The sequence below is a fragment of the Roseibium aggregatum genome (assembly GCF_014692675.1).
Lineage (GTDB): Bacteria > Pseudomonadota > Alphaproteobacteria > Rhizobiales > Stappiaceae > Roseibium > Roseibium aggregatum_C.
In genome coordinates this window covers 111,970-167,046 of record NZ_JABFCZ010000013.1, presented here as the reverse complement: position 1 = coordinate 167,046, position 55,077 = coordinate 111,970, and the positions used below count along the sequence as shown (strand labels likewise).

Genomic DNA, 55,077 nt, shown 5'->3' with positions numbered 1-55,077 from the left:
AACCGCTTCAAGAACATGGAAACTTCTATCATCAGTCATAGGCGCAGACATAGAAACTGACACCGTAAGCTCCTCCGCTCCTTCAGTGTCACAACCTCTCGCCCATAACCTCATGCCGCGCTAGATGGGGTCGGCTTCGCGCTTACGCTTAATTTTTGCTTTTTGGGCAGCAATTTGTTCTGACCGGTTGAACCGTGGTTTCCGGGCTGGTAACCGGCTGGGAAAACAGGAGTACTCATGTCATCCGCTTCGCTCGACCTGAACGGCTACACAGACCTTCCCGACGACAAGATTGCCGTTGTCGTGACCTATCTTGAGATGACGGCTCCGCCCGAAACGCCCCTCGCCAGGGAGCGGGAGGATGTGTCACTGGAGCGGTGGGTTGCGCCCGATGTTACGGAGTATAAAAAACTGTTCCGCGAAATCGGCGAGGATTGGCTCTGGTTCGGCAGGCTCGTGCTCGATGACGACAGCCTGGAAGCCGTGCTGACGGCACCCGGCCTTGAGGTCTTCACGCCTGTGATGAACGGGCGCGCAATGGGGCTTCTGGAAATCGATTATTCGGATCCGGAAAATCCGGAACTTGCCTATTTCGGTCTCGTGCCCTCGGCCGTCGGGACCGGGCTCGGCCGCTGGCTGATGCAGCAGGCCGCCGCGATGGTCTGGGCGCGGGCGCAGACGAAACGCTTTTGGGTGCACACCTGTACCGGCGACAGTCCGCAAGCGATCGGCTTTTACCGTTCCTGCGGTTTCAAACCCTACAAGCGTGCTCTGGAAGTGACCGACGACCCGCGATCGAGCGGGCTCCTGGGCAAGGACAAGGGCCCGCACGTGCCGTTCCTGGCCGACCGGACCTAAGCCGCAGGTCTGACGCGCTCGGGAAAGGCGGTTGCAATCGCCTGCCGGCTGGCCTCCAGAACACCACGTTCCGTGATCAGTCCGGTGACGAGGCGCGCCGGTGTGACGTCGAAGGCCGGGTTGGCCACGTCCGATCCTTCCGCGACAATTTCGATGGTCTCGATCGCGCCGCTTTCCGACCGGCCGGTCATCCGGTTGACCTCGGCCGCCGAGCGCTCCTCGATCGGAATTTCGCGGACGCCGTCGGACAGGGTGAAATCGATGGTCGGCGAGGGCAGGGCCACATAGAAGGGAACGCCGTTGTCCTTGGCGGCCAGCGCCTTCAGGTAGGTGCCGATCTTGTTGCAGACATCGCCGGACGCGGTGGTGCGGTCCGTGCCGACGATGACCATGTCGACCTGGCCGTGCTGCATCAGATGGCCGCCGGCATTGTCGACGATGACCGTGTGCGGCACGCCGTGGTGACCCAGTTCCCAGGCCGTCAGAAAGGCGCCCTGGTTGCGCGGGCGGGTTTCGTCCACCCAGACATGAACCGGAATGCCGGAATCATGGGACATGTAGATCGGTGCCGTCGCCGTGCCCCAGTCGACCGTGGCAAGCCAGCCGGCGTTGCAATGGGTCAGGATATTGACCGGTTCGCCGGGCGCCTTCGTCTTTGCGATTTCGGTGATCAGATCCATGCCGTGCATGCCGATCGCCATGTTGATCGCGATGTCCTCGTCGCAGACATCCGAGGCGAGTTTATAGGCGGTTTCCTTGCGGCTTTCCGGCGGGATCTGGATGAGCGTCCTGCGGGCGAGATCCAGGGCCCAGCGGAGATTGACCGCCGTCGGCCGGGTCTGCAGCAGAGCCAGGCAGGCCGCATCGAGAGCGTCGTCCGACGGGTTCTCGCGCATCGCCAGGGCAACCCCGTAGGCCGCCGTCGCGCCGATCAGCGGTGCGCCGCGCACCTGCATCACCCGGATGGCATGCGCGGCATCTTCCATCGTCCGCAGCAAGGTCGTCTCGAAGACGTAAGGGAACTTGGTCTGGTCGATGATCTCGACGTTTTCGCCGTCTTCGGCGACCCAGATGGTCCGGTATTTTTCCCCGTTTACTTTCATTGCGTCGGCCTCCGGTGAAACTGTGCTCTAGTTTGCATACCGTATCACCGGATCGTTCGCCAGCATCTGCGATCTGGCAAATTTGATCAAAATAGCTTAATTGTTGTTAACCATTATTATTGCAATGCCGGTGGAAGACGGTGATAGCCGGTCTTGTGTCTGTTTTACCGCAGTAAGAATTGGTTAAGACTGATCGGGTGAGGGAAGCGAGTAGAGGATGGAGCCGGATAGCCATGTCTGAAATGCAGGATAACGTGGTTCCGCATACGCGGGTCAGGTCGTTGCGCGATGCCATCCGCAAGGTTCAGCTTGGGGAAGTCGAGCGCTCCGATGTCGTCGTCGAGTTGCAGGATACCGAACGCGCCCGGCTGGAAATGCTGGCTGACGAAATGAAGGACGTCTTCAAGGAAATTCCCGAAGACGACGACCAGTTCACCCTGCAGATTGTGGCCGGATCCACGCCGCGGTTCTGGATCGACGTCACCGGTCACGTGGTCATCGCAGGCGACAGGCGAACCTACCGGTTCGTGAAGGATACGCGGCTTGGCCGTGTCGTCATTCTGGAAACGGCCGAAATAGACGATATGGCCGACTGCCTGACGGAATATATCGCGGAGCGGATCCTGGAGCGGGAAAAGGCGCTGGAAGGCGACTGGCTGAACAACCGGCTTCGCCAGGTCGCCGTCGAGGCGGCCGGGTCCGAAGGGCCGAAGTCCCGGATTTCCTGGGCCGCCGCATTCGGAGCCTTTGTCGTCGGGCTCGCGGCCGGTGCCGCCGGGCTGGTGACCTATGCCTGGTTCGCCAATCCGCTTTAACGGCGGTTCGCTCTAAGCGTTCTGCCCCGGGACCTTCAACTCGGTCCTGAACAATTCCCCTATCGGCTCGCCTGCTTCGCTGAACCCGCGTTCGGTAAAATCGCAGGACCAGCCGTTTCCCTTTCGGGAAATTGCAAACAGGTTGTAGCGGGCCGCCGGCTTCTTGCCGCCCGGCGCATTCGTTGCCGAGGGGACCCCGATGACCGGGATCGGTCCTGCCGGGCCTTCGATTTCGGCCCTGCTGTCGACATGGGTATGGCCGTGCAGGACCAGTTCCGCACCGGCCCATTTCAAAACGGCACGGACGCGGGACGCATCCGAGAGCCGTTTGTGCCAGTGGGTCGCTTTTTTGAACGGCGGATGATGGATGAGGACGACCCGGAACAGGCCTTGCTCGCCGAGTTCGGTCAGGATCCGGCGCAGTTCGCGTGCCTGAGTGCTGCCGACGCGGCCCGTGGCGAACCACGGCCCCGTCGCGCGGGCGGTCGAGACGCCGATGATGGCAACATCTCCGCGCCGGCGCACATAGGGAAAGGTGGTCTCCTTCGGATCTTCCGAACCGGTGCCGGCATCGGCCGTCATATAGGGCCGCCAGGCTTCCACGGCCTTCTTCAGGGCGCCCGGGACGTAGGCATCGTGATTGCCCGGAACTACGGAAACCCGGTTCGGCGGGCCGATTTCATCAAGCCACTGACGTGCGCCGATGATTTCGAGCGGCAGGGCGATGTTGACCAAATCGCCAGTGACCGCGATGTGGTCGGGCTGATGCGCCTTCAGGTCGGCAATGAGCTGGTCGAGGGCGCTTCCGCCCATCGACTTGGCGCGGTGGGTGCGCCAGTTCAGATAGCCGAGAATCCGTTTGGAGAAGAGCTGGATCAGCTTCGGATCGGGAAGGGGCCCCAGGTGAGGATCGGACAGGTGTGCGAGTTTCAGCATTGTGCCGGCATCATCAAAGCAAACGGCGCCGCGTCAAGGAAAAACGCGGCGCCGTTTTGAAGAGGATGCTTTTTTGAAACCGGTTCCCTGTTTACGGGGCACCGGTAACCCGAAGCGTCAGTTGCTCGGGAAGGTCATCAGGATCGCAGCAATCCGCGGATTGGTGAGATCGACGGACGGCTTCCAGTGGAAGGACCGCGGGCGGCGGCGACGGGAAAAGAATGTGCTCAGCATGGTCTGTTCTCTGGTGTTATGCGGCCGGTTTGTCGATGGGGACATGCCGCAGTTTTGTGACTTTTGCCTGTTTCGTAATCAATCTGCTGCTCAAATAGTCAGCCTTCTGCCCGTTGTGTAGTGCAATAATTAGCGTGGCTGCCCTGCATTGGTTGCATAGGTTAAGCGTCCGTATACTTTGGAGTTGCCGTTTCTTTTTGAGCACGTATCCATGTTGAAATTGTTTTCTCTGTTGCCCAATCCCCTGACCAAACGGCTGATTTACGGCCAGTCCCTGTTGCGGAACCCGTTTTCCCTCGGAGTGCGGATCATCGTGCGAAATGCGGACGATCATGTGCTCCTCGTGCGCCACAGCTATATACGGGGCTGGTATCTGCCCGGCGGCGGCGTAAACGGCGGCGAAGCCATGGCCGAGGCGGCCATGCGCGAACTTCGGGAAGAGGCGGGGATTTCAGCGACGGAGGACCTGCGCCTTCTGGGGGTTTATCTCAACCGGGAAAGCTTCGGCCGCGATCATATCGGCCTTTTCGAGGTGGCCGGGTGGGAAGCCCAGGAGACATTCCTGCAACCGAACGCGGAAATCCTGGAGGCCCGGTTCTTCAATCCCGGCGATCTGCCCCAGGATGCGACGCGGGCGACCGCGGACCGGATTGCCGAGTTCTGCCTCGGTTCCCGGGACCGGGACCCGACCGGCGGCGGATACTGGTAGGGTCGGGCCAAACCCGGTCCGTCCCAGAGTTCAGGCCGCTTCGAGCCGGTCCCGGTTGTGAGGCGCATCGAAATCAAGGACAGGCCCTGCGGGCACGATTCCGTTCGGATTGATCGACCCGTGCGAGCCGTAATAGTGCTGCTTGATGGTCGTCATATCGACCGTGCCGGCGATGCCCGGCGTCTGGTAGAGGTCCCGGAGATAGTTGGACAGGTTCGGGTAGTCAGCGATGCGGCGGAGATTGCACTTGAAGTGCCCGACATAGACGGCATCGAACCGGATGAGGGTGGTGAACAGCCGCCAGTCGGCCTCCGTCAGGCGGTCTCCGGCGAGATACCGGCGGGTGCCGAGGCGGTCGTCCAGCCAATCCAGCGTTTCGAAAACCTCTGCGACGGCTTCCTCGTAGGCCTGTTGGGTGGTGGCGAAGCCGGCCCTGTAGACGCCGTTGTTCACGCCGGTGTAGACGCGGTCGTTGATGCGATCGATGTCGCCCCGAAGGTCTGCCGGATAATAGTCCGCCCGTGACCCGGTCAGTCGGTCGAAGGCGCTGTTGAACATGCGAATGATTTCGGCGGATTCGTTATTGACGATGGTGCCTGTTTTTTTGTCCCAGAGAATGGGAACGGTGGCCCGGCCGTTGTAATGGGGATCGGCTTTCACATAGACCTGCCAGGCATAGTTGGAGCCGGTGACCGGATCCGGTGTGCCGAAGGTCCAGCCGTTTTCCAGCATCAGGGGTTCGACGGCCGTGACCGGTATCAGATCCTCCAGGCCTTTCAGCCTGCGGAAGATCAGGGTGCGGTGAGCCCAGGGGCAGGCAAGCGAGACGAACAGGTGATAGCGGCCGGCTTCCGCCTTGAACCTGCCGGTTCCGCTCGGGCCCGCGCTGCCATCGGCGGTGATCCAGTTCCGGAAAGCGGACTCCTTGCGCACGAACCGCCCGCCGCTGGACTTCGTATCGTATCCCTCGTTCTTCCAGACACCGTCGACCAGCAGGCCCATAATTCACCTCGTTTGTTGCGTCATTTCTTACCGATGTGGCGTGACAGCTTAAAAAATCAACGACTTGAATGGTGTGTTTATCACGCGTGGACAGTCGGCACCGGAAGGGCCGGAATCCTGTCTTTTCGGTTGCCTGCGAAAAAATCCGCTGGACCGGTTGCCGTTTTACGTGCTATCGGCGATCCACTTTTGGCAAAGACCGCCGACAGAGAGTGACGTAAAGCCGATGATGACCGGTTCCACATTGCGACGACGAAGCAGCCGACGAGACATTTCTCGTCTGTTCCGTCGCGGCTGACCGGTTTCCCCTTACGTCGATATCAAGACAGGGCATGGAGGCAGGCGCGAATCCCAGTTTGCTTGCCAGGAATTGCCCCATGAAATCCGAAAATTGGTTCATTCGTCTCGAGGAAGCCGCCGATACGGCCGAGATTGACGCCCTTCAGGCCGCAGCATTCGGTCCGGGACGGTTTGCGCGTACGGCTTTCCGGATCCGCGAAGGCGTTCCGCATCTGCCTTCCTTGAGTTTCGTCGGCCTGTCCGGCCCTACGCTGGCCGGATCCGTGCGGCTCACCCCGATCACGATCGGCACCACGCCGGCCCTGCTGCTCGGCCCCTTGACCGTGGCACCGGAATTCAAGAACCGGGGGCTTGGAAAACTGCTCCTGCGGACCGCGATCGATGCATCGACGGCCGCGGGCGAAACGGCAATCCTGCTGGTCGGGGATGCGCCTTACTACGGCCCCCTGGGGTTCAAGCAGGTCGCCTTCGGCTCCATCACGTTGCCCGGTCCGGTCGATCCGGCGCGGGTCCTGGTTGCGCCGCTCAACGGCAGCGAGCCGCCGAGCGGGCAGGTTCGCGGCGGCAGAGCCTAGCGGCCTTCCCGGTACCAGGTCAGCGACAGGGCGCCGAGCAGGACCGCCAGCCCGATGAGGCCGAGGAACAGCGGATAGCGGTCGATCCCGTTCAGCACGCTGGCGTTTGTCGTCTTCAGGCCGATCCAGCCGGTTCCCGCGTAGGAGGCCGCCTGACGAAGCGGCACGATGCGCGGAACGTCCACGCCGCCGCCGAGATCGGACAGGCGCCGGGTGACGCCGCCGGTCACCAGGCTGGTGGGCTCGAGCACGGACGTCGTCGACAGCACGTCGGTATATTCCTTCGGATTTTGCGGTCCGGCATGAACCAGGGCCGTCTTGTCACCCTCGGTCACGGTGAACAGGCCGGTCTCCGTTGTCGTCATGGTGCCGCGCCACAGGCCGGGATCGCTTTCCGTCATGGCGACCGACGTTTCCTTGCCCGACGGAGACTGGACGGTGACCTCGTCGATGGTTTCTCCAAGGGACTGACGCTCGACGATCAGCTCAGGCCCGCGCATGGAAACCCGCAAGGCCTCTTCTTCCAGATCCGGTTCCTTCATCAGCCAGTGGGCCAGGCGGCGCAGCAGCGGCACATGCGGACCGCCGCCCTCATAGCCGCGCGCCCAGAGCCAGACATGGTCGGACAGGAGCATGGCGACACGTCCCTCGCCCTCGCGGTTGAGCACAAGCAGCGGTTTGTCGCCGGGGCCGGTCATGAGCGTCTGGCCCGAATCCACCTCGGTGTCGACCAGGCGGAACCAACGGCTCCAGTTGGGCGGATTGGCAGTCGCGCCGGGAAGTCCGCGGGTGACCGGATGACGGGCGCCCAGATCCGCGACCGCCGCATGATAAGGCTCTTCCAGGATCTCGCCTGTCGGGCGCGCCGGCAGGATCGGGGCGAGCGGCGTGCGGTACAGGCTGCCGGCCTCCGCATAGTCCGGACCGCCGGCGAGAAGCACCGCGCCGCCGCCGCGCACGTAACGGGCGATGTTGTCGAAATAGAGCATCGGCAACACGCCGCGGCGCACGTAGCGGTCGAAGATGATCAGGTCGAACTGGTCGATCTTGACGGAGAACAGCTCGCGAGTGGGAAAGGCGATCAGCGACAGCTGGTTGATCGGCGTGCCGTCCTGCTTCTCCGGGGGGCGCAGGATGGTGAAATGCACCAGATCGACCGAGGCGTCCGATTTCAGAAGATTGCGCCAGGTTCGCTCGCCTGCATGGGGCGAGCCGGACACCAGCAGAACGCGCAGGTTTTCCCGGATGCCGTCGACGGTGACCACCGCCTTGTTGTTGAGCGTCGTCAGCTCGCCGTCCAGCGCTTCCGCCTCGAATTCGAAGATATTGTCGCCGCCATGGGCGATCTCGACCGGAATGTCGATGGTTTCGCCGAGCGATGCGTTGCGCTCGCTGATCAGTTTGCCGTCCCTGCGGACGATCAGGCGCACGCGTCCGGTCGACTGCGTATCCCGTCCGTGGTCGACGACGCGGACGGAGATGATCTGTTCCGAACCGACCAGCCCGAACCGCGGCGCCTTGTGCAGGATCAGGCGCCGGTCGCGTTCATCCGGCTTTCCGGTGATCAGTCCGTGGATCGGCGCATTGAAACCCAGGCTGCCCGGGTTGGCCGGCACATCATGCACCTGGCCGTCGGTGACGAGGATCGCACCGCCGACGCGGTCCGGCGGCACGTCGGACAGGCCGTCGGCAAGCGCCTGGAACAGGGCGGTTCCGTCGCCGTTGCCTGCGTTTTTCGCCTCGATGCGCCGGACCTCGAAACCGGGCAGGGCCTCCAGCCGTTTCTGGAGCTCGGCGGCTGCCGTTTCCGTTTCCTCCGGCCGGTCGGCGAGCAACTGGCTCTGGCTCTTGTCGACGACCAGCGCGACGACGCTGGAAAGCGGTTGACGGTTTTCCCGCTCGATGGCCGGGTTGGCGAGCGCCAGGGCGACGAGGGCCATTGTCGCGACGCGCAGGAACCAGCCTCTCAGGCGCATCAGCCCGGTGATTGTCGCCAGAACGGCGACCAGCAGGACCGCGGCTGCAAGCATCCACACCGGAATGAGGGGATCGAAGGAGAGGGACCAGATCATGAATGGCGTCTCCTCATTGTCCGAGCCGTTCCAGAAGGGCCGGAATATGAACCTGATCGGCCTTGTAGTTGCCGGTCAGGCTGTACATGACGATGTTCACCCCGGACCGGAACGCATAGTCGCGCTGCAACGGGTCGTCCGGGACCGTGGGAAACAGGAAATTGCCCGTGTCGTCGATCGCCCAGGCGCCGGCGAAGTCGTTGCCGGAGATCAGGATCGGCGACACGCCGTCTCCGGCCCGCACGGGCCGTTCGCCGCTGGCCGCGGGGGTTTCGTCCAGGCTTTCAACCCACAACTGTCCGGTGGCGTAGCGTCCGGGGAAGGTTTCCAGGAGGTAGAACGCCTTTGTCAGTACGTGGTCCGGCGGCACCGGCTCCAGGGGCGGGATGTCGAGGCCGCTGAGGATTTCCCTCAGTTTCGCAGTTTCCGGCGTGTTGGCGAAACTGTTCGCCGATGCGGTGAGCTGATCGCGCGTATCGAACAGGATCGTCCCGCCATTGCGCATGAAGGTGTCGATGCGCGCCATGGTGCGGTCGCTCGGCTTTTGCGCAGACGGATCGATCGGCCAGTAGAGCAGGGAATAAAACGCCAGCTCGTCGCGGTCGATGTCCACGCCGACCGGCGCTCCGGGTTCAAGGGCCGTCCGCTCGGTCAGGAACTGGGTCAGGCCGTACAGGCCGGCAGCGCTTGTGTTGTCGATCTGGGGATTGCCCGTGATAACATAGGCGAGCCGCGTCTTGAGTGTGGCCTCCAGGGCGCGGACGTCATCGGAGTTCGTCTGGGCATGGGCCTTCGGTATCCCGGCCCCAAGTACGCCGAACGCCAGTATCGCCGCTGCCGCGGCCGAGGCGGCGGACCGGCGCAGGTGCAACCGACTGAGGCCGCCGGCCAGCAGGATGACGATCAGCGCATCCGCCAGCAGGAGCAGGAAGGTCAGGCTGAAGAAGGTGGCGCGCAGGTCGACCGGGTCCGACGAGGGATAGGCCATGACGGTGGCGTTCCCGCCAAGCTGTTCGGTATCCAGCGGGGAGAGCGTGTCATCGGGACCGAGCAGGTTCAGCGCCCTGAAGCCGTCCTCGCTGCCGTAAAGGCCGGGCGGGATGTGGCGGCTTGCATGGGCATCGCGGAAATCGGACATGGTGACCGGGGTTACTTCCGGCGGCGGGGCGGAAAACCGTCCGAAGCCGTCGAGCAGGCGCAGCGGCGGCAGGACGCTTTGCACGCCAGCGCCGGCGTCGCCGGTCGGCGAGCCTTGCGGCGCGACGTTCGAAACCGCCAGGATCCGGCGCAGCATGTCCACGAATACGCCGGACAGCGGCAGGTTGGACCAGGAGGAATCTCCGGTGACATGAAACAGGACGATGGTGCCGCGTCCCCTCGGCGCAGCCGTAACCAGGGGCGTTCCGTCTTCCAGGGTCGACCAGGTGCGGTCGGGCAGTTCGGACGTGGGTTCGGCCAGGACCTGCCGGCTGACGGTGACTTCGGCGGGGACTTTCAATCCGGCAAACGGCGAATCGGCGGTGAAGTCCGCAAGCCGTTGCGGCTGTTTCCAGGACAGGCTTCCGCCCAGGGACCGGTCGCCCTTGCGCAAGGGGACCGGGATCAGGTCGTCGGTGCCGCCGGCCATGCGCGGTCCTGCGAAGCGGACCAGGATGCCGCCGCCGGAAACCCAGTCGCCGAGATCCCGGACGAGGTTGTCGGGCAGGCGGCCGACATCGGCGAGGATGAGCACGGAAATGCCCTGATCCAGCAGAGCCGGAATGGAAACCGCAAGATCCGCCTCACGCGGGACGCGGATATCGGAAAACGGGCTCAGCGCCCGCTGCAGGTAGTAGAGCGGCGACAGGAGCGGCTGGGCGAGATCGGCGGATTGCCCGGAAACTAGGCCGACCGTCCTGCGGCGCCAGCTGTCGTCGACCAGCTGCACCGCGCCGGCCGCGTTTTCGCCGACGATTTCGACCCGGGCGATGTCATTGCGCAATTCGCTCGGTAGCTCGAAGCGCGCTTCGGTTTCGGTGGCCGAGCCTTCGAACACCGCCTGGGTCTGGCCCAGGGTCAGGCCTTTCAGGTCAAGCGCGCGCAAGGCGACCGTCGCTTCCGGATCATCCGGATGACGGACGACGGTCATCGACAGGGCATCGGTGTCGTTGGACAGCGCCTTCAGGCCCTTCGGTGTGCGCAGGCCTTCGAAAACCGTGATCGGCGCGTCGCCGACGATGGAGGCGAGGTCCGTCTGGAAGCGGGAGGGGGCGTTCTGTTGCGTGCCGTCGGTCAGCCAGATGACGGCGCCGGGAGGCGTGGCTTGGGCGGCCTTTCTAAGGCCGGCGATCAGTTCGCTTCTGTTCGGCGCCCAGGCGCGGGGCTGAAGCGCGCGCAAACGTTCAAGGGCCGCGGCGGCCGTCGCGGGTTCAAGCGGTTGTGCCGGGCCGTCCGCGGTCGCGGCGAACAGGACCGGCTGGCTCTTGTTTTCCAGGGTATTCAGCAATTGCTCGGCGGCCGTGACCTGCTCGTCCCAGCTCTTGGCGGAGGTCCAGCCGTTGTCGAGGAGGAGCCATAAAACGCCGTCGCCGCTGTCGACATCTTCGGCCGGGCGCCAGACCGGTCCTGCCAGGGCAATGATCAGACAGGCTGCCAGGGTGAGCCTCAGCAGGGTCAGCCACCACGGGCTGCGTTGCGGCGTTTCCTCATGCTCTTCGATATCGAGCAGAAGCCGGGTCGGCGGAAAGGAGACTTCCCGGGGTCTTGGTGGCATGAGGCGCAACAGCCACCAGATGACCGGCAGAAGGACCAGGGCCGCAAGCGCCCAGGGGGCCGCAAATGCAAGGGGAAGGCCGGCAAACATGCTAGTAAGTCCCCTGGTTCAGTGTTTCGTTGCCGCCGGACAGCGAACTGTGCAGAACCAGGAGCGGTTCCGCCGGCGGCCGGTCCGTATGGTGCAGGACATAGGTCCAGCCCGCGCGCCGGGCCATGTCGCGGATTTCGGCCCGGTGGGCTTCCACGCGGTCGCGGTAGGCGCGGCGCCAGTTTTCCGCCCGCCCGGTCGTCAGCCAGAGGCCGCGTTCCAGGTCATGAAACTCGATCCGCCCTTCGAACGGAAATGTTTCCTCGATCGGATCAAGCACCTGCACCAGATGTCCGCGCGCCCCGGTTCCGGCGACGCGTGCGATCCATGCCGCAATCTCCTCGATCGGGTCGAGCAGGTCGGCGATCAGCACAACATCGGAAAACCGCTTGACCGGGGTCGTATCGGGAAAGGCGGCCGGTTTGGCCAGATGGGTCAGGGCATCGGCAACCCGTTCTGCCGCCCTGCGGTCGGAGAAAGGCCGGGTGATCCCGGGCAGACCGACCCGTTCGCCGGTCTCGGCAAGCATGTCGGCGAGGGCGAGCATGAGCACGATGGCCCGGTCGCGCTTGGACACCTTCGCCAGTTTCGACTGAAACAGCATGGATGGCGACAGGTCGGCCCAGAGCCACACGGTGTGGGCCGCTTCCCATTCGCGTTCGCGCACATAAAGATGATCGTCGCGCGCGGACCGGCGCCAGTCGATCCGCTTCGCCGGCTCGCCCATGTTGAACGGCCGGAATTGCCAGAAGCTTTCGCCGGGCCCGGCCCGCCGGCGGCCGTGCCACCCTGCAATGACGGAGCTGGCGACGTGACTGGCCTCGACCAGGAGATCCGGCAGGGCCTCCGCGACCGTGCGCGCTTCGCCGATGACGTTCGGCCATGTGGCCGGATCGATCCGGCTGTCGCTTTTCTGCAAGGCCATGATGCCCCGGTCTCCCTGCCGTTAGCCCACCTTCTCCTTCACGCGCGCGATGACATCGCGGACCGTGTGGCCATCCGCTCTTGCGGCGAAGGTCAGGGCCATGCGGTGCTGCAAGATCGGTTCGGCGAGGGCGAGCACGTCGTCCACGGACGGCGCAAGGCGCCCTTCGACGAGGGCGCGGGCGCGGACGGTCAGCATCAGCGCCTGACTGGCGCGCGGGCCCGGTCCCCAGGCGATCAGGCTGGTGATGGCGTTGCCGGAGGCCTCGCCTTCCGGCGGGCGGGCGGCACGGACGAGCTGCAGGATGGCGTTGACGACCGATTCACCGACCGGCATGCGCCGGACAAGCTGCTGGTATTCTGCCAGCTCTTCCGCGCTCATGGCGGTCTGGGCGACGGCCTGATCGGCGCCGGTGGTTTCCAGGAGGATGCGCCGTTCGGCCTCCAGATCGGGATAATGCACGTCGATCTGCATCAGGAAGCGGTCGAGCTGGGCTTCGGGCAGGGGATAGGTGCCTTCCTGCTCCAGCGGGTTCTGGGTCGCCAGCACGTGGAAGGGGCGCGGCAGGTCATGCGGGTGGCCGGCAACGGTCACGTGATATTCCTGCATGGCCTGGAGGAGCGCCGACTGGGTTCTGGGGCTGGCGCGGTTGATCTCGTCGGCCATCAGCAACTGGGAGAAGACCGGGCCGGGAATGAACCGGAACGCGCGGCTGCCGTCGGCGCTTTGTTCCATGACTTCCGCGCCGAGAATGTCGGATGGCATCAGGTCGGGCGTGAACTGGATCCGGCGGGCATTCAGGCCGAGCACCGTGCCGAGGGTTTCCACGAGCTTCGTCTTGGCGAGGCCCGGAACGCCGACCAGCAGGCCGTGGCCGCCGGCAAGGATCGTGACCAGGCTTTGCTCGACGACCTTGTCCTGACCGAAAATGATGCGCGAAATATCCGCCTTGGCTTCGGTGATGCGGGCAACGGCGCGTTCCGCGTTTTCGGCAATCGCCTCGAGATCGGATTCGGAGGTGCCGGTGGAGGACGGGGTCATGACGCTCATAAATCACCTTTGCTGTTATTGGTCTTCAAAGCCAGGCGGCAGGCGCAGTGTCGCTTTCATTCCCTGTTGCTGATTTCCGCTTTTCTTGTCGCGACTCGATCAGTCTGACACCATATTAACCGTTAGATAAGTCGCAAATTCTAGCGAGACAGAGGCAAGGGACGAGAAATTTCCGTAACGGCCGGCGCCGGGCGACGAAAACGGCGGTTCGGCAGTTTCAAACGGGAAGAATTTGAACGCATACGGGATTGAGACAATTGCCATTGTCGAATGAAGACGTGAAAAAAATGCCGCCGGGCCTGGCCGCCCTGATGCGCCGGGCGGGGGACAAGGACCGGAAACCACCGCCGGTGGAACGCTGGAATCCGCCGTTTTGCGGCGATCTGGATATCCGGATCGCGGCCGATGGCAGCTGGTCCTACATGGGCAGCGTCATTCAACGCGAGGCGCTGGTCCGGCTGTTCGCCTCCGTTCTGCGCAAGGATGAGGATGGGCGTACCTATCTGGTCACGCCTGTGGAGAAGATCGGGATAACGGTCGAGGATGCACCGTTCGTCGGTGCCGAACTTTATGTGGACGGGGATGGGGAAAAGCGGAAGCTGACGCTCAGAACCAATGTCGGCGATGTGGTGGAGATCGACCGGGACCATCCTTTGAGGTTCGAAAAAGATCCGGTAAACGACGGCCTGAAGCCCTATGTTCTGGTCCGGGGCCGTCTTGAAGCTCTGCTGTCCCGCGCCCTTCTCTACGAACTTGCGGAGCTGTTCGAGGAGAGGCAGGTCGACGGCCGAACGGAACTGGGTGTCTGGAGCGGGGGACGTTTTTTTGCCATCGAGCCGGAAACGCGCTCAGATGGGGCATGATTGGTACGAGGCAAGTGATCCGCGCATGAATGACGTTCCATCCGCACTGGTAAAGTCCGGCATCGATGTTTTGAGCGATATCCGCAATACGCTTCGGCACAGTGCGGAAGGACCGGTCGTGCGCGATACCGGGGATCATATCCTCAACCCGGATCTTGGCCCTTATGCGCGCTGGGACGGTCCGCCCCGGGACGCCGCGGTTCTGATTCCGATCATCGAGCATGGCAGTGAGCCGACGGTGATCCTGACGGTCCGCACGGCGCACCTGTCGTCCCATGCCGGCCAGATCGCCTTTCCGGGCGGCAAGATCGACAAGGAGGACCACGGGCCGGCCGCCGCCGCCATTCGCGAGGCGGAAGAGGAAATCGGCCTGGAGCCGAAGGCTGTCCGGCTGATCGGGGAACTCGCCCCCTACCTGACCGGCTCCGGGTTCCGGGTGGTTCCGGTCGTGGCGGAAGTCTCCCCCGATCATCGGCTGGTCGCCAATCCGCACGAGGTCGACGATGTGTTTGAGGTTCCCCTGTCGTTCCTGATGGACCCGGCCAACCACTTGAGACAAAGCCGCAAATGGGAAGGCCGCGACCGCTATTTCTATGCCATGCCGTTCGGCGAGCGGTATATCTGGGGCGTGACGGCGGGAATCATCCGGTCGCTGTACGAGACGGTGTACCGCTGATGCTGCGTATCATTCTGGCCGATATCATCCTGTTCCTCCTGCCGTTCCTGGCGTACGGATTCTGGCTGTGGCTGAACAACAAGGCCCATGTCTCCGAACATTGGCGCAGGGGGCCGATGGCCTGGCTTGCGCTTGCGGGCATCGCACTGGTGGGCGTGAGCTTCATGATCCTGGCTTCGATCAAGCAGGCGCCGGACGGAGCGGAATACCGGCCGGCCCACATGGAAAACGGGGTCTACGTTCCGGGGCATTACGAATAGTGCGATGACACAGCTGTCCAATGCGCCCTGGCTGCAGACAAAAGCCATTCAGCGGGTGTTCGACGCGGTCGAACAGGATGGCGACCGGGCAATGGCCGTCGGGGGAGCGATCCGCAACACCCTGCTCGGTCTGCCTGTCGCCGACGTCGATATCGCAACCACGGCCCTGCCGGATGAGGTGGCTGCCCGGGGCCGCGAGAACGGCCTGAAAGTCGTGCCCACCGGCATCGATCACGGCACGGTCACCCTGATCAGCAAGGGCATGGCCTATGAGGTGACGACGCTCCGCAAGGACGTGGAAACCTTCGGCAGGCAGGCGCGGGTGGTCTTCGGCACCAGCTGGATCGATGACGCCCGCCGGCGGGATTTCACGCTCAACGCGATTTATGTCGACCGGCATGGCGAGATTTACGATCCGCTTGGCGGACTTGAGGACTGCCTTGCCCGGCGGGTGCGTTTCATCGGAGATCCGGGCGCGCGGATCCGGGAGGACTATCTGCGCATCCTGCGCTTCTTCCGCATTCACGCAGCCTACGGTCTCGGCGCGCCCGATCCGGCGAGCCTGAGTGCGTGCATCCGGGAGCGGGACGGCCTGCGGCATCTGTCGGCGGAGCGGATCGGCGTGGAAATGAAAAAGCTGGTCGGCGCGCCACTGGCAGCGGACTGCCTGGCTCTGATGGAAGACAGCGGGCTTCTGGAAATCACCACCGGCGGGATTTCCCGGATAGCCGATTTCAGGGCCTTGAGGAGCCTCGACGACGTGGCGCAGGAGACCCGGAGGCCCGAACTTGGCTTTGCGGTGCTTTCCGGCTTTGTCGACGAGGACCTGGACCGGATCGCGGACCGGTTCCGCCTGTCGAATGCGGAACGCAGGCGGATGCACGGCGCTCTGGCCGCGGCAACGGATATCAGCGCGGACAGCGGCGATCCGGCGGTCTACCGGTTGCTTTACCGTCATGGCCGGGAGAGCTTCATTGACGGCTTGCTCGCGGTTTGGGCGCAGGCGCGGGCGAACGGGAATTCAGAGCACCTTGAGCCGGTCTATCTGAAGGCGCTGGAACTGGGCCGTTCCCTTGAAATTCCGGCTTTCCCGCTCAAGGGCGCGGATCTGATGGCAGCGGGACTGCCGGCGGGACCCCGGATCGGCGAAACGCTGAAGCGGCTTGAAGACCAATGGCTCGACAGCCGGTTTTCCCTGAGCCGCAAAGAATTACTGGAGCGGATGTAAGAACTGCGACCCGAATGATGTTAACGTTCTGTTTTTGCTAATTCGTGCTGCTCGTTCAAATTATAGTTTTCTTTTAAAGTTGTCTGTTATCCCTGCGGCATCTGAGTGCTTGTAACCTTCAGGTGGCAGGATGAATGTCGCAATTGTATCCGACGGACCTTTGAAGACGGGCTCCAATGCCCGCAATATTCCGTTCTTCTATTCGTCCAGGCTCTTTTCAATGGATGAGGTTTCCTCCCGGAACCTGCAGGAAATGCATCTGCTCGTCATCGAGCTGGAAAACGCGTCGGGAGACCATGTGGAGAACCTGAAAACGGCGCTCGCCGGCGTGGAGGACCTGCCCAAACTCTGCATCGTTTCCAAGGCCAATCGCCGCGAGGTCGTACAGGCGGCCGCGCTCGGCAAGGTCGAGACAATCGAACGGGATGAGGAACTCACGACACTTGTCCGCAAGATGCGGCAAATGCTTAAGCCGAATTTCGAAGTGATGTTTCCCGAAACGACGCCGGACACGACCCGCGAAGCGTTTCTGCAAACGGCAGCCTGTCTCGATGAAATCGTGCTCGCGGCAGCATCGTCACGTCCGATGCCGGTGAGAACACTCGCCCGGACGCTGCATCATATTTATGCGGCACTGACCAAGGACGGGATTTCCGCGTGGCTGAGTGCGGTTCAGTGCCATCACAGCCACACCTATCGCCATTCCATGATGGTGGCCGGTCTGGCCGCAACCTTCGCACAGACCCTGGGCTGGTCGCACAAGGACCAGGAACTGGTGACCTTCGGCGGGTTGATGCACGATATCGGCAAGACCCGGATTCCGCTTTCGATCCTGGACAAGCCCGGCGAGCTCACGCCTGAAGAAACCGAACTGGTCCGCCAACATACGCTCTTCGGCCGGGAAATCCTGAAGAGCCGCCTGGAAATTCCTTTCGAGGTCAAGAAAATGGCCGTCCAGCATCATGAGCTTCTGGATGGCTCCGGCTATCCGCAAGGGCTCGCCGGCGATCAGATCGACACCATGGTTCGGGTGATGACGATCTGCGATGTTTTCACCGCCATGACCGAAACGCGCTCCTACAAGGATGCGATCCCGCCGCGCAATGCCTATGCGGCCCTCAGCACCATGAAGACCCAGCTCGATCAGGATCTGGTACGGGCCTTTCAGCCGGTCGTGCTTACCGTCGACCTGGGCGCCCTCAACCGGACGGTCGAGACCCTGTTCGACAAGAAGTCGGCGACCGGGACAACCGGCTAGAAGAAGATCCGAAAACCGAGGGTCAGGGCCATTTCACGACCGGTGGCATCGACGACAGGATCGATGCGACATTGCCGCCGGTCTTGAGGCCGAAGATCGTTCCACGGTCGTAGAGCAGATTGTATTCCACATAGCGCCCGCGCCGGATGAGCTGTTCTTCCCGTTCGGCCTCGCTCCAGGGTTTTTGGAAATTCCGCCGGACGAGCGCGGGATAGATCGTATCGAAGGCCTGGCCGACGTCTCTGGTAAAGGCGAAGTCGGCGTCCCAGTCGCCGCTGTGCAGATAATCATAGAAAATCCCGCCGATCCCGCGCGGCTCGTTGCGGTGCTTGAGGAAGAAATACTCGTCGCACCAGTCCTTGTAGGCCTTGTAGTCGGCGACCGAGTGGGCATCGCAGGCCTGCTTCATGGCATCGTGGAAGGCGATGGTGTCCGGATCTTCCTGGGTGCGGCGGGCATCCAGCACCGGGGTCAGGTCCGCGCCGCCGCCGAACCACTGGCGGGTGGTGACCACCATGCGTGTGTTCATGTGAACGGCCGGAACATGCGGGTTCTGGGGATGGGCGATCAGGCTGATGCCGGAGGCCCAGAAGCGGGGATCCTCGCTGGCGCCGGGGATCTGGCCGCGAAACTCGGGTGAGAACTCGCCGTAAACGGTGGAAATGTGAACGCCGACCTTTTCAAAGACGCGGCCGTGCATCAGCGACATGACGCCGCCGCCGCCCTTTTCGCCGCTTGAGTCTGTGCGTTCCCAGGGGGTGCGCTCGAAACGGCCTGCCGGTCGGTCGGACAGCGGACCCTTCAGGTCGCCGATTTCATCTTCCAGAGCCTCGAAGCTGGCGCAGATGCGGTCCCGCAGTTCGGCGAACCAGTGGGATGCGACTTCCTTTTTGGTCTCGATGTCGGCCGGAACCGGACCACCGCGGTTTTCTGGGGAAGGGGCCGTCATCTTGCATTTCCTCTTGTTCGCACAGACTGGGGTACGGATCGGGCTTTTAGGCGCTTAAGGCGGGTTTGGCCAGCAGGGTCTGTTATGCGGAATCGGGGCTCAGGCGGGAAAGCTGTCCGTTTGACGCAGGGCCTCGCCGAGCACGATGCCGGCGGAAACCGCCACATTGATGGAGCGCATGCCTTCCACCATCGGGATCGTCAGCCTTTCATCCGCAAGAGCGTGCACTGCGTCCGGCACACCGGCGGATTCCCGGCCCATCAGCAAGATATCGGTATCGCGGAATGTGCAGCCGGTATAAGGTTTTTCCGATTTTGTGGTCAGCAGAATCAGACGCCTGTCGGTCCCACGGCGCCAGTCCTCAAAGGCGTCGAAGGTGATGTGGCGTTGAAGCGCCGCACGCTCCAGGTAATCCATGCCCGCCCGCTTCAGGGCACTGTCGGACAAGGGAAAACCGGCAGGTTCAATCAGATGAACACGGACACCCAAACAGGCGGCCAGACGTAAAATCGTACCAGTGTTTTGCGGGATATCGGGCTGGAAAAGGGCAATGTCCGGCATGATATGGTCATTCAGTTTGATCAGAATGCCATGCTGGATATCACCGCGGTCCGGCCTTGTCATCGGGCAGGGATTTTCGCGGCGGAGAAACAAGTGACACCAATTTTCAGACTGTTCGAATCCTGGCTCGATCCGTTTCGTCCAATACCGGACGCACCGTTACCCAAAGGCGGCCTTGCCTTTCTGCTTCATTTCGTCCGGCAGGCCAAATGGCCGTTGTTCCTGACGCTGATTTTCGGCGGCCTGTCCGCGGGCATCGAAGCCTCGGTCTATGCGTTCATCGGCGCCATTGTCGACATGATGCAGACCGGCGACCGGTCGACCTTCTTCCAGATTCACGGTCGCGTGCTTCTGGGAATGCTGTTCGTGGTGCTGGTGGCCCGAGCCTTCGTCGCCATCATGAATTCCCTGCTTGAAGAACAGGTGATCGTTCCAAGCTTTTTCAACCTGGTTCGCTGGCAGGCCCATCAGCAGGTCATGAACCAGAGCCTTGGCTATTTTCACGACGAACTGTCAGGCCGGCTTTCCCAGAAGGTCTGGCAGGCCGGGCAGGCGGCAGGGGATTTCATGGTCTCCCTGCTGCAGGTCGCCTGGTACATTGTCGTTTATGCGCTCACGACCATCTTCCTGATTGCCGACCTCGACTGGAGGCTCGGGGCGATCGTCGTCGTCTGGCTTGGCGTTTTCGTCGTGGCGGCGCGCCATTTCGTTCCCAGGGTGCGGCAGGAGGCGAAGAAGGTGGCTCATGCCGGATCCGGGGTTACCGGGCGGCTTGTGGACACCTACACCAACATCCAGACGGTCAAGCTATTCGGATCGCGGCCGGAGGAAAACAGGGGCGCGCTCGCGGCCTTCGGTCATTTTCTTCATCAGCTCAAGCGGTTCACCCGGGTTCTGACCACGATCCGCATGGTCATGAACATCCTCAACGGTATCATGATTTCTCTCGTGGCGGCGCTGGCGCTCACTCTCTGGCAGCAGAACGTTATCTCGACCGGGGACGTGGCCTTTACCCTGGGCCTCGTGTTGCGCATGCATTTTCTGCTGAACCGCCTGTTCGGACAGCTCAACGGCCTGTTCCGAAATATGGGCACGATCCAGGACAGCGCCGAAACGATCGTGAAGCCGGTGGCCGTCCGTGACAGGCCGGATGCTGCGGATCTGGTCATCACCAGGGGGCGGATCGCATTCGAGGGGGTGAAATTCCACTATGGCAAGGCCGGTGGCGTGATCGACCATCTGGATCTCACCATCGAGCCGGGCGAGCGGGTCGGTCTGGTCGGCCCGTCCGGAGCCGGGAAAACCACCATGGCGAGCCTGCTGCTCAGATTTTACGATCCCGAAGCCGGACGGATCACCATCGACGGCACCGATATCGCCGCCGTGACCCAGCAATCCCTGCGGCAGAACATCGGCATGGTGACCCAGGACACCTCCCTCCTGCACCGGTCCATCAGCGAGAACATCCGGTACGGCCGCCCGTCTGCGAGCGACGAAGAGGTTCGTCAGGCCGCGCGGAGGGCCCATGCGCTGGACTTCATCGAAACGCTCGAGGACCGCCAGGGGCGGCGCGGCTTCGATGCCCTTGTCGGCGAACGGGGCGTCAAGTTGTCCGGCGGGCAACGGCAAAGGGTCGCGATTGCCAGGGTCCTTCTGAAGAACGCGCCGGTTCTGGTCCTCGACGAGGCGACGTCCGCGCTCGATTCCGAGGTCGAGGCGGCGATCCAGGCGAACCTTCGGGAGCTGATGTCCGGCAAGACCGTGATCGCGATCGCCCACCGCCTGTCGACCATTGCCGAGATGGACCGGCTGGTCGTGATGGACGGGGGCGCGATCGTCCAGCAGGGAAGCCATGACGTGCTGCTGCGCGACCGGGACGGCCTCTATGCCCAGCTCTGGCAGCGCCAGTCGGGAGGATTTCTCTCCGAAGAGAGGGGGGCCGCCCCTTCCGCCTCCCTTGCCGGGGCCGGTTCGGCATAAGAAGATCGCACCGGACAGGGGGTCACGAATGACCGCGCGGTTTTACCGCAGTCCCGGGGTCCGTTTGCGAAACGGTGCCGTCAGCCGTCAAAGGAGTTTCGAACAAGCAGAATGAGCGGGCTTGAAGGACTTTCGGTCGAATTTTACGTTACGTAATTATGCGATATTTTATTCGTCGACCGGTTTTCTTTCATCCTGCTTTTTACAATCGGGAGCGGAGGCGTTCGCAACTGCCGAATCCCAAGTGTAGCAATATTTTTACTTAATCACTTTTAGAGTCTCAGCCGGTTTTAAGAGTGGGGCGTTTCCATCCGCGTTCCCCTAACCTGACAGGATTCGCCGTGACGTTATCAATTCCCGGCCGTTTCATTGCAATGGTCGTTACCGCTGCCGCCATCATGATGGGCGGAACCGGCTTTGCGTTCTACACCTTCCGTCAGGCGCTGATCGGGGAAATCGGAACCGCCGACTCCGCGTCGGCGTTTATCTCCGGAAATGTCGCGGGCAAGGTCGATAGCCTCATCGTCGACCAGATGATCACCATCGCACTGGTGTGCATGCCGGTCGGGATTGCCTTTCTGGGCCTGGCTTTCTTTCTCGCCCTGGGCGTGGCGCGGCCGCTCAAGCGGTTGCAGAACGGACTGGACCGGCTGTCGGACGGCGATCTGGAGATTGAAATCGACGGAACCGAGCGCAGGGACGAGATCGGTGCGATTGCCCGGTCCATTATCGGATTCCGCCAGAAACTCGCCGAGCGCACGTCCGAGGAAGCACGGCGGCAGGCCGCTCGTCAGGAGCAATTGAGCGAAGAGCGCCGAACCCTGATGCAGGACATTGCGGATGATTTCGAGCACTCGGTCATCGCCGCGGTGCAGGCCCTGTCCCGGGCGGCTGAAACGGTCGGCCGCAATTCGCAGCAGCTGCAAGGGACCGTGGGCTCTTCACTCGAAGCGGTGAACGGGGTCGGAGACGCCTGCAATTCGGCGAATACCTCCGTCGGGTCGCTGACGTCTTCGGCGACACGGTTGTCCCAGTCGATCGCCAACATCAGCCGGGACGTGGATAGCGCATCCGACATTGCAGACAATGCGGTCAGGGAAGCGCGCAAGACGGACGAGATCGTCGGCCGGCTTTCGGAAACCGGACGGGCAATCGGCGAGATCGTCGAACTGATCAGCCAGATCGCAAGCCAGACGAACCTTTTGGCCCTGAATGCGACCATCGAGGCCGCACGGGCAGGCGAGGCCGGCAAAGGCTTTGCGGTGGTTGCCAACGAGGTGAAGGCCCTGGCGGAACAGACCACCCGTGCAACGGAAGATATTTCCAGCCAGGTCGCCGCGGTTCAGGACGTTGCCGAACAGTCCGAAGCGGCCATGCGGACGATTGCTTCGACCATCGACCGGATCAGCGATCTGTCCCGCACGATCCGCGAAGCGGTGGAAGAGCAGGAAGCGGTCACGCAGGAGATCGAACGGAACGCCGATATCGCGATGTCCAGCTCCGAGCGGGTCGGGTCGAATATCGGGATCCTGTCTTCGGCAATGGATGCAAGCAGCTCGGCCACCACCGAGATGCAGGCAGCCACGAGCGATCTGACCGGGATTTCGCAGGGTCTTGAAAAACAGGTGGCGCAATTCCTGCAGAATATCCGCGTCGCTTAGGGTCATGACCCTAAGACCGTTGCGGAACCGGTTACCGTGCCGATTGTGGCCGTTCGGCCACAACCCCTTCTGAAGACGCCCGGCCCCGCTATCCGGGGGTTCCATGACTGGCGGAAACAGGGTATCGGATAAGCCTGCGGCTCAGGCAGAGCTGCTCCGCATCTTTATTTTTCGGCCATGACCGCAACGGTCACAAGGACAGGAGGGCGTAAATGACAATTTGCATGATGTCTATCGAACATGCCCATGTGTCCGGCCCATGGGGATGTCCGCGCCATTGAGGCGACCCGGCACTTTTTCCCTTTAACTTCCTGACCCCGGCTACAAGCCACCCGTTTCATCCCTTTCGGTGTGCTGCATGCTTCCCGGCATGTTCTGCGGGCGTCGTATTTTCTGATTTCTTGCGGAGACGACGTGATGTCTGCCCGTTACCCACTGAGGCCGATACGGCCTGAAATTCAACTGCCCCTGCTCGTTCGCAGGCGGGCAAACCGGCTGCGCAACGGTGCACGCGTGCTGCGCGTCGCGCTGTTCTTTTTCCTCGTCAGCTTCGTGCTGGCATCGGCCCTGTTCACACCGGTTTTTCTTGTCGAGGCCAACCGGCTGGATGCGGCAGCCGGCGGTCATGTGACGGATATGAGCCGGTTCGCGGGTCATCTTGAGGGGCTGTTCCTCGGAGCGCTTGTGCTGGCCGCTGTCCTTGTCGGCCTTTCGGCAGGGGTGCTTCTCGTGCGCGGCGCCTGCCGGGCCACATGCCGGATTGCGGCAAACGATTTTCCCCGTGTGCCTTCGAGATGCTTCCTGAAGGGCGGATTTCCGGAGGTGCATGGTGTTTGAGCGGTTTGAAAACCTGATCGATCCCTTCGAGAGGACCGGGCTCGACGTGCCGCCGAAGGGGTTTATCGCCTTTTGCTGGTACTACACGAAGCCTGCCTGGAAGATCCTTGCCGGCGTGGCCGCGCTCGGTGCTTTGGTCGCGGTTATCGAAGTAACGATCTTCACCTTTCTGGGCGACCTGGTGAACTGGCTGGAAAAGGGCGACAGGGAAACCTTCCTTGCCGACAACTGGCCGGCCCTGGCCGGTATGGCCGCGGTCCTCCTCGTTCTGCGGCCGCTCTTGGAAACTGCGTGGCAGCTCCTGTTCCACCAGGGGCTCATGGGCACCTATCCCATGTCCATCCGCTGGCGGGTGCACCGTTACCTGCTGCGCCAGAGCATCTCCTTCTACCAGAACGACTTTGCCGGGCGGATCGCCAACAAGCTGATGCAGACCGCGCTGGGCGTGCGCGAGGTGGTGACCCGGATTGCCGATATCCTGGTTTACGTGGCCGTCTATTTCACCGCCGCGGTATTTGTCGTCGCCAGCGCCAACCTCTGGTTCGTCGTGCCGTTCCTCACCTGGCTTGCGGCCTATCTGGCGGTGATCCGGGTGTTCATCCCGAAGCTCAGGGACGTGTCGAAGGAACAGGCGGATGCCCGTTCGCTGATGACCGGCCATGTGGTGGATGCCTACACCAATATTTCGACGGTGAAGCTGTTTTCCCACGCGGACCGGGAAGAGGCCTATGCCAGATCGTCGATGACGGCGTTCCTGACCACGGTGTTCGGGCAGATGCGTCTCGTCACGCTCCTGAATATCGCGCTGACGAGCATCAACATGCTGCTCCTGTTTGCCACCGGCACGCTTTCCATCGTGCTGTGGCAGACGGGAACCGTGTCGACCGGGGACATCGCGATCGCCGTGGCGCTGGTCCTGCGCCTTCAGGGCATGTCTCACTGGATCCTGTGGGAGCTCGCCGGCCTGTTTGAAAACGTCGGGACCGTCCAGGACGGAATTTCGACGATTTCGCGGGAGCGTGACGTGCGCGACGCGGTGGATGCGACGGACCTTGCCGTTCCGCGCGGCGAAATCCGTTTTGAAAACATCCGCTTTCACTACGGCAAGGAAGCCGGTGTGATCGAGGGTCTCGATCTCACGATCCGGCCGGGCGAGAAGATCGGCCTGATCGGACGGTCGGGCGCGGGCAAATCCACGCTGGTCAACCTGCTCCTGCGTTTCTACGACCTTGAAGGCGGCAGGATCCTGATCGACGGTCAGGATATCGCCGGCGTGCGCCAGGACGCGCTGCGGGAGAATGTCGGCGTGGTCACGCAGGATACCTCGCTGCTGCACCGCTCGATTTTCGAAAACGTGGCCTACGGCCGTCCGGAGGCGAGCCGGGAGGCGGTGAAAACCGCGCTCGAAAAGGCCCATGCGCTCGAATTCGTGCCCGGACTGAGCGACCAGGCGGGACGCACCGGCCTCGATGCCCATGTGGGCGAGCGGGGCGTGAAACTCTCCGGAGGCCAGCGCCAGCGGATCGCAATCGCGCGGGTTCTTCTGAAGAATGCGCCGATCCTTATTCTCGACGAGGCGACATCGGCTCTGGACTCGGAAGTCGAGGTGGCCATTCAGGAGAGCCTGTTCGATCTGATGGAAGGCAAGACGGTGATCGCGATCGCGCACCGCTTGTCGACCATCGCGGCCATGGACCGGCTGATCGTCATGGATCGCGGCAGAATCATCGAGGAAGGCACCCATGAGAGCCTTTTGGAGAAGAAGGGTCTCTATGCGCAGCTCTGGTCGCACCAGTCCGGCGGGTTCCTGGCGCCGGTCCAGGCAGCGGAATAGCGGCTATTGTCGGGCAGCGCGGAGTTGCTTGATTCTGCTGCCGATATCCGGTTTTTTACATAGCCGTCTTGCACTGCTTCCGTAATTTGGGGCAGAAAAGGGGCGCGGACTGTCTTTTTCTCGCGACATTCTCCGAATGACACGTTTGTCGATCTGGACAAGCGGCTTCAAGGGTGCAAAAAGACAACCGCTTTGACAGGTGCGGAGAGATCCGCGCCTTGTCTCCGTTGAGACCCGCTTTGATCCGCTTTGCTTCCTGTGCCAGCAGAAAGCCCGCGGGCCGAAGGCGGGCTTTCGGTACAGGTTGAACAGGTTTCGAGAGGACGCGACCTTGGCACATACGGATACGGCGGAACCGACCCGCCGCGATTTCCTCTATATTGCGACCGGCGCAATGGGCGCGGTGGGTGCAGGAGCGTTGGCATGGCCGTTCATCGACCAGATGAACCCGGATGCCTCCGCACTGGCTCTGGCTTCCATTGAAGTCGATGTCTCTGCCATGGAGGAAGGGCAGTCGATCACAGTCAAATGGCGCGGTAAGCCGGTCTTCATCCGCTATCGCACCGCCAAAGAGATCGAGGAGGCAACGGCCGTTCCTCTCTCGGAATTGCGCGATCCGCTGGCGCGCAATCTGAACCTTCCGGACAACGCCGAAGCGACAGATGAGAACCGTGCAGCCAAAGGCAAGGAGCCCTGGCTGATCATGGTCGGCATCTGTACGCACCTCGGCTGTGTGCCTCTCGGCCAACAAGGCGATTACGACGGCTGGTTCTGTCCCTGCCATGGCTCGCACTACGATACCGCCGGCCGCATCCGCAAAGGACCTGCGCCCGAGAATTTGCTCGTTCCGCCGTACGATTTCGTTTCCGACGCGAAAATCAAGATCGGTTAACGGCAGGAATTTGGGGAGACAGCCATGGCTGGACATTCTAACTACGTACCGCAGAGCGCTGCTGCCAAGTGGCTCGAAAGCCGCCTGCCGGTCATTTCGCTCGTTCGCGGCTCATTCGTGGACTTTCCGACACCGAAGAACCTGAATTACTGGTGGACCTTCGGCGGGATCCTGTTCTTCGTGCTGATCGCACAGATCCTCACCGGCGTCGTGCTGGTCATGCACTACACGGCGAACACGACAATGGCCTTCGACAGCGTCGAGCACATCATGCGCGACGTGAACTTCGGCTGGATGCTGCGCTATCTGCACTCAAACGGCGCATCGATGTTCTTCATCGCCGTCTACATCCATATTTTCCGCGGCATGTACTACGGCTCCTACAAGGCGCCGCGCGAGATTTCGTGGATCCTCGGCGTGATCATCTTCCTGATCATGATGGGCACCGCCTTCATGGGCTACGTGTTGCCCTGGGGCCAGATGTCCTTCTGGGGCGCAACCGTGATCACCAACCTGTTCTCGGCCATTCCGATCGTGGGCGAAGCAATCCGGACCTGGCTGTGGGGCGGTTTCGCCGTCGACAATCCGACGCTGAACCGTTTCTTCTCGCTGCACTACCTGCTGCCGTTCATGATCTTCGGTGTCGTGATCCTGCACGTGTGGGCGTTCCACACCACCGGCAACAACAACCCGAGCGGCGTTCAGCCGAAGTCGAAGCAGGATACGGTTCCGTTCCATCCGTACTACACGGTCAAGGACCTGTTCGCGATCATCGTGTTCATGATCCTGTTCGCCTGGTTCGCCTTCTATGTGCCGAACTACATGGGCCATCCGGACAACTACATCGAAGCCAATCCGCTGGTGACACCGTCTCACATCGTGCCTGAATGGTACTTCCTGCCGTTCTACGCGATCCTGCGGGCCATTCCGGACAAGCTCGGCGGCGTTGCCGCCATGTTCGGCGCGATTGCCATCCTGTTCGTGCTGCCCTGGCTCGATACCTCCAAGGTCCGTTCCGGTACCTACCGTCCGCTGTTCAAGCAGTTCTTCTGGATCTTCGCTGCGAACTGCGTTGCGCTCGGTTATCTCGGGGCAATGCCTCCGGAAGGCTGGTATGTGATCTTCTCGCGGATCTTCACGGCCTATTACTTCGCGCACTTCCTGATCATTCTTCCGCTGCTCGGATTCCTGGAAAAGCCACGGCCGCTTCCAGCCTCGATATCGGAAGCGGTTTTGAAGGGTGGTTCCGGAACCCCGGCCGGTGCGACCTCCGCGCCGAGCACCAAGTGACGTCGAACCGATCAGGAGTTATTGGAAAAATGAGCACCATGATCAAAATGGTTCGTGCATTCGCCGCGGTCGCAGTCGTTGCGACCGCAACTCCGGCGCTTGCCGCCGGCGAACCGCCGCACATCGAGCGCCAGCAATGGTCGTTCGCCGGACCTTTCGGCACCTATGACCGGGGTCAGCTTCAGCGCGGCTTCAAGATCTACAGGGAAGTCTGTTCCTCCTGTCACGGCCTGCGCCTGGTTGCTTTCCGCAACCTGGCCGAAGAGGGCGGACCAAGCTTCACGGAAGAGCAGGCGAAAGCCATTGCTGCCGACTATACCGTCGAGGATGGCCCCAACGACGATGGCGACATGTACGAACGTCCGGCGACACTCGCCGACCGTTTTCCGTCGCCGTTCCCGAACGAACAGGCCGCCCGGGCGTCCAACGGCGGTGCGTATCCGCCCGACTTCTCCCTTCTGGCCAAGGCTCGTGCCGCACACCGCGGGTTCCCGTGGTTCATCTTCGATGCCTTCACCCAATATCAGGAACAGGGGCCGGACTACATCTACGCGCTGCTGACCGGTTTTGAGGAAGAAGCGCCCGAAGGTGTGACCATTCCGGAAGGCAAGTACTACAACCACGCATTCCTCGCCGGTAACGCCATCGGTATGGCGCCGCCGTTGAGCGACGAACTGGTTGAGTATACGGACGGCACGCCGATGACGGTCGACCAGTATGCCCGCGATATTTCCGCCTTCATGATGTGGGCCGCCGAGCCGCATCTGGAAGCACGCAAGAAGACCGGCTTCCGGGTCATGATCTTCCTGATCGTCTTCGCCGGGCTGCTCTACTTCACCAAGAAGTCGCTCTGGCGCAACGTCGAGCACTAAGCGTCAGCGCCGCTCGACAAATGAAATCAGGCCGCCGGATCCTTCGGCGGCCTTTTTCATGGCCCGGGTTTGACATCATGTCATTTGCGGGGCCTATAGGTTTCCAGAAGATCGATTGAGGGACTCCATGGTAAAATCAGTTCTCGGTGTCGTGGGCGGATCAGGGATTTACGACCTGCCTGGACTGGAAAACTCCGAATGGGTGGGCGTTGAAAGCCCCTGGGGAACACCATCGGACAAGGTGCGCATCGGTTACATCGACGGGCTCAAGGTCGTTTTCCTGCCCAGGCACGGACAGGGCCACGCCCTTTCGCCGACGGGCATCAACTACCGCGCAAACATCGACGTCCTCAAACGCTGCGGCGTGACCGATCTGGTCTCGGTTTCGGCCTGTGGCTCCCTGAAGGAGGAACTGGCGCCCGGTACCTTCGTGCTCGTCGACCAGTTCATCGACCGGACCTTTGCCCGGGAAAAGAGCTTCTTCGGCAACGGCTGCGTGGCGCATGTTTCCATGGCCTATCCGGTCAGCCCGAAACTGGTCGACTCCGTCGAAAAGGCCGCGCGCGCCGAGGATCTGCTCTACCGGCGCGGGGGCACTTATCTGGCCATGGAGGGCCCGCAGTTTTCCTCTCTGGCGGAAAGCCACCTCTATCGTTCCTGGGGCTGCGATGTCATCGGCATGACCAATATGCCGGAAGCCAAGCTCGCCCGCGAGGCGGAGATCTGCTACGCCACCGTCGCCATGATCACCGATTACGACAGCTGGCATCCCGATCACGGCGAGGTCGACATCCAGACCATCATCAAGGTGCTGCACGAAAACGCGTCGAACGCCCAGCGGCTGGTCGCGCGGATCGCAAAGGACCTGCCGCGCGAGCACGAGGCCTGTCCGGTTGGATCCGACACGGCCCTGGAATTTGCCATCATGACCGCTCCGGAGGCACGCGACCCGGAACTGGTCGCAAAGCTGGACGCGGTCGCCGGTCGCGTACTGAACCGCTGATCAATTAAAGCGGCCGCCGTGCATCCACATGCCGCCGAAGCCGCCGAAGATGCCGCCGAAGATCAACATCAGGATGCCGAGAATGGCCCAGACCACGATCATGGCCGGAATGGAGGCAAGGGCGATCTTGATGATGATCATTACAAGGCGACCGAAGGGAATGTCGATGTCGACCAGCACCGTCTTGTTTTGTTCGTCCATATCGGTATCTCCTCCTTTAAACAGGTATTAGAGCGTAAGGCGCAGCGTCCGCCTGACCTCCTCTTCCCCGATCCAGAGACCTTACAGAGACAAATCCATGAATGAAAAGACTGCGCGGGATGAATTGATCGAATCGATCCGCACGATCCCGGACTATCCGAAGGAGGGAATCCTCTTCCGCGATATCACCACGCTCCTGGGCAATGCGAAGGCATTCCGCCGGGCAGTGGATGCCCTGGTCCAGCCCTGGGCCGGGTCCAAGGTCGACCAGATTGCCGGGATCGAGGCGCGCGGCTTTATCCTGGGCGGCGCCGTGGCGCATCAGCTTTCCGCCGGGTTCGTGCCGATCCGCAAGAAGGGCAAGCTTCCCCATGAAACGGTCAGCGTCGCCTATTCCCTGGAATACGGCCTCGACGAAATGGAAATGCACAAGGACGCCATCACTCCCGGCGACAAGGTAATCCTGGTGGACGACCTGATCGCAACCGGCGGAACCGCGGAAGCGGCCTGCAAGCTGCTGCAGTCCATGGGCGCGGAAATCGTGGCGGCCTGTTTCATCATCGATCTGCCGGATATCGGCGGCAGGCAGAAGATCGAGGCTCTTGGCGTTCCGGTCCGGACACTGGTCGAATTTTCGGGACACTGACGGGTGATGCGGCGGACTTCATCCAGAGGGCAACAGATGCCGCCCGTATTCGATGACCGCTTCGAACATGCCTTTGAGACGCTGCTCCACTGGCGCCGGGATGTGCGGCGGTTCCGGGAAGAACCGCTTGCTGCCGGACTGCTGGACAAGCTTCTCGACCTCGCCGATCTGGCGCCTTCGGTGGGAAACAGCCAGCCCTGGCGCGTCGTTCTGGTGGAAGACGCGGCCCGGCGCGACAAGATCGTTGCCGGGTTCGAGGCCGAAAACCGCGCCGCACTTGAAACTTACGAGACCGACAAGGCGGCTCTCTATGCACGGCTGAAGCTTGCCGGGCTTAGGGAGGCACCGGTACATCTGGCCGTGTTCTGCGATTGTGAAACCGCTCAGGGACACGGGCTCGGGCGCCGTACCATGCCGGAAACCCTGCAATATTCCGTGGTCGGCATGATCCAGACCCTGTGGCTTGCCGCACGTATCCACGGGGTGGGGATCGGCTGGGTCTCCATTGTTGACCCGGTCGCCGTACACGATACGTTAGACGTCCCGGCAGACTGGCAGCTGGTCGCCTACCTTTGCGTCGGCTACCCGCAGGAAGAGCATATAGATCCGGAACTCGAGCGCGAAGGCTGGCAGGGGCGAACCCCGCTCTCGACCCGGATTTTCAGGCGATAAGGACCCAGGGATGAGTGTCACGATCCGGCCGATAGAAGAAGATGACCGGGAGGCCGTCCGCAAGCTGCTGACGGACCGTTGGGCGGGGCCTGAGATCCTGCTCGACGACGAGATGGTCGATGCGTCGAAGCTGCCGGGTTTTGTCGCCTTGTCCGAAGGGGAGCTTGTCGGTCTGGTGACATTGATCAAGCGGCCGGACGAGTGGGAAATCCTGACCCTGGATTCGCTGAGCCGCTGGGGCGGGACCGGAACGCTTCTGCTCAATGCCGTGATCGAGCAAGCCCGGGAGAATGGATTGAAGCGGCTGTTCGTCCGGACCTCCAACGACAATCTGGACGCGTTCCGCTTCTATCAGCGCCGCGGGTTCCGCCTGGAGCGGATCGTTCAGGGCGTGATCGACAAGGAGCGGGAACTGAAGCCGGATCTTCCCTTGCGCGGCGACTACGGTATCGAGATCCACGACGAGGTGCTGCTCGCCCGCACGCTATAAATTCTAGGCGGACTTTGCCGGCTTCCGTTCGACGAAGACAGCGCTCCTGAAGAAAAAGACCGGTTCGCCGTTCTGGTTGAAGCCGTGGTTTTCCGAACGCACGATGCCCCAGCGCGGCCGGCTTCTGCTTTCGATCTTTTCGCTGATCACCCGCTTGTAGGTGATGGTGTCGCCGGCATAGACGGGCCGAAGCCACTTGAGATCCTCAAATCCGGGCGAAGGCCCGCCGGCGGCAATTGGCTCGCCCCGCTGCAGGGCGGCTTCCTTCTGGGCCTTGTTCGTGTCGACGCTCAGCCTCATGAAGACCGCCGCCGTATGCCAGCCGGAGGCGCAGAGCCGGCCGAACTGGCTCTTCGCCGCGGCCTCCTCGCTGAGGTGAAACGGCTGCGGATCGTATTTCGAAGCAAAGGCAATGATTTCGTCTGCGTGAAAGGTGTGGCTGCCCAGGACAAGTTCCTCGCCGACGGCAATATCCTCGAAATAGGCGGTCATCGGTTTTCCGCTCCCGGTACTGCCGCCGCCCGCCGGCCGAAGAAGATCGGTCCGATCTGGCGCATGACGTCCGCCCGGGACTGATTGCGGACGCTGATCTCGAAATTGACGACGCCAATGTCGGGTCGTGATCTCAGGTCCCTTGTGCCGATGACCGTGGCCGTCGCACTCAATGTGTCGCCCGGAAAGACCGGCTTGAGCCAGGACAGCTTGTCGATGCTGTTGCTGCCCTGGCTGGACGTCCGGCTCAGGAGCCCGTCCGCAAGCAGCTTCATGACGAGGGCGCCCGTATGCCACCCTGAGGCAGACAGTCCGCCCAGCAGGGAGGCTTTTCCGGCCTCGTCGTCGAGGTGAAAGGGTTGTGGATCGAACTCGGACGCGAATTCGATGATTTCTTCCCGGGTGACTGTTTTTGAGCCAAGATCGAAAACCTGGCCGGGCTTGAAATCTTCAAAAAATATTTCCGTCTGCATGCGCGCAGACTATGACAGCGCGGTTTTTCTTGCGACCCCTTTTTATTCAAAGTTCAGCGGAAATTTTTTATAGTATTCTTATAGTTATCCCGAATTTACAGAGATAGGTTCCGAAAATATCCGGAGCGAGAAGTCAGATTTGGCGCTTTCTCCAAAAGCTCCCGTCCAAAATTTGCGTTGCGCCGCACAATCGTTATAATGGCCGCCAACAGCCTACATCTTTTTCAAATCGTGAGAGTTTTCTCGCGGTGATCCCGTTTGTCTTAATGAGAATGGAGAAGTTCTGTCGTGACCGTTGTAAAGCCGTTGGAATCTGCCGAGGCAATCTCTGATATCGCATTTGCCTTCATGGGCTCCAAGGCTCTGTTTTCCGCCCTGCATGTGGGGCTTTTTTCCGCCCTGTCCGAAAAGACCATGAGTGCCGAAGAGGTTGCGGCTGCGACCGATCTGGACGTTGATCGCGCGACGACACTGCTGACCGCGCTGACATCTCTCGGGCTGGTGCGAAAGACCGATGACGGTTTCGCGAATTCTCCTGCTGCCGAGGCCTTTCTGGTCAAGGGGCGCAAGTATGATTTCGGCGATTACCTGCGTTTCCAGATCGACCGTCAGATGTACCCGTTCCTGACCCAGCTGAACGATGCCCTGACCGGTTCGCTGGAAGAGGACAAGGTGGCGTCCTACGCGGAGTGGTTCTCCGACCCGGAGGAGGCGCGCCTCTATTCGGAATCGCAGCATGCGGGATCGCTCGGCCCGGGACGCAGCCTGGCGAAGATGGTCGATCTGTCTTCCGCCCGCACACTTCTGGACGTCGGCGGCGGCACAGGCGCCTTTTCGATTTCGCTGTGCAAGTCCTATCCGGAGCTGACGTCGACGGTGTTGGACTTCCCGAATGTGGCCAAGGTCGGCGAGGAGTTCATTGCCAAGGAAGGCCTGAGCGATCGCATCACCTATCAGCCGGGCAATGCGCTGACCGACCCGTGGCCGGCAGCCGCCGATGCGGTGCTGATGTCCTATCTCTTTTCCGGAGTTCCGGGCAAGACGATCCCCGGTCTGGTGCGCAAGGCGATGGAAACGCTGACGCCGGGCGGCCGTTTCATGGTCCATGACTTCATGGTGGACGAAAGCCGGGAAGGACCGAAACTTGCCGCGCTCTGGCAGCTGCAGCATACGGCTTTCAATCCGGAAGCGCGGTCGATCACCAGCGATTACGTGGCCGAGCTGATGACCGCGGCGGGTTTCGTCGATATCGAAGTCACGGTGATGATTCCCGGCATGACCATGCTGGTTCACGGCCGCAAGCCGGAGTAATCCGGTCTGCCGGCGTCCCGGCGACACGGATTGATAGGCCCGCCGGAGTCTGAGACTTCCGGCGGGTTTTTCCGTATCCGGAGCGGATCGTAGCCGGGGGCATGACAATTGGTCGCTTTCCCCTGTTCATGCAATAAGATAAGGGATGTTCCGGGATTGCCATTTGAATCGGACGGGCACTAGGGTACGGACCCATAAAATTCTATTTTCAGGCGCCAATCCGGCAAAGGAGAGTGAGGAAAAGCCTGCAGAACCATGCGTGTGCATGGTGCAAAGGCTTTGACGCGGCTGTCCGCGGCCGGATTGGCGTCCTTCGGATCGACCAGGAAATAGCCGCATCCTGCGTTGCAAAATCTTGAAAACCTACCGGGTTTCCTGCAATTTTGCGTCTTGGATACAGCCATTTCCTGATCGACCTGAATACAGAATTTTATGGGTCCGCACCCTAGGGTCTGACCTCAAGTCGCCGCTTCCGCAGTTCAGAGAGCCACTACATGTTCAGCCGCTTCTTCAGCCCGGGCCGCCGGGATTTTTCGTCACTCTCGGAGCAGGAAATCCTGGCGCTTGCCATTTCGTCCGAGGAGGACGATGCCCGGATCTACAAGGCTTATGCCGACGGGCTGCGCGATCAGTTTCCCCAGTCGGCGAAGGTTTTCGACGACATGGCGGCGGAGGAGAACGAACACCGCCGGCGTCTGATCGAGGTGCACCGGTCGCGGTTCGGCGAAACCATTCCGCTGATCCGGCGCGAACATGTGCGCGGCTACTATGAGCGCAAGCCCGACTGGCTGGTCCGTCCGCTCGGACTGGAAAAGGTGCGCGCCATGGCCGAAGAGATGGAATCGCAAGCCTACCGGTTCTATCTGGCGGCCTCCAAACGCGCCACGGACGCCGGTACGCGCAAGCTCCTGGGCGATCTGGCCCTCGCCGAAAAGGGACACGAAAACCTTGCGCAGCGCCTGGGCGTCAAGCACACGCCGGAGGCGGTCCAGGAGGAGGAGCGGCAGACCGAGCGCCGCCAGTTCATCCTGACCTATGTCCAGCCCGGACTTGCCGGACTGATGGACGGTTCGGTTTCCACCCTGGCGCCGATCTTCGCTGCCGCCTTCGCCACCCAGGACACCTGGCAGACGTTCCTGGTCGGCCTGTCCGCCTCCGTCGGGGCGGGCATATCGATGGGCTTTACCGAGGCGGCGCACGATGACGGTGTGCTGTCCGGGCGCGGCTCGCCGGTCAAACGCGGGCTGGCCTCGGGTATCATGACCGCCATCGGCGGGCTGGGGCATGCATTGCCTTACCTCATTCCCAAATTCTGGACGGCAACCAGCGTCGCCGCGGTCGTGGTTTTCCTGGAGCTGTGGGCGATTGCCTGGATCCAGAACCGCTACATGGATACGCCGTTCCTGCGGGCCGCCTTCCAGGTGGTGCTGGGAGGATCGCTGGTCTTTGCCGCGGGCATTCTCATCGGCAATGCCTGAGGCGTCTCCCGATCGGCCCTGATTGCGCTGCGTCAAACCGGATTTCGTCAGCTTCGGTATAATTCCCGAGGTTTGATCGCGTTCAGTTTGGGGAGGATCCCATGTTCCGCGGATTGGTTTTTGGACTTGCGCTTGTTTCCGGCGCCGTCGGCATGTCCGGTTCGGCAGCGGCATTCGACTTCAGTTTTCAGTGGGGGAATATCCCCAAATGCACGACCGGCCATCCGGGGCGTGTGCCAAATCCGGTTTTCAAACTGCGCCAGGTTCCCAAGGGAACCGCGACGATCCGGTTCGACATGAAGGACCTTGCCGTGCCGACCTATCCCCACGGGGGCGGGACGGTAAAATATTCCGGCAAGAACACGATCGGCGCCGGGGCCTTCAAATACAACAGCCCGTGCCCGCCGGGCGGGCGGCATACCTACCAGTGGACTGCCGTTGCGAAAGACAAGAGCGGCAAGAAACTGGCAACCGCGACCGCGCAGCGCAAATATCCCTGACGATTTCCGTGAATTGGAAAAGGCCGGCATTTGCCGGGTTCATACTGCATACAAAGCCCCACTCTCCCCATAGTCACCCCGGTCAAGCGACAGCGCGAACCGGGGCCGGGGAGGCAGAAGCCTAACGAATTCAGCAGGATTGAGGCGACAAAGACCTAGGCTCTCCGGTCCCGGATCTCCGCTTGCGCTGCGTCCGGGATGACGAAATCGAGTTCTATCATTTACCTCTGGCCGGCATAGCCGGCCTATCGTTTTGCGGCGCGGACTGACCTCAGTCGTAAGAGATCTCGTTGTCGTCGAGATAGACGTTGCTGGTTTCGCAGATGTCGATCGAAATCGGCTCGTCCATGACCTCGTTGCCGTCGTCGCCGAGCCAGCCGATCTGGATGAGCTGTTCGCACTCGCCTGAGTCCGAGCTGAATTCCGCGCGGGCGGACTCGCCGGGCCCGAGCTCTTCCGACAGCCAGTTTTCGCTCCAGCCGTCGCCCTCGTTGGTATAGAAGCCGGTGGCTATATGGTTCTCGGTCTTGTTGTAGATCTGGAAATAGCCCTGCTGGCCGGTTCCGGCCGCATAGGCGGCGCCGGCAGCCAGTGCCAGCATGGCGGCTGCCGCTGTAAATCTGATCAATTTCACTTCGATTTCCCCCGTATCATGACGATACGGGAGATATATGGACACAAATGCTGCGGACTGGCTACGGCAAAATGCGGGTGTCGGATCCCTCAGGATCCGTCCTCCGGCAGGCCGTTCTGCTTCGCAATGAAGTCGGCGATCATGGGCACGTATTTCTCGCCCTGGCCGGAGGCTTCCATGGCGGCGAAAGCGTTCTTCACCACCGCCTGGACGGAATTCACCGCGCCTACGCTGTTTGCCATGTTGGCGAGATAGCGCATGTCCTTGTGGGCGTTGATGATGGTGAACTTGTGGGCGTTCTCGTCGCGGTCGACGGACCATTTCATGAAGGTGTCGTAGAATCCGTTGGCCATGCGGCCCTGGCCGAGCACCGAATGAACCTGCGCGATCGACAGGCCGGATTTGCGCGCGATCGCAAGCGCCTCCGAATAAAGCGCCGCATAGCCCATGCTGATGAAATTGTTGATCAGTTTCATCTTGTGGCCGAGCCCGACCTCACCGAGATGAACGATGACGCCGGCCCAGCATTCCAGGATCGGTTCGATCCGGTTGAAGGTCTCCGGGTCCGCGCCGACCATGGTGTCGAGCGTGCCGGCTTCGGCTTCCTTGGGCGTGCGCGACAAGGGCGCATCGGCGAAGTCCATGCCGGCGGCCTTCAGGTCCGCGGCGATCTGCAGGGTGGAGACCGGGTCGGAGGTGGAGCAGTCGATGACGGTGAGCCCCTTCTTGCCCGAGGCGAGAATGCCGTTCTTGCCGCGGACGACTTCCTCAACCTGCGGGCTGGCGGAGACGCAGAGATGGATGATGTCGCATTTTTCGGCCATCTCCTTCGGGGTTTTGACTTCGCTCGCGCCGCGTTTCAGGAGGTCCTCCACCGGTTCCCGGTTGCGGTGACCCATGACGACGAGCGGATAGCCCTTTTCGACGATGTTCTTTGCCATGCCGTGGCCCATGAGGCCGACGCCGATAAAGCCGATGACCGGTTTGTCCATGTCGATTTCTCCCGTCTGGAATTGTCTGTCTTTTTTGCTGTACGCCCGGCTGATCGAGGCGGGGTTTTCTGCCCGCTGCCTGAGGTGCGTTCATCACATTGAAAGAACAGCAAGTGACGGGGTGCGCGCAAGGGCTGCTTGCGGAAAAGCTGCTGTGCGGCTGCTGCGCGGGACAAACATTCCCTTGGCAGTGCCGGCGCCTGGCGCCGCCGGGGAACGGGGCCTGACCCTAAAGGTGCGCGCCTTCGGGAATGATCGATGGCTGGCTGTTCAAAGCCTGGATCGCGAAACCGGCGACCGCCTTGTACTTGGCCGCATGGTCGGCCAACTCTTCCTTGGAGATGACGTCGTTGATGTTCTTGAATTCGCCGCCGCAGCGGTCTTCGACCACCTGCAGCACCGCATCGGGGCCGCTGCCCCGGTTGGTCAGGACCAGCTTGGTGGTGAGGGGAAGCATGTCCTCCTCGTAAGCCTTCAGGGCTGCGTGGGTCACGCCGTGTTCCAGCATGGCCGCGCCAAGCCTGCGGGCGTCGACGATGGCCTGGCTGGCACCGTTGGAGCCGACCGGATAGGTGGCGTGGGCGGCATCGCCCATCAGGGTCACGTTGCCTTCCGTCCAGTGATCGAGCGGGTCGCGGTCGACCATCGGGTACTCGTAGACGGCGTCCGCGCCGGCGACGAGGGCCGGCAGGTCGAGCCAATCGTAACGCCAGTCGGTAAACCGGGGCATGAAGTCGTCGATATTCGCCAGCCGGTTCCAGTCGCCCCGGTTCCACCCTTGGGAGGCATCGAAGGAGAGTTCCGTAATCCAGTTGATGGTGGCGAGACCCGTTTCCGGATCGGCTTCGGAAATCGGATAGGCGACGATCCGCTGGGTGGCATGGCCGATCATGACCATGGTCGCGCCGGTGCGGAACGGCTTCGCCCTGGCCGTGCCGCGCCACAAGACCGGGCCGCCCCATTTCGGCGCGCCTTCATCCGGGTTCATTTGCGCCCGGATGGCGGAGTGAATGCCGTCGGCGCCGATGACCAGGTCGCCTTCCACGGTCATCTCGGAACCGTCCACGGTGGACTTCAGGTGGAGGGCTGCACCCTTGTCCGTATTGCTGAAGCCGGTTGCCCGCTGGCCGGCAACGACGCAGTCCGGTCCGGCGCGGCGGACGAGTTCCCGGTAAAGCATCATCTGCAATTCGCCGCGATGGACCGAATATTGCGGCCAGTTGTAGCCCGCCCATTTGCCGCGCGGCTCGGTCCAGATCTCCAGTCCCTTCTTGGAAAACAGGCCGAACTCCCGTGTCTGGACGCCGATCTTCGGCAGGCTGTCTTCAAAGCCCAGTTCGTAGAGTTCGCGGATTGCATTGGGCTGCAGGTTGATACCGACGCCGAGCGGTTTGATCTCGGGGGCTGTCTCGTAAATCCTGAAAGGCGCGCCGATCTGGTGGCAGGTCAGTCCGAGAGCAAGTCCGGCGATACCGCCGCCGGCGATCAGGATGGTCATCAATGCTTTCGGGTCTTCGGACCCGCCTCCCGTCTATTCTTTTTCAGCCATCGTCGCCCGGCCGGAGTTTTCGCATTCCGTTGCAAGGGCTGCCGCTGCTAAGTTGGTTTCGTGATACAAAACATCACCTGTGAAGTAAACGAACATGTCGAAGGGCCGGGCTTGCAAGGTGAAGCCGGCATCTTCCGAAATGAATTCGAAGGGGAACGATCTTGGTTACACCGGTCCTGACGCATTTCTGCGATCTCACCGTCGAACTGGCCGATATCATGGAAATGGGGGAGGGGCGGGCCGGAAAGCGGCGCATCATTCCCATCATCGGCGGGACCGTGCGCGGTCCGAAAATTAACGGAAAGATCCTCAACCTGGGTGCGGACTGGCAGACCGTCTTTTCCGACGGCATGGCCGAACTCGATACCCGCTACGCATTCGAAACCGATGACGGCGCGATCATCGAAATCCGCAATTTCGGCTATCGCCACGGATCCCCGGAAGTCATCGCAGCGGTCGGGCGCGGCGAGCCTGTGGACCCGTCGCAGTATTACATGCGTACCCATGCCCGCCTGGAAACGGGCGACGAGCGCTATGCCTGGGTGAACCGCATGCTGTTTGTCGGCGCGGGCGGGCGGAACAGGAATTCGGTGGAGATTTCGCTCTACGCGGTGGAATAAGACGGCGCTGGACGGGCGAGGGCGGCGGGTTACAGCGGCCAGAAGATCAGGATGGCCGGGACCGAGACCCCGAGCACAATGAGTTCCAGCGGCAGGCCCAGACGCCAGTAGTCGCCGAAACGGTAGCCGCCGGGTCCCATGATGATGGTGTTGTTCTTGTGCCCGATCGGCGTGAGAAACGCGCACGACCCGGCAACCGCGACGCCCATCAGGAAGGGGTCCGGATTGACGCCCAGCGTCTGCGCGATCTGGAGCCCGATGGGGGCTGCGATCAGGCAGGTCGCGACATTGTTCAGGAAATCGGACAGGGTCATGGTGACCGCCATCAGCACCGCGAGCGCCACCCAGGCCGGATAGCCGTGGGTGACATCGACAATACCAGACGCAATCAGTTGCGCACTGCCGGAGGTTTCGAACGCCTGGCCCAGCGGGATCAGCGAGCCCAGCAGGACGATCACCTTCCACTCCACTGCCTCGTAGACTTCCCGTCCGCTGATCAGCCCGGCCAGGGCATAGACGATGGTGCAGGCGGCGAGCGCGACCGGCAGGTAGACAAGACCGGCGACGGCGGCGGCAATGGCGAGGCCGAATGCGGCGATGGCAAGGATGGCCTTGTTGCGCTGGATCAGGCCGGTGCTGCGGCCTTCGAGCGGCAGCGCGCCGAGCCAGTTGATGGCGGCCTTCAGACGATACTCGGACCCGAGCAGCAGGAGCACGTCGCCGGGCTGGATCGTCAGGTGCCGCACGCGTGCGTGAACGCGCCGGCCCTGACGGGACACGCCGAGCAGGGTGACGCCCTGACCGTGCAGAAGGCTCATGTCGAACGCGCTGCGGCCGGAAATCCGGGCGCCGTCGGGAACGATGGCCTCCTTCAGAGTGAGATTGCCGCCGGTCAGTCCGCCGCTGTGCTTTTCAGATCCGGCGAAATCGAGTTTGGCTGCGCCCATGAAGGCTTCGATGGCTTTGGGGTCGCCTTCGACCACGAGGAAATCGCCCGGCGAAATCGGTTCCTGTCGGGCAAAGCCGCGCAGACGGCGCCCGTTGCGGATCAGACCCAAAATGTTGAGGTCGTTTTCATCGGCGACCGGATAAAGATCGCCGACCGTCGTTTTTTCTTCCTTCGCGCTTTCGCCGACCCGCAATTCGGCAATGTAGAGGCTCGCTTCCGGATCTTCGGAGACCGGCGCTTCGGTAACGCGGGACGGCAGCAGCTGCCAGCCGATCAGGGTAACGAAGAGAACGCCGATCACGGCCACGGTCAGGCCGACAGGAGTGAAGGCGAACATGGAGAAAGGCTCGCCGAGCGCATCCTGGCGGTATTGCGCGACCACGATATTCGGCGGCGTGCCGATCAGCGTGATCATGCCGCCGAGAATGGTCGCGAAAGAAAGCGGCATCAGGGACAGGCCGACCGAACGCCCGGCCTTCTTGGCGGCCTCGATGTCCAGCGGCATCAGAAGTGCCAGGGCTGCGACGTTGTTGATGATGGCGGACAGGCCGGCACCCACCACGGACATCAGTCCAATGTGGGTGAACAGGCCGTGCGAGGACGACAGCAACTTGCCCGCCACGAGCTCGATTGCGCCGGAGTTCATCAGCCCCCTGGAGACGATCAGCACCAGCGCAATGATGACCACCGCCGGATGACCGAAGCCTGAAAACACCGCATCCTTGGGGACCAGGTGCAGGACGGTCGCCAGCACAAGCGCGGCAAAGGCGACCAGGTCGTAGCGGATCCGCCCCCAGATCAACAACGCAAAGACCACGCCGAACAGGGCGAACATAAGGGCTTGGTCAAGTGTCACGAAATGGATCTCCGGGCCGGTTGCTGGAACAGACTGCAGTTTGAAACCGGGAGACCTTAGTCCGGATAAGAAGCAGAGGTCGAGGGGTTTGTTCCCACGCAGCAGATACGGATCGGATGGGCGGGGACGGCGATTTCGCGCCGCCCGCCGGTGACATTGTCCGCAGGAGTTCAGGTGTTGAACTTGAACAGCAGGATGTCGCCGTCCTTGACGATATATTCCTTGCCTTCGTCGCGCGCCTTGCCCGCTTCCTTGGCTGCCGCTTCGCCGCCAAGCGAGATGTAGTCGTTGTAGGCGATCGTCTGGGCGCGGATGAAGCCGCGTTCGAAGTCGGTATGAATGACCCCGGCCGCCGCCGGCGCCTTGGTGCCTGCGGTGATCGTCCAGGCACGGACTTCCTTGGGGCCGGCGGTGAAATAGGTGATCAGGCCGAGCAGCTCATATCCGGCGCGGATCAGCCGGTCGAGGCCGGGCTCCTCAAGGCCGATGGTTTCCAGGTACTCGTCCTGCTCGTCCTTGTCGAGCTGGGAGATTTCCGCCTCGATGGCGGCCGAGATGATAACCGAACCGGCGCCCTGCGCCTTTGCCATTTCCTCGACCTTTGCCGACAGCGCATTGCCGGTTGCAGCCGACGCCTCGTCGACGTTGCAGACAAAAAGCACGGGCTTGGAGGTCAGGAGGTTCAGGCCGTCCAGGATTTTCTTCTCTTCCGGATCGTCGAGTTTCAGCAGGCGCACCGGCTTGCCGTCCTGTAGCAGTGCCAGAGCCGCTTCCATGATCGGAATGACCGCCTTGGCTTCCTTGTCGCCGCCGGTCGCCTTCTTCTTCAGCGGTGCGATCCGGCGCTCCAGGCTTTCCAGGTCGGAGACCATCAGTTCGGTCTCCACCGTCTCGGCGTCGGCGATCGGATCGATGGTGCCTTCCACGTGGGTGATGTCGTCATCCTCGAAGCAGCGCAGCACGTGGACGATGGCATCGACCTCGCGGATGTTGGCCAGGAACTGGTTGCCGAGGCCTTCGCCCTTGGACGCCCCGCGCACGAGGCCGGCGATGTCGACGAAGGTGATCCGGGTCGGGATGAGTTCCTTCGAGCCGGAGATCTTCTGAATGGCGTTCAGACGCGGGTCGGGAACGGCGACTTCACCGGTGTTCGGCTCAATGGTGCAGAACGGATAGTTCGCGGCCTGCGCGGCTGCGGTCTTGGTGAGCGCGTTGAAGAGCGTGGACTTGCCGACGTTGGGCAGTCCGACGATGCCGCACTGGAAACCCATGGATAATCGCTTTCGGTTTGGATGTCTTGGACGTTGCCGCTATGTGCCGGAACGCCGGGGGAAGGTCAAGGGGCGTGAAACGCCGTGGGGCGGAGGATCGGCGGCATGTTATACCGGCACATGTCATCGCCATGAGATCGGTCCGCATTCGAGTGGTCTTTGGATATCGGGTGCCGGTATTTTTCGAATGTTTCTTAACGCTACGTGATGTGCTGTCATAGGGGTCTGTGTTCGTGCCTGTGCGGGGGTAAAGCGCCGACCATGATCAGCGATGCAAAAGAATTTCGAGAACAGCTGGCAGTTTATATCGAGAATTACGATTATCGCGTCGGGGAGAGCGACGGCGGATATGTTCTGGCATTGAAAAATCACGCCAGGATGCCCTGGAGCAGCCGAAAACGAAAGCGCCTCTTCAAAGGCGTGGCCCCCTCCTCGGACTTCTATGAGCCGGTTGCAACCGCGGCGCTGGACTATCTTATCGACACGCAGCCGATTGCGACTTTTTTCGATCTGGGCGCAGCGCACGGGTATTTCTCCTTCCTTGTCGCGGGGCGGAGCGACAAGGACATCGATGCCCATGCATTCGAGATACAGCCGAACGTCTTGAAACGTATCCAGGATCGCGTCGCAGAGACGGACAGCAAATGGGTAAAGGCTTACCTGAGCGGTATGTCGGACCGCTATCAAGGGGAGCAGAAGATCTGGTATTCGGTCAACAAAATGTTCCAGACGGAGCCCGATCCGTCCCAGTACAGGGACAATATTTTCAAACGCCTGAAGTTCAGGCTGAAAGGCCGGCCGGATCGAGACCGCCTGAAAACGGCGCTGGTGACGATCGATAGCATCGATCATTTTTGTGCCGTCAACGAGGTGGCGCCCGACGCCATCAAGATCGATGTTGACGGCTATGAGCACAAGGTCATTCAAGGCGGGCTTGAGACGTTCGGGAAATGCCGCCCTTTCATCCTGCTCGAAATTCACAGGATGAAGTTGCTGAACCGTTTTGCGGCATCGCGCCGCGACGTCGTCAAGCCCTTGTTCGATCTTGGCTACCGCTGCATCTTTTTCAAGGATCACCACACGCTCGCCAAGGCGGACCCGGTTCTCGTCGGTCGTGATGATCCCCTGTGGGACCGGGACCGGACGGATTTCGTCCTGTTTTTCTAAAACCGGCCCGCGCTTTCCGATCTCCTCCGCCTGTGGGTGGCGAACAGGACTTTACTGCAGGCCTGAGGGGTCGATGATACCGCGGCTGCAGGCGGAGGTGGTCTCATCGGCCGCGAGCATCAAGGTGCCGGGATCGATGTCCGGGGTGATGGTGCCCTTGAGACTGATCCAGAGTTCGGTGACCAGCCGTCGGCCGCCGTCGGAAACGCATTTTACGTTGACCCGTGCACCGGTTCCCGCGCCGAAGGCTTCGTCGAACCTGGCGCGGATGTCGGCGGCCGAGACTTCATTGCCGACGTTGTTGGCGAAAAACTCGCCGACTGCCGAACTGTTGACCGCATCGGTCAGCCGGAGCATGTCGTCGAAATATTCATCCGCTCCGCCGGCGCCGTGATAGCAGGTGCCGTGTTTGATCCATTCATGATTTTGCAGATCGCTCGCGGTTCCCGGCATCGCAACCATCAGGTCGTCGGCGGTATCCGTGTCGATGTCCGGAGCCGGGAGCACATGCCAGGTATCGGGATTGTCGAGGGATTTTATGCTGGCCGGTACGCCGCAATAGATGTTGGTTTTCGGCTGGGGCCAAAGGCCGTGGATGGATAGCTGGCGCGTGGCGAAGGGCAGGAGGCCGCCGTTCAGGTTCCGGCATTCCGTCTTGGCCGGCCGTGTTTCGCAGAAGGCGGGCTGCCAGCTCAGGGTCAGCAGGTTATCGGCAGACTCCGCGCCGGGTTGCGGCGTCAGCGTCCCGGTTCCGGTCGTGGTTGTCGTTGTAGGCGTGTCGGCGCGGATGGCATGGACGCCACAGGACGCGCTGACCCAGCGCTGGTCCGTGACCGGGGCACCGGGCACGCGGACCTGGAAGAAATCGCCGCCGGGTTTGTTGATGCCGATCATGTCGTAGGCGGTGCGGGGAACCGTCGTGATGTTTCCCGGATTGGTTTGTTTGTTTTTCGACTGATAGGCTTCGCAGGTCTGTTCGGCGATGAAATAGCCGTCGAGATTTTCAAATGCTCGAGCCGGTCCCGCAAAGACCGTGAGGATCAGAAGCAAACTGGACAAACGGCGCATGGCGAGCCTCCCCGGACGGTGCAACGCAACCCGTCCCGGCAACAAGAATGCTGCCGGGGAATGTCCATATTATGACGTGTGTTTCCTTGTTTGAAAACCTTGACGTGCAGCGACCGGCTCCGTCTGCGGTCTTCAGTCCGCCTTTTTCTGGATCTCCACCGAGTGCGGATAGGGGATCGAGATGCCTTTTGCGTCGAAGGCTTCCTTGACCTTCTTCGTCATGGCGAACTTGAGCTCCCAGTAATCGCCGGCATTGCACCACAGACGGACACCGAGATCGACCGACGACTCCCCCAGGTTGGTCACCCGGATCCAGGGTTCCGGTTCCTTGTGTACGCGCTCGTCCGCGACGGCGAGATCGGCGATGATGCCGATCGCCTTGTCGATGTCGTCGGAGTAGTCGATGCCGAAGGTGAAATCGACCCGACGCGTCGGATGGGTGGAATAGTTCGTGATGATGGAGCCCCAGGCCTTGCCGTTGGGCAGAACGATCTGGACGTTGTCGGGCGTTGCCAGTTCCGTCATGAACAGGTTGATGTCCTTGACCGTTCCCGACGTGCCGCCGATGTCGACATATTGTCCGATCTTGTAGGGGCGGAACATGATCAGCATGACCCCGGCGGCCAGGTCGCTCAGCGTCCCTTGAAGCGCCAGGCCGATGGCCAGCGTCGCGGCACCGAGCACGGCGACGAGGCTTGTCGCCTGGATGCCGAACAGTTGCAGTACCGCTATGATCGTGACGAGCAGGATCAGCCACTTGATGATCGATGCGGCGAAACTGCCGAGCGTGTCGTCGATCTTTGGGCTTGCGTTGACGCGCTTGCGCACGGTGCTGCTGAGAAAGCCGGCGAGAAACCAGCCGATGATGAGAACGACAATCGCCTTGGCTGCGTTGAGAAGGAGGGGTGTGTAGGCACTCGCCTCCGCGATCATAGTGTCCATGGGCCTTCCTTTGGCTTAGAGGTCAGGCTGAGACGCCGGTTCGAAAACGCCGTACGTACGCAAGTACGTAGTTTAACGGATGAAACGCGAAGATAAAGCCTTGCCCGGGGACGGTCCCGTCGGGGCTCTAGTCTTTCTGACCGAGCAGCTTCTTGAGCATGTCGGCCATGGGGCCGGACTTGGGCAACTCCGGGGCCTTCGCCTGACGGGCCTGGCGAATGTGGCTTTGTCCCTTGGCTCCGGGCGACCTGGGGGACTTGGGGGCAGAAGTCTTCCCGCCCTGTTCCCCGCCTGCCGGCCTGGGGCCGCCACGCTTCGCCTTTTCCGGTTCGAGGGCGAGGGTCAGCTTGTTCGCGAACTGACTGTCCTTGCCTTCCGCGAGCAGATCGGCGTTGCCGGCGATCTCGCCCAACAGCGGCTCGAGCCAGTCGGCGTCGGCCTTGGCGAAGTCGCCCAGCACATAGTTGGAAACGAGCTTCTTGTCGCCCGGATGACCGATGCCAAGACGCAGCCGGCGGTAGTCGGCGCCGATATGGGCCGTGATCGAGCGCAGGCCATTGTGGCCGCCGTGCCCCCCGCCGGTCTTCATGCGGAATTTCGCCGGCGGCAGGTCGAGTTCATCGTAGATGACCACGATATCCTGCGGTTCGACCTTGTAGAACCGCATGGCTTCGCCGACGGCGCGGCCGGACTCGTTCATGTAGGTGGAGGGTTTTACCAGCAGCACCTTCTCGGATCCGAGACGGCCTTCGGAGACCTGAGCCTGGAAACGGGCGCGCCAGGGAGAAAAGGAGGAATGGCAGCGGTGGATCTCGTCAACGGCCATGAAGCCGATATTGTGCCGGTTGCGCTCGTATTTTGCTCCCGGATTGCCGAGACCAATGATCAGACGCATGAGATGCTCCCAGCTAATTCCAGATCCGTATCGCGTATTTCTGCCTGCGAAAGGGCCTGGAAACAAGAAGGGGACGGCCGACCGTCCCCTTCTGAATGCGTATAAGCGACAAGTAAGGCTTAGTCTTCGCCTTCTTCTTCGCCTTCTTCTGCAGCTTCTTCGGCTTCGTCCGTTTCCTTCAGGCCGGCCGGAGCGGCGATCGTCGCGATGGTGAAATCGCGATCGGTGATCGTCGGCTGGCAGCCTTCCGGCAGCTTGACTGCGGAAATGTGCAGACTGTCGCCGAGTTCGGCGGTCGCCAGATCGAGGTCGAGGGCTTCCGGAATTGCCGTTGCCGGAACGGTCATTTCGACCGTGTGGCGGACAATGTTCAGAACGCCGCCGCGCTTGATGCCCGGGCAGGTTTCCTCATTGAGGAAGTGAACCGGAACGTCGATCGTCAGCACCGCATTCTTGGAAACGCGCAGGAAATCAACGTGCAGCAGTTCATCGCGAACCGGGTGCAGCTGATAGTCCTTGGCGATGACCTGATGCTTTTCGCCTTCGACATCAATGGTGCCGAGATGGGTCAGGAAACCGCCTTTGTGCAGGGTCAGCGTGGTTTCCTTCACCGGAATGGTGATCGGCAGGGCAGGTTTCTTGTCACCGTAGATAACGGCAGGGAGAAGGCCTTCGCGACGCAGTGACCGAGCGGCCCCCTTGCCCACCCGTTCCCGTGCCGACGCCTTCAGCTCATAGCTGGCAGCCATGGCAAAACTCCTTCGGATGTTTTGAAATGGGCCGGCGATCCACTGCGCATTCATCTTGCGATCAATGCGCCGCGCACCGGAATCGGCCCGTAAGCGCCTCCTCCAGGGGTGCAGGCGCGGGGGTGCTATAGCGGAAAGGCGCCTGTTGCGCAAGCCGGAAGCTTGTTTCTGCGCCTGGTCCTCCTGTCCGGAAATTCAGCCGGAATGGGATGTCTGCGCGGCTTTTGGCGCTGCAGCAATGAAATGATGCTGTGCGGCAAGTATTTGTCATCATGCGTTTTTCAGGAAAGAGCAGGCCTTTCCGCGAAGGCGTGGAATTCATTCATCGTTTTTATTTGTATGAATTAGCAGGTTGTAAACAAAAATTACAGCATGTGTATATTATAACTTATACAACCCTAGGTAATAGTTATGATTATAACTTTTTTAAACTATTCATCTTCTACTGATCCATAGAAGAGAAATGGGAGATACTGATGAAATTACTTACTAGTGCAGTTCTGGCAGTCCTGATCGGTTGCAGCTCGGTTGCAGCCAACGAATTCCAGAATGAGTTGACGGCCCTGGCTTCCGGAAAAATCGCGGAAATCGCAGGTTCCAGCGAAGTCGTTTCCGCCGTGAAGGCCCAGAACGAACAGACGGCCGGTTATGATCAGGCCAAGATCGACGAGCTCGACAAGCAATGGCGCGCGGAGGCGGATGCCGCCGACCAGCCGATGATCGACAAGGTCCTTGAAAACGACCTTTCCGCCTATCTGGCCGATGCCCAGGGCGCCAGCGATGGCCTCTTCACCGAAATCTTCGTCATGGACGCGAAGGGCCTGAACGTCGGACAGAGCGACGTGACCTCCGACTACTGGCAGGGCGACGAGGCCAAGTGGAAGGAAACCTTCCTCAAGGGCAAGGGCGCGGTTCATGTCGGCGACCTCGAACAGGATGAAAGCACGCAGATGCTGCAGAGCCAGGTCAGCGTTTCGGTAACCGACCCTGCCTCGGGCGAGACGATCGGCGCGGTCACCTTCGGCGTGAACGTCGACGAACTCTGACTTTTTTGATGAAGGGCGCTTCGGCGCCCTTCATTGGCCAAGAAATATTAAGGGGAGCTTTGAGGTGAGGGTATCTACGAAACTGCCGTCGGTCATTGTCGGTATTGCGCTCCTGTGTTCGGCCGGCGTTGGTATTGCCAGTTACCTGTCGGGTGCAAACAGCGTCAACGCTCTGGCCAAGGAGCGCTTGATGGCCGTCGCCGAAAGCCGGAAGGATTCCCTGATCGACGAATTGGCAACGGTTCGTGCGGGCATTCTGTCCAACGCCGAAGGGCAGACCATTCGCGCCGCTATTGCCGATTTCGAAGCAGGCTGGGCGAAATACGGCGACGAGGCAACCGCACGGGTCCTGAAGACCTATGTGACGGACAATCCCCATCCGGAAAACGAGCGGGCCGAACTGGTGAAGGCGGGGCGCAAGCCCTACGACCGTTCGCACGCGAAATTCCACCCGCTGCTTCGACGCTACATCGCCGACAACGGCTATGAGGATCTGATGCTGATCGATCCTGAAGGCAATGTCGTCTATACGGTCAACAAGCTCGGCGATTTTGCCGCCGACCTTCGCTCCGCAGAGTGGAAGGACACCAATCTCGCGAAGGCTTTCGAAGACGCAATGGCCGCCGATACCGGCACTGCAGTCCTTTACGATCTCGAGCCCTATCAGGCGCACAACGGCGAACCTGCCGGTTTCATGGCCACTCCGATCGGGATCGGTTCGAAAAAGCTCGGCGTCCTCGTCTATCAGGTGCCGACCGACAATATCAGTGCCACGCTGGGCAAATATGCAGGCCTCGGGGAAACCGGGAATGTCTATTTCATCAACGGTGAAGGCATCGTGCAGAACGACAGCCTGCGGACCGCCGACGCTTCGGAACTGATGAGCGATGTCCTGAAGCGGGACGAGGTGCTCTCCGCGCTCGGCGGCAAGCCGGAGTTCAAGGAGCTCTATGACTTCGACGGACGTGAAGTCGATGCGGCCATCATTCCGTTTGACTATCTGAACAAGCCCTTCGCCGTTGTCGTGGTCCAGGATGTGGCGGAAGTGCAGGCGCCGCTGGCCAGCCTCAGGAACTGGATCCTGGGCATTGCCGCCCTGAGTGCCCTGATTGCCGCTGCCGTCGGCGTCTATTTCTCACGAAACCTCAGCGGCCGGATCCGGCTCCTGTCCGACACGATGATGCAGCTTGCCGACGGTAACACGGATGCCGAGGTGCCGAGCCAGACATCCAACGATGAAATCGACGACATGGCCAAGACGGTCGTCGTGTTCCGCAACAACGCCATTGAACGGGCCCAGCTGGAGGCCGATCAGCGATCGACCAGCGAGGCGCGCGAGCGGCAGGCCGAAGAGGTTCGGGCCCTGATCGACGGCTTCCGTTCGGAAGTGGCGGACATGCTGGATGCGGTTTCAAGCAATTCCGAAGAGATGCGCAACGTCGCCGAAGGCCTCAACGAAATTGCGGATGCGACCGCCGGCGAAGCGGCCGGAGCGTCTTCCGCGTCCGAGCAGGCCTCCAACAACGTTCAGACCGTTGCCTCGGCGGCGGAGGAACTGGCGGCCTCCATTCAGGAGATCAGCCGGCAGGTCGAAAGCACCACCGGTATTGTCGGCAAGGCGGTTGAAAATGCCGCGCAGACCAACGACAAGATCGGCGGTCTTGCGGAAGCAGCCCAGCGGATCGGCGATGTGGTCAAACTGATTTCAGACATTGCCGAACAGACCAACCTGCTTGCGCTCAATGCGACGATCGAGGCGGCCCGGGCCGGCGAGGCCGGGAAGGGCTTCGCCGTGGTGGCATCGGAAGTGAAGGAGCTGGCGACCCAGACCGCCAAGGCGACCGAGGAAATCAGCACCCAGATCAACGAGGTGCAGGATGCAACCCGGGAAGCGGTCGTGGCGATCCAGGGGATAACCGACACCATGGGCGAGGTGAACTCCTACACCACGACGATTGCATCGGCCGTCGAACAGCAAGGCGCTGCGACCGGCGAGATTTCCTCCAACGTCCAGGAAGCTGCGTCCGGCACGCTGCATGTGGCAGAGACGATGGTCAATATCTCCGACAAGGTCCGCGATACCAGCGAGTCGGCCTCGAAGGTTCTGGAAGCTTCCGCAAGCGTAAGTGACCGGACCGGAGAGCTGCGCCGGACCGTCGACAGGTTCTTGGCCGCGGTTGCGGCAGCCTGACCGAAAGAAGCGGAAACGCAAAAAGCCGGCCTCGAGGGCCGGCTTTTTTTATGAGCGTTCGAATTCTTATCAGCTGAACAGGCTGGAGACGGATTTTTCCAGGGCCGTCCGGTTGATCGCTTCGCCGATGAGCGGTGCGATCGAAATCGTGCGGATGTTGGCAGCCGCCGTGATCGCCGCCGTGGGTTCGATGGAGTTGGTGATCACCAGTTCCTTGAGCTTGGAGGAGGTCACGCGGGCGACCGCGCCGCCGGACAGGACGCCGTGGGTGATATAGGCGGTCACCGACTTCGCGCCGTCCTTCAATAGCGCCTCGGCGGCGTTGCACAGGGTGCCGCCACTGTCGACGATGTCATCGACGAGGATACAGTCGTAGCCGTCGACGTCGCCGATGATGTTCATCACCTCGGACTCTCCGGGCTTGTCACGGCGCTTGTCGACGATGGACAGCGGCGCCTCGATGCGCTTTGCCAGCGCCCGGGCGCGGACCACGCCGCCGACATCCGGGGAGACGACCATGACGTTGTCGGTCGCGTAGCGCTCCTTGATGTCGCGGGTCATGACCGGCGCGGCGAACAGGTTGTCGGTGGGAATGTCGAAGAAACCCTGGATCTGACCGGCGTGAAGATCGAGCGTCAGGACGCGGTCGGCGCCGGCTTCGGTGATCAGGTTGGCGACCAGTTTGGCCGAGATCGGCGTGCGGCCTGAAGCGCGGCGGTCCTGGCGGGCATAGCCGAAATAGGGAATGACGGCCGTGATCCGGCGGGCCGACGACCGGCGCAGCGCATCGATGATGATGAGCAGTTCCATCAGGTGGTCGTTTGCGGGGTAGCTGGTCGGCTGGATGACGAAAACATCCTCGCCGCGCACATTTTCCTGAATTTCGACGAAGATTTCCTGGTCGGCGAAGCGCCGGACCTGGCAGGAGGCCAGGGGCACGTCCAGATATTTGGAAATCTCTTCCGCAAGGGCTCGGTTGGAATTGCCCGCGACGATTTTCATAAGCCGCAAGTCCTTCTGGTGCGACGCCGGGCGGGGTCTGGCCCTATATCCCGGTACGGTCCTGGTTCACATCGTGCCGCGCGTCCAAGCCGCGCTGGCCAGCCCTTAGCAGGCGGCGGCGTTTTAGCAACCGCTTTTGCATCCGACAACCGCACGAGCGCGGTGTTTTCATCCCTTTTTGCAAAATTCTTTCATAAAGGATGAAATTGCGCCGGCAAATCGGTCACCGGCGGTTGAGCCAGGCGACAATTTCCACCACCGAACGGTTGGCTATTCTTTCCAGTGTCGCCGAATCGATGGCCTGCCATGGATCCCCCTTGGTCCCGCCGACCGTTTCGCTGCCGGAGATACGCTTCAGGCGTGTTCCAGCGGGATCGACGATGTCGAAGACGTAAAACACGGTTGCCGAGGAGGGCTCGCCGGTGGCCGACAGGTATCCCTTGACCCGGTAGTTCGATGCAGCGCCGACCCGGCGCACGAGGATCAGGCCCTGCTTCTGCGCTTCAATGCCGATATAGCGGGACAGATCGTCGGCGAGATTTCCCGGCGCACCTGTAAAGGGCTCGAAGGCAAAGGTGGCTTCCGACGGGGTCGCGGGAGGCGGCGCCGGAGGCGCCTGGTTCGGGGATGGCGAGCCGAGCGGCGCGGGAGGTTCCGGCAGGCCCTGACATGCGGCAAGGGTCAGAACACTCAGGATGGCGAGAAACCGGCGAAGGCCAGCAGCGGAAGGCAGGGTCATTGGCACGTTCGTAGCTCGCGGGCTGTTCGATGGCTTTCGGGTGCAAGTTTCGGGTCAGTCGAATCTGGCTGTACCGGCAGATTTAGCCCGACTTGACCGGAAGGTCGAGAGGCAGGGCTGAAAGGCATTCCGGCGGCCCTTCGGTGGTCAGGTAGGTCTGTCCGACTGTCATGGCGGTTTCGGTGACCGAATCCATCAGGATCATGTGCATGAAAAGCACCATGTTCGGACGGACTTCGGCCGGGTTGCCCTTGTAGGCCATGGGCGGGTCCATCCAGCTCGGTGTGAAGCGGGCGCCCAGGGAATAGCCACAGGTGTTCAACCGGTGGGCCATCATGTCATGCGCGTCGACGGCTGCGGCATGGGCTTCGAAAATATCGCCGAAGGTGAAGCCGGGCCGGAGCTTTTCCTCGACTGCGCTGAGCGCATCGCGGGCGGCCTGATACATTTCCTCATGGCGCGCCGTCGGTCTGCCGACGACAACGGTGCGCATCAGCGCCGCATGGTAATGGCGGCAGACCCCGGCCCATTCCAGGGTGATCTGATCGTTTTCGTCCAGCGTGCGGCGGCCGCTCTTGTAGCGGCATAAAAGGGCGTCCTTGCCGGATCCGATGATGAATTCGTTGCCCGCATAGTCGCCGCCGCCTTCAAGGATCACACCCTGCATGGCTGCAAGGATCCGGCCTTCGTCCGCTCCGGGGCGGATTTCATCCATGGCGGCGTGATAGGCCTTGTCGGCGAGAGAGGCTGCCTGGCGGACGTAGGCGATTTCCGCAGGGCTCTTCACGGCCCTGAGCCTTCGAACGATGCGGGACCCGTCGCTCAAGTCGGCGAAGCTGTTGAGCTGGGCGTTGATCTCGATCCCGATCTTTCCCGTCATGCCATGGGTGTCGTATTCGATGCCGATCTTCGCACCCAGAAGGTCCATGTCGAACAGGAGATCCTTCAACTGGCCGACCGGGCTGGCATCGGGCAGGTCGATCCAGATCCGGATGTCGGAGATGTTGGAGGTATGGCGCGCCTGGCGCTGGTCCGCAGAGCGGGTCAAAAGCACCATCCTGCCGTCAGCGGTGACCACAAGACACTGGAAGAAGCAGAAGCCGAAGGTGTCGTAGCCGGTCAGCCAATACATGCTTTCCTGGGCGAACAGCAGAATGGCGTCGAGCTTTTCCTCGCTCATGCGCTGCTTCAGGCGCTCGAACCGGGCGTCGAATTCCTCCTGGGTAAAATGCAGCGCCATGGCTAGTCTCCGTCAAGCACGATGGCCGATATCAGGCGGCCGTAGTCCGGTTCGCCGCGATGGGTGGTGCGCCGGTAGGAAAAGAACCGCTCCTCGTCGGCATAGGTGCACAGATCCAGGTTTCGGCTGTTTTCCAGCCCTGCCGCCTTCAACCGGTCGACGATGAAGGCCGGCAGGTCGAACTGGTGGTGATGCTCGCGCGGGGACGGGCGGAAATAGCGCTCGTTTTCTTGTGACATTTCCAGAAGGCGTTCCCGGAACTCGGGCCCGACCTCGTAAGCCGCCTGCGAGATCGTGGGGCCGAGAACGGCGGCGATCCGGCTGCGGTCGGCGCCAAGCGCTTCCATGGCCGCGACGGTGTTTTCCAGAATGCCGGAGATCGCGCCCTTCCAGCCGGAATGGGCCGCGCCGATGACACCGGCTTCCCGGTCGGCAAACAGCACAGGGCCACAGTCCGCCGTCGCCACGCCGATCAAAAGGCCTGGCCGGTCGGTGACCAGCGCATCGCCCCTGCGGTCGGCGTTGTCGTCGAACGGAGCGTTCAGGGTGATCACTTCAGCGGAATGGATCTGATAGGGGGTCGCCAGTCGCGACGGATCGATACCCAGTTGCCGGGCGACGCGCGCCCGGTTCTCCGCGACCTGTTCGGGATGATCGCGCGAGCCGGTGCCGATGTTGAGGCTGTCATATATTCCGGAGGAAACGCCGCCCCGGCGGGTAAAGAACCCATGCCGAACCCCGGGCTGTTTGAGTTCCTCAGCCTCGATCATCCAATTTCTCCGCCGCGCATATCGGTAAATCCTTGCTGGCTTCCGGCTGGCATGTCAAATGGCGCCAGTGGACGTCCGTCGCCACTGAGCGCCAGCACCTTGAAAAGCGTGCCCATCTGGTCCGGCGCGGCCAGGCGTTCAACCGCATCGCGGATCGTTTCCTGAACGCTATGGCTTTTGCCCGACCCAAGCGCGCCGGCGCGCTCCAGCAGGCCGAGCCGGAGCAGGAACTCGCCCTGTTCCAGCGGCGGCAACGGTATTGCGCCGCCGTCTCGTGCAGCCCGCGCCAGCGCCTCGAAATTCACATGCGCGGTCAGATCGGCCTCGCCCGGATGGGCGAGCACGTCGTCATGGGTATGTTTGTAAAGCGCCTGCAGCGTGTCGCCGGTCGCGGTTTTCAGGTAGCCGTAGTCGATGATGAGCGCCGCGCCGCCGTGGCGCGCCAGGCGCGTCCCGATCTCCTGTGCGATTGCATTGGCCGCGGGCTGGGTTTCGAGAATGGTTCCGTGCGGTGCGGTTTGCGCTGCCGGTGGCAGGTCGGTGTCGTCG

General features: G+C 61.7%; 53 protein-coding genes (1 of these 53 only partly in view). 27 read left to right on the top strand and 26 right to left on the bottom strand.

Going from position 1 to position 55,077, the window contains the following annotated elements; genetic code table 11:
- The first annotated feature begins 237 nt into the window (after nt 1–237).
- Nucleotides 238–858, top strand: a complete 621-nt coding sequence (locus HK439_RS13405) for a GNAT family N-acetyltransferase (RefSeq protein WP_190292008.1) — start codon at nt 238–240, stop codon at nt 856–858.
- On the opposite strand, the gene mtnA is transcribed toward HK439_RS13405, so the two are convergent.
- On the bottom strand, nt 855–1,961 hold the full coding sequence (gene mtnA, locus HK439_RS13400; protein ID WP_190292007.1) for an S-methyl-5-thioribose-1-phosphate isomerase: 1,107 nt from the start codon (nt 1,959–1,961) through the stop codon (nt 855–857). The genes HK439_RS13405 and mtnA overlap by 4 nt on opposite strands.
- Nucleotides 1,962–2,194: 233 nt before the next feature.
- On the opposite strand from mtnA, the gene HK439_RS13395 reads away from it, so the two are divergent.
- Complete coding sequence (locus HK439_RS13395) at nt 2,195–2,776, top strand: hypothetical protein (protein ID WP_190292006.1); 582 nt, start codon at nt 2,195–2,197, stop codon at nt 2,774–2,776.
- 12 nt (nt 2,777–2,788) lie between these two features.
- Here the strand turns inward: HK439_RS13395 and HK439_RS13390 are convergent, their stop codons facing one another.
- Nucleotides 2,789–3,712 carry a metallophosphoesterase family protein gene (locus HK439_RS13390; RefSeq protein WP_190292005.1) on the bottom strand — a complete coding sequence of 308 codons (924 nt, stop codon included), beginning with the start codon at nt 3,710–3,712 and terminating at the stop codon, nt 2,789–2,791.
- 445 nt (nt 3,713–4,157) lie between these two features.
- On the opposite strand from HK439_RS13390, the gene HK439_RS13385 reads away from it, so the two are divergent.
- The gene (locus HK439_RS13385) at nt 4,158–4,655 is read left to right on the top strand and encodes an NUDIX domain-containing protein (RefSeq protein WP_190292004.1); all 498 of its coding nucleotides are present in this window, start codon (nt 4,158–4,160) and stop codon (nt 4,653–4,655) included.
- Between the two features lie 30 nt (nt 4,656–4,685).
- Here the strand turns inward: HK439_RS13385 and HK439_RS13380 are convergent, their stop codons facing one another.
- Nucleotides 4,686–5,657 (bottom strand): glutathione S-transferase family protein, encoded by a 972-nt coding sequence (locus tag HK439_RS13380; RefSeq protein ID WP_190292003.1) that lies wholly within the window; start codon nt 5,655–5,657, stop codon nt 4,686–4,688.
- Nucleotides 5,658–6,034: 377 nt separating this feature from the next.
- Between HK439_RS13380 and HK439_RS13375 the strand changes: the two genes are divergently transcribed.
- Entirely contained in the window at nt 6,035–6,532 is a 498-nt protein-coding gene (locus HK439_RS13375) for a GNAT family N-acetyltransferase (protein ID WP_190292002.1), read from the top strand.
- Here the strand turns inward: HK439_RS13375 and HK439_RS13370 are convergent.
- From HK439_RS13370 to HK439_RS13355, 4 genes are read right to left on the bottom strand one after another with little or no spacing between them, the layout of a single operon-like run.
- Nucleotides 6,529–8,604 carry a hypothetical protein gene (locus HK439_RS13370; protein ID WP_190292001.1) on the bottom strand — a complete coding sequence of 692 codons (2,076 nt, stop codon included), beginning with the start codon at nt 8,602–8,604 and terminating at the stop codon, nt 6,529–6,531. The two genes, HK439_RS13375 and HK439_RS13370, sit on opposite strands and share 4 nt — an antisense overlap.
- A gap of 13 nt (nt 8,605–8,617) precedes the next feature.
- On the bottom strand, nt 8,618–11,446 hold the full coding sequence (locus HK439_RS13365; RefSeq protein WP_190292000.1) for a DUF4159 domain-containing protein: 2,829 nt from the start codon (nt 11,444–11,446) through the stop codon (nt 8,618–8,620).
- A 1-nt stretch (nt 11,447) separates the two neighbouring features.
- On the bottom strand, nt 11,448–12,371 hold the full coding sequence (locus HK439_RS13360; RefSeq protein WP_190291999.1) for a DUF58 domain-containing protein: 924 nt from the start codon (nt 12,369–12,371) through the stop codon (nt 11,448–11,450).
- 21 nt (nt 12,372–12,392) lie between these two features.
- The gene (locus HK439_RS13355) at nt 12,393–13,412 is read right to left on the bottom strand and encodes an AAA family ATPase (protein WP_209011797.1); all 1,020 of its coding nucleotides are present in this window, start codon (nt 13,410–13,412) and stop codon (nt 12,393–12,395) included.
- 296 nt (nt 13,413–13,708) lie between these two features.
- Between HK439_RS13355 and HK439_RS13350 the strand changes: the two genes are divergently transcribed.
- The 5 genes from HK439_RS13350 (at nt 13,709) to HK439_RS13330 (ending at nt 17,706) form a co-directional block, all read left to right on the top strand.
- The gene (locus tag HK439_RS13350; RefSeq protein ID WP_190292024.1) at nt 13,709–14,284 is read left to right on the top strand and encodes a DUF1285 domain-containing protein; all 576 of its coding nucleotides are present in this window, start codon (nt 13,709–13,711) and stop codon (nt 14,282–14,284) included.
- Nucleotides 14,274–14,960 carry a CoA pyrophosphatase gene (locus HK439_RS13345; protein WP_235987862.1) on the top strand — a complete coding sequence of 229 codons (687 nt, stop codon included), beginning with the start codon at nt 14,274–14,276 and terminating at the stop codon, nt 14,958–14,960. Before HK439_RS13350 ends, HK439_RS13345 begins: the two co-directional genes overlap by 11 nt.
- Entirely contained in the window at nt 14,960–15,220 is a 261-nt protein-coding gene (locus tag HK439_RS13340) for a DUF6111 family protein (RefSeq protein ID WP_190291997.1), read from the top strand. Before HK439_RS13345 ends, HK439_RS13340 begins: the two co-directional genes overlap by 1 nt.
- Before the next feature lie 4 nt (nt 15,221–15,224).
- Complete coding sequence (locus HK439_RS13335) at nt 15,225–16,448, top strand: CCA tRNA nucleotidyltransferase (RefSeq protein WP_190291996.1); 1,224 nt, start codon at nt 15,225–15,227, stop codon at nt 16,446–16,448.
- A 130-nt stretch (nt 16,449–16,578) separates the two neighbouring features.
- Nucleotides 16,579–17,706, top strand: a complete 1,128-nt coding sequence (locus HK439_RS13330; protein WP_190291995.1) for an HD-GYP domain-containing protein — start codon at nt 16,579–16,581, stop codon at nt 17,704–17,706.
- 22 nt (nt 17,707–17,728) lie between these two features.
- Here the strand turns inward: HK439_RS13330 and hemF are convergent, their stop codons facing one another.
- Both hemF and HK439_RS13320 read right to left on the bottom strand, forming a co-directional pair.
- Nucleotides 17,729–18,655, bottom strand: coding sequence for an oxygen-dependent coproporphyrinogen oxidase (gene hemF, locus HK439_RS13325; protein ID WP_190291994.1), 927 nt, complete (start codon nt 18,653–18,655; stop codon nt 17,729–17,731).
- Between the two features lie 99 nt (nt 18,656–18,754).
- Nucleotides 18,755–19,216 carry a tRNA (cytidine(34)-2'-O)-methyltransferase gene (locus HK439_RS13320; protein ID WP_190292022.1) on the bottom strand — a complete coding sequence of 154 codons (462 nt, stop codon included), beginning with the start codon at nt 19,214–19,216 and terminating at the stop codon, nt 18,755–18,757.
- Nucleotides 19,217–19,309: 93 nt separating this feature from the next.
- Between HK439_RS13320 and HK439_RS13315 the strand changes: the two genes are divergently transcribed.
- The 8 genes from HK439_RS13315 to HK439_RS13280 all read left to right on the top strand — a co-directional run bounded on the left by HK439_RS13315 (nt 19,310) and on the right by HK439_RS13280 (nt 29,585).
- A complete protein-coding gene (locus HK439_RS13315) occupies nt 19,310–21,196 on the top strand; it encodes an ABC transporter ATP-binding protein (protein WP_328804158.1) in 1,887 nt (628 codons plus the stop codon).
- Nucleotides 21,197–21,537: 341 nt separating this feature from the next.
- Complete coding sequence (locus tag HK439_RS13310) at nt 21,538–22,857, top strand: methyl-accepting chemotaxis protein (RefSeq protein ID WP_209011786.1); 1,320 nt, start codon at nt 21,538–21,540, stop codon at nt 22,855–22,857.
- Between the two features lie 417 nt (nt 22,858–23,274).
- Complete coding sequence (locus tag HK439_RS13305) at nt 23,275–23,694, top strand: hypothetical protein (RefSeq protein ID WP_190291993.1); 420 nt, start codon at nt 23,275–23,277, stop codon at nt 23,692–23,694.
- Nucleotides 23,687–25,528 carry an ABC transporter ATP-binding protein gene (locus HK439_RS13300; protein ID WP_190291992.1) on the top strand — a complete coding sequence of 614 codons (1,842 nt, stop codon included), beginning with the start codon at nt 23,687–23,689 and terminating at the stop codon, nt 25,526–25,528. The genes HK439_RS13305 and HK439_RS13300 overlap by 8 nt, the downstream gene beginning before the upstream one ends.
- Before the next feature lie 331 nt (nt 25,529–25,859).
- On the top strand, nt 25,860–26,420 hold the full coding sequence (gene petA, locus HK439_RS13295; RefSeq protein ID WP_190291991.1) for a ubiquinol-cytochrome c reductase iron-sulfur subunit: 561 nt from the start codon (nt 25,860–25,862) through the stop codon (nt 26,418–26,420).
- A 24-nt stretch (nt 26,421–26,444) separates the two neighbouring features.
- On the top strand, nt 26,445–27,710 hold the full coding sequence (locus tag HK439_RS13290) for a cytochrome b (protein WP_190291990.1): 1,266 nt from the start codon (nt 26,445–26,447) through the stop codon (nt 27,708–27,710).
- 29 nt (nt 27,711–27,739) lie between these two features.
- Nucleotides 27,740–28,582, top strand: a complete 843-nt coding sequence (locus HK439_RS13285) for a cytochrome c1 (RefSeq protein ID WP_190291989.1) — start codon at nt 27,740–27,742, stop codon at nt 28,580–28,582.
- 127 nt (nt 28,583–28,709) lie between these two features.
- Nucleotides 28,710–29,585: an S-methyl-5'-thioadenosine phosphorylase gene (locus HK439_RS13280; protein ID WP_190291988.1), complete on the top strand. Its 876-nt coding sequence runs from the start codon at nt 28,710–28,712 to the stop codon at nt 29,583–29,585.
- Here the strand turns inward: HK439_RS13280 and HK439_RS13275 are convergent, their stop codons facing one another.
- On the bottom strand, nt 29,586–29,786 hold the full coding sequence (locus HK439_RS13275; RefSeq protein WP_190291987.1) for a hypothetical protein: 201 nt from the start codon (nt 29,784–29,786) through the stop codon (nt 29,586–29,588). It lies immediately after the preceding gene.
- A 97-nt stretch (nt 29,787–29,883) separates the two neighbouring features.
- Here HK439_RS13275 and HK439_RS13270 point away from each other — a divergent pair, with 97 nt between their 5' ends.
- From HK439_RS13270 to HK439_RS13260, 3 genes are read left to right on the top strand one after another with little or no spacing between them, the layout of a single operon-like run.
- Nucleotides 29,884–30,432 (top strand): adenine phosphoribosyltransferase, encoded by a 549-nt coding sequence (locus tag HK439_RS13270; protein ID WP_190291986.1) that lies wholly within the window; start codon nt 29,884–29,886, stop codon nt 30,430–30,432.
- 6 nt (nt 30,433–30,438) lie between these two features.
- On the top strand, nt 30,439–31,104 hold the full coding sequence (bluB, locus tag HK439_RS13265; protein ID WP_209011784.1) for a 5,6-dimethylbenzimidazole synthase: 666 nt from the start codon (nt 30,439–30,441) through the stop codon (nt 31,102–31,104).
- Between the two features lie 10 nt (nt 31,105–31,114).
- A complete protein-coding gene (locus HK439_RS13260; protein ID WP_190291984.1) occupies nt 31,115–31,594 on the top strand; it encodes a GNAT family N-acetyltransferase in 480 nt (159 codons plus the stop codon).
- 3 nt (nt 31,595–31,597) lie between these two features.
- Here HK439_RS13260 and HK439_RS13255 read toward each other — a convergent pair whose 3' ends face one another.
- On the bottom strand, nt 31,598–32,086 hold the full coding sequence (locus tag HK439_RS13255; protein WP_190291983.1) for a MaoC family dehydratase: 489 nt from the start codon (nt 32,084–32,086) through the stop codon (nt 31,598–31,600).
- A complete protein-coding gene (locus HK439_RS13250) occupies nt 32,083–32,559 on the bottom strand; it encodes a MaoC family dehydratase (protein WP_190291982.1) in 477 nt (158 codons plus the stop codon). The genes HK439_RS13255 and HK439_RS13250 overlap by 4 nt, the downstream gene beginning before the upstream one ends.
- A 288-nt stretch (nt 32,560–32,847) precedes the next feature.
- On the opposite strand from HK439_RS13250, the gene HK439_RS13245 reads away from it, so the two are divergent.
- From HK439_RS13245 to HK439_RS13235, 3 genes are all read left to right on the top strand, one after another.
- Nucleotides 32,848–33,870 carry a methyltransferase gene (locus HK439_RS13245; RefSeq protein WP_190291981.1) on the top strand — a complete coding sequence of 341 codons (1,023 nt, stop codon included), beginning with the start codon at nt 32,848–32,850 and terminating at the stop codon, nt 33,868–33,870.
- Nucleotides 33,871–34,364: 494 nt separating this feature from the next.
- The gene (gene mbfA / locus HK439_RS13240) at nt 34,365–35,348 is read left to right on the top strand and encodes an iron exporter MbfA (RefSeq protein ID WP_190291980.1); all 984 of its coding nucleotides are present in this window, start codon (nt 34,365–34,367) and stop codon (nt 35,346–35,348) included.
- A 101-nt stretch (nt 35,349–35,449) separates the two neighbouring features.
- Nucleotides 35,450–35,848, top strand: a complete 399-nt coding sequence (locus HK439_RS13235) for a phospholipid-binding protein (RefSeq protein ID WP_235987860.1) — start codon at nt 35,450–35,452, stop codon at nt 35,846–35,848.
- A gap of 271 nt (nt 35,849–36,119) precedes the next feature.
- Here HK439_RS13235 and HK439_RS13230 read toward each other — a convergent pair whose 3' ends face one another.
- The 3 genes from HK439_RS13230 to HK439_RS13220 all read right to left on the bottom strand — a co-directional run bounded on the left by HK439_RS13230 (nt 36,120) and on the right by HK439_RS13220 (nt 38,972).
- Nucleotides 36,120–36,482 carry a hypothetical protein gene (locus HK439_RS13230; RefSeq protein WP_328804156.1) on the bottom strand — a complete coding sequence of 121 codons (363 nt, stop codon included), beginning with the start codon at nt 36,480–36,482 and terminating at the stop codon, nt 36,120–36,122.
- Nucleotides 36,483–36,571: 89 nt separating this feature from the next.
- Nucleotides 36,572–37,528 (bottom strand): NAD(P)-dependent oxidoreductase, encoded by a 957-nt coding sequence (locus HK439_RS13225; protein ID WP_328804159.1) that lies wholly within the window; start codon nt 37,526–37,528, stop codon nt 36,572–36,574.
- A 175-nt stretch (nt 37,529–37,703) separates the two neighbouring features.
- Nucleotides 37,704–38,972: a flavin-dependent oxidoreductase gene (locus HK439_RS13220; RefSeq protein WP_190291978.1), complete on the bottom strand. Its 1,269-nt coding sequence runs from the start codon at nt 38,970–38,972 to the stop codon at nt 37,704–37,706.
- A 212-nt stretch (nt 38,973–39,184) separates the two neighbouring features.
- Between HK439_RS13220 and HK439_RS13215 the strand changes: the two genes are divergently transcribed.
- Nucleotides 39,185–39,643: a DUF3237 domain-containing protein gene (locus tag HK439_RS13215; protein ID WP_190291977.1), complete on the top strand. Its 459-nt coding sequence runs from the start codon at nt 39,185–39,187 to the stop codon at nt 39,641–39,643.
- A gap of 29 nt (nt 39,644–39,672) precedes the next feature.
- Here HK439_RS13215 and HK439_RS13210 read toward each other — a convergent pair whose 3' ends face one another.
- Nucleotides 39,673–41,448, bottom strand: a complete 1,776-nt coding sequence (locus tag HK439_RS13210; protein WP_190291976.1) for an SLC13 family permease — start codon at nt 41,446–41,448, stop codon at nt 39,673–39,675.
- Nucleotides 41,449–41,618: 170 nt separating this feature from the next.
- Nucleotides 41,619–42,719: a redox-regulated ATPase YchF gene (ychF, locus tag HK439_RS13205; protein ID WP_190291975.1), complete on the bottom strand. Its 1,101-nt coding sequence runs from the start codon at nt 42,717–42,719 to the stop codon at nt 41,619–41,621.
- A gap of 261 nt (nt 42,720–42,980) precedes the next feature.
- On the opposite strand from ychF, the gene HK439_RS13200 reads away from it, so the two are divergent.
- Complete coding sequence (locus HK439_RS13200; protein ID WP_190291974.1) at nt 42,981–43,886, top strand: FkbM family methyltransferase; 906 nt, start codon at nt 42,981–42,983, stop codon at nt 43,884–43,886.
- A 51-nt stretch (nt 43,887–43,937) separates the two neighbouring features.
- Here the strand turns inward: HK439_RS13200 and HK439_RS13195 are convergent, their stop codons facing one another.
- The 4 genes from HK439_RS13195 to HK439_RS13180 form a co-directional block, all read right to left on the bottom strand.
- The gene (locus HK439_RS13195; protein WP_190291973.1) at nt 43,938–44,954 is read right to left on the bottom strand and encodes a ribonuclease T2 family protein; all 1,017 of its coding nucleotides are present in this window, start codon (nt 44,952–44,954) and stop codon (nt 43,938–43,940) included.
- Nucleotides 44,955–45,086: 132 nt separating this feature from the next.
- Entirely contained in the window at nt 45,087–45,896 is an 810-nt protein-coding gene (locus HK439_RS13190) for a mechanosensitive ion channel family protein (RefSeq protein ID WP_190291972.1), read from the bottom strand.
- A gap of 127 nt (nt 45,897–46,023) precedes the next feature.
- Complete coding sequence (gene pth, locus HK439_RS13185) at nt 46,024–46,791, bottom strand: aminoacyl-tRNA hydrolase (protein ID WP_190291971.1); 768 nt, start codon at nt 46,789–46,791, stop codon at nt 46,024–46,026.
- 119 nt (nt 46,792–46,910) lie between these two features.
- Complete coding sequence (locus HK439_RS13180) at nt 46,911–47,540, bottom strand: 50S ribosomal protein L25/general stress protein Ctc (protein ID WP_190291970.1); 630 nt, start codon at nt 47,538–47,540, stop codon at nt 46,911–46,913.
- A 476-nt stretch (nt 47,541–48,016) separates the two neighbouring features.
- Between HK439_RS13180 and HK439_RS13175 the strand changes: the two genes are divergently transcribed.
- Both HK439_RS13175 and HK439_RS13170 read left to right on the top strand, forming a co-directional pair.
- Complete coding sequence (locus HK439_RS13175) at nt 48,017–48,586, top strand: cache domain-containing protein (protein ID WP_190291969.1); 570 nt, start codon at nt 48,017–48,019, stop codon at nt 48,584–48,586.
- 64 nt (nt 48,587–48,650) lie between these two features.
- A complete protein-coding gene (locus tag HK439_RS13170) occupies nt 48,651–50,777 on the top strand; it encodes a methyl-accepting chemotaxis protein (RefSeq protein ID WP_190291968.1) in 2,127 nt (708 codons plus the stop codon).
- Between the two features lie 69 nt (nt 50,778–50,846).
- Here HK439_RS13170 and HK439_RS13165 read toward each other — a convergent pair whose 3' ends face one another.
- The 5 genes from HK439_RS13165 to HK439_RS13145 form a co-directional block, all read right to left on the bottom strand.
- Entirely contained in the window at nt 50,847–51,779 is a 933-nt protein-coding gene (locus HK439_RS13165; RefSeq protein ID WP_190291967.1) for a ribose-phosphate pyrophosphokinase, read from the bottom strand.
- A 223-nt stretch (nt 51,780–52,002) separates the two neighbouring features.
- Nucleotides 52,003–52,518, bottom strand: a complete 516-nt coding sequence (locus HK439_RS13160; protein WP_190291966.1) for a hypothetical protein — start codon at nt 52,516–52,518, stop codon at nt 52,003–52,005.
- An 82-nt stretch (nt 52,519–52,600) separates the two neighbouring features.
- Entirely contained in the window at nt 52,601–53,758 is a 1,158-nt protein-coding gene (locus HK439_RS13155) for a M24 family metallopeptidase (RefSeq protein WP_190291965.1), read from the bottom strand.
- Nucleotides 53,759–53,760: 2 nt separating this feature from the next.
- Nucleotides 53,761–54,528 carry a peptidoglycan editing factor PgeF gene (gene pgeF / locus HK439_RS13150; RefSeq protein ID WP_190291964.1) on the bottom strand — a complete coding sequence of 256 codons (768 nt, stop codon included), beginning with the start codon at nt 54,526–54,528 and terminating at the stop codon, nt 53,761–53,763.
- Nucleotides 54,525–55,077 carry the final stretch of a class I SAM-dependent methyltransferase gene (locus tag HK439_RS13145; protein ID WP_190291963.1) on the bottom strand. The gene runs 587 nt beyond the window's last position, so the window shows 553 of its 1,140 coding nt (coding positions 588–1,140); the start codon falls outside the window, past its right edge; it ends in the stop codon at nt 54,525–54,527. Before HK439_RS13145 ends, pgeF begins: the two co-directional genes overlap by 4 nt.

Bases quoted from the DNA above. Each gene is read 5' to 3' on its own strand.
- HK439_RS13365 (WP_190292000.1), bottom strand. From the start codon at position 11,446: ATGTTTGCCGGCCTTCCCCTTGCATTTGCGGCCCCCTGGGCGCTTGCG.
- pgeF (WP_190291964.1), bottom strand. From the start codon at position 54,528: ATGATCGAGGCTGAGGAACTCAAACAGCCCGGGGTTCGGCATGGGTTC.
- HK439_RS13375 (WP_190292002.1), top strand. From the start codon at position 6,035: ATGAAATCCGAAAATTGGTTCATTCGTCTCGAGGAAGCCGCCGATACG.
- HK439_RS13335 (WP_190291996.1), top strand. From the start codon at position 15,225: ATGACACAGCTGTCCAATGCGCCCTGGCTGCAGACAAAAGCCATTCAG.
- pth (WP_190291971.1), bottom strand. From the start codon at position 46,791: ATGCGTCTGATCATTGGTCTCGGCAATCCGGGAGCAAAATACGAGCGC.
- HK439_RS13180 (WP_190291970.1), bottom strand. From the start codon at position 47,540: ATGGCTGCCAGCTATGAGCTGAAGGCGTCGGCACGGGAACGGGTGGGC.
- HK439_RS13260 (WP_190291984.1), top strand. From the start codon at position 31,115: ATGAGTGTCACGATCCGGCCGATAGAAGAAGATGACCGGGAGGCCGTC.
- HK439_RS13290 (WP_190291990.1), top strand. From the start codon at position 26,445: ATGGCTGGACATTCTAACTACGTACCGCAGAGCGCTGCTGCCAAGTGG.
- HK439_RS13200 (WP_190291974.1), top strand. From the start codon at position 42,981: ATGATCAGCGATGCAAAAGAATTTCGAGAACAGCTGGCAGTTTATATC.
- HK439_RS13280 (WP_190291988.1), top strand. From the start codon at position 28,710: ATGGTAAAATCAGTTCTCGGTGTCGTGGGCGGATCAGGGATTTACGAC.
- HK439_RS13380 (WP_190292003.1), bottom strand. From the start codon at position 5,657: ATGGGCCTGCTGGTCGACGGTGTCTGGAAGAACGAGGGATACGATACG.
- HK439_RS13155 (WP_190291965.1), bottom strand. From the start codon at position 53,758: ATGGCGCTGCATTTTACCCAGGAGGAATTCGACGCCCGGTTCGAGCGC.
- mbfA (WP_190291980.1), top strand. From the start codon at position 34,365: ATGTTCAGCCGCTTCTTCAGCCCGGGCCGCCGGGATTTTTCGTCACTC.
- HK439_RS13395 (WP_190292006.1), top strand. From the start codon at position 2,195: ATGTCTGAAATGCAGGATAACGTGGTTCCGCATACGCGGGTCAGGTCG.
- HK439_RS13320 (WP_190292022.1), bottom strand. From the start codon at position 19,216: ATGCCGGACATTGCCCTTTTCCAGCCCGATATCCCGCAAAACACTGGT.
- HK439_RS13345 (WP_235987862.1), top strand. From the start codon at position 14,274: ATGGGGCATGATTGGTACGAGGCAAGTGATCCGCGCATGAATGACGTT.
- HK439_RS13405 (WP_190292008.1), top strand. From the start codon at position 238: ATGTCATCCGCTTCGCTCGACCTGAACGGCTACACAGACCTTCCCGAC.
- ychF (WP_190291975.1), bottom strand. From the start codon at position 42,719: ATGGGTTTCCAGTGCGGCATCGTCGGACTGCCCAACGTCGGCAAGTCC.
- HK439_RS13195 (WP_190291973.1), bottom strand. From the start codon at position 44,954: ATGCGCCGTTTGTCCAGTTTGCTTCTGATCCTCACGGTCTTTGCGGGA.
- HK439_RS13390 (WP_190292005.1), bottom strand. From the start codon at position 3,712: ATGCTGAAACTCGCACACCTGTCCGATCCTCACCTGGGGCCCCTTCCC.
- HK439_RS13355 (WP_209011797.1), bottom strand. From the start codon at position 13,412: ATGACCCCGTCCTCCACCGGCACCTCCGAATCCGATCTCGAGGCGATT.
- HK439_RS13220 (WP_190291978.1), bottom strand. From the start codon at position 38,972: ATGACCATCCTGATCGCCGGCGGCGGTATCGCCGGACTTGCTCTCGGA.
- HK439_RS13250 (WP_190291982.1), bottom strand. From the start codon at position 32,559: ATGCAGACGGAAATATTTTTTGAAGATTTCAAGCCCGGCCAGGTTTTC.
- HK439_RS13175 (WP_190291969.1), top strand. From the start codon at position 48,017: ATGAAATTACTTACTAGTGCAGTTCTGGCAGTCCTGATCGGTTGCAGC.
- HK439_RS13305 (WP_190291993.1), top strand. From the start codon at position 23,275: ATGTCTGCCCGTTACCCACTGAGGCCGATACGGCCTGAAATTCAACTG.
- hemF (WP_190291994.1), bottom strand. From the start codon at position 18,655: ATGACGGCCCCTTCCCCAGAAAACCGCGGTGGTCCGGTTCCGGCCGAC.
- HK439_RS13165 (WP_190291967.1), bottom strand. From the start codon at position 51,779: ATGAAAATCGTCGCGGGCAATTCCAACCGAGCCCTTGCGGAAGAGATT.
- HK439_RS13360 (WP_190291999.1), bottom strand. From the start codon at position 12,371: ATGGCCTTGCAGAAAAGCGACAGCCGGATCGATCCGGCCACATGGCCG.
- HK439_RS13255 (WP_190291983.1), bottom strand. From the start codon at position 32,086: ATGACCGCCTATTTCGAGGATATTGCCGTCGGCGAGGAACTTGTCCTG.
- bluB (WP_209011784.1), top strand. From the start codon at position 30,439: ATGCGGCGGACTTCATCCAGAGGGCAACAGATGCCGCCCGTATTCGAT.
- HK439_RS13385 (WP_190292004.1), top strand. From the start codon at position 4,158: ATGTTGAAATTGTTTTCTCTGTTGCCCAATCCCCTGACCAAACGGCTG.
- HK439_RS13350 (WP_190292024.1), top strand. From the start codon at position 13,709: ATGCCGCCGGGCCTGGCCGCCCTGATGCGCCGGGCGGGGGACAAGGAC.
- mtnA (WP_190292007.1), bottom strand. From the start codon at position 1,961: ATGAAAGTAAACGGGGAAAAATACCGGACCATCTGGGTCGCCGAAGAC.
- HK439_RS13285 (WP_190291989.1), top strand. From the start codon at position 27,740: ATGAGCACCATGATCAAAATGGTTCGTGCATTCGCCGCGGTCGCAGTC.
- HK439_RS13275 (WP_190291987.1), bottom strand. From the start codon at position 29,786: ATGGACGAACAAAACAAGACGGTGCTGGTCGACATCGACATTCCCTTC.
- HK439_RS13160 (WP_190291966.1), bottom strand. From the start codon at position 52,518: ATGACCCTGCCTTCCGCTGCTGGCCTTCGCCGGTTTCTCGCCATCCTG.
- HK439_RS13235 (WP_235987860.1), top strand. From the start codon at position 35,450: ATGTTCCGCGGATTGGTTTTTGGACTTGCGCTTGTTTCCGGCGCCGTC.
- HK439_RS13270 (WP_190291986.1), top strand. From the start codon at position 29,884: ATGAATGAAAAGACTGCGCGGGATGAATTGATCGAATCGATCCGCACG.
- HK439_RS13340 (WP_190291997.1), top strand. From the start codon at position 14,960: ATGCTGCGTATCATTCTGGCCGATATCATCCTGTTCCTCCTGCCGTTC.
- HK439_RS13370 (WP_190292001.1), bottom strand. From the start codon at position 8,604: ATGATCTGGTCCCTCTCCTTCGATCCCCTCATTCCGGTGTGGATGCTT.
- HK439_RS13190 (WP_190291972.1), bottom strand. From the start codon at position 45,896: ATGGACACTATGATCGCGGAGGCGAGTGCCTACACACCCCTCCTTCTC.
- HK439_RS13330 (WP_190291995.1), top strand. From the start codon at position 16,579: ATGAATGTCGCAATTGTATCCGACGGACCTTTGAAGACGGGCTCCAAT.